Here is a 57671-nt window from a genome sequence, read left to right as displayed (position 1 = left end):
CTTGAAAGATAAAGCCCATGTGCTTGCGCCTGACTAACGTGCGTTGATCATCGCTCATGCTGTGAAACGGCAAACCATTAAACAAAATCTCACCCTTGCTCGGCGTATCCAGCCCGCCTAAGCAATTCAGCAGCGTCGTCTTGCCTGAACCCGATCTGCCCCTAAGCATAACTAACTGGCGCTCCTTGAGCTCCATTCGAATGCCCTTCAATACATGCAGAGGAGAACCTCCAACTTGAAATGTACGCTCTACATCGGTTACGGTAAGTAGACTGCGACTTTCAACAGCGGGTTCAATCTGCGCTTCTGTTGTTTGTTCTTCTTCCTGCGGAATAGCCATTAGCGCTTCCGATCCCTCCTCAACCAACTTTCATAATTCTAATCTTACATGATAGACGAAGGACATGCTCAAAAAGTTACGCCAAAAAGAAACATATTTTAAAAAGTTTACAAAGTAAAAAAGCTGCTTTTAGCGAATGCTTCCGCATCACGCTATTAGCAGCTTTTTGCAGCGCATTACTGCACTTTAAAATGTGAAATGGCAAGGTCCAGCTCTTGTACGATTTCATCCAAATGACCAGCGGAGGATGAAATGTTGTCCATCAGCGCAAGCTGCTCCTCCGTTGCCGCGGCAACGCTCTCCGTCTTCTCCAGGTTGACGGCAGCAGTCGCAGCCGTTTGTTCCATCGAAGCACTGACCTCTTCGGAGCTGGCGGACATTTGCTGAGTGATCGAGGAATTCTCATGAATCTGCTCGCTCATCTCATTGATGGAATTCAAGATGATATCCAGATTTTGACGAACTTCCTTAACGCGCTCGCTGCCTAGCTTCATCTCTTCAATCGTTTGCGACATATAATCGGAGGCTCCCGCAATCTCTTTCTGAGTCACGTCTACGAGCTGATGAATGCCCTCAGCCGATGCAAGGGAGCCCGCGGCAAGCTTGCGGATCTCTCCTGCCACGACCGCAAAACCTCTGCCATGCTCGCCGGCGCGAGCGGCTTCAATCGACGCATTAAGCGACAATATATTCGTTTGGTTGGAGAAGCTTGTAATATTCTCGGCAATGGCGCCAATTTCCTTGGAGCGGTGCTCCAGCGTGCCGATCGTCTCCGACAGCTTGCTGATGACAACGGTCATTTCATCCATTTGAGCAACCAAGCGCAGCAGCGCTTCATGGCCAAGGTCAGCTTGCTGCGACGTGGACGTCGATTTATCGGCAATAGAAGCTGTATTTTCAGCAATTCGTTGAATGCCGATCGTCATTTCCTCAATCGCTCTGGATGTTTCCTCCGCGCCTCTCGCCTGAACCTCGGAGCCGCTAGCTACTTCTTGAATGTTCAGTGCGACATGTTCAGTCGCTGCTGCCGATTCTTTGGATGCCACAGTAAGCTGGGAAGCTGATTTCGTAACATCAGAAGCATGGACGGCAATGCCGGTAATGAGCCGCTTCATCGCATCAATCATGTGATCAACCGATTTCGAAATGCTGCCTAGCTCGTCCTTGCTGTATTTCTGGTCAGGAAGAACAGTCAAATCCCCTTCTGCTACCCTCTCCGTCTTGTACACGACGCTTTTGATCGTTTTCATAATGTGACGGATCGTAATGAAGACGGCAATCGATAATCCAAGCGTAACCGCAATAATGCCAATCAATATGTACAGCTGAGTTTTATCCAATTGAGACGTTATGTGTGCGATAGTTGATTCCGCATAGATATCAATGGCTTGCCCGATCTCATCAATGCCAGAGCGGCTCGTAACGAAGCTTTTATCAATCTGGCTGTTTTGGAATTTGTTGTTGCCGTCGTCCACTGCTTTTAGGGCTGCTGCGGACCAAAAATTAAAATTAGCTCTGAATTCGATCAACGTTTGATTGATATCGCGCTTCGACTCGCTTGCTGTTAATTTTTGCAGTCCTTTCGCGAATACGATCGCTTGCGCTTCAGCTACCCGCTCGTCCACCTGTTTTAGATTTTCCGCCAATTCCTTTCGGGCTTCATCCGCCGCAGCTTGATCCAAGCTGCCTGATTCCACTCTCAGATAGGCTTGGTAAGCTTGGTACATATCTCGATCTGCATTCAATATTAACGTATCTACTTTATTGGTTGTTCCATAAATTTGTTCCTTCATTTCATCAAATACGGACCTCTGCTCCCCAAGCAAATAAAGACTGGTGCCTACATAGAAGAGTAGTGGAACAATCGCTAACAACGCCAACCTGAATCTTACAGATAATTTCATAAAAAACCCGCCCCTCAATTCATAAAAATAGTTCTATTATTATTTATCGGGAAACTGAATAATTAATAAGAGATCATCAGGATCAATATTTAAAAAATTTTGTCGAATTCCCGATTATTATCACAAAAAAAGCGTGCTCACATAATTGCGAGCACGCCCTTCAATGACTCTTATTCCTATTTATTTACCGAACGATTGCGGATCCTGTCTCCAAGCCTGCAAGGCAGCCACATCTTCGGAAGCTACTTTACCGAGTTGTACAGCCGTTTGGATCAAAGCGCTGTAGTTAGACAACGTTGCAAGCGGCATTTTCTCATCGGCAAACGATTGTACCGCAGAATCGAACTCATAGGTGAAAATCGCTAGCACGGCAAGCACTTCCGCGCCGGCTTCACGCACAGCAAGTCCAGCTTTCAGCGAGCTGCCGCCTGTCGAGATCAAATCCTCGATGACCACAACCTTCTGTCCAGGGTTAACGCGACCTTCGATTTGGTTTTGCTTGCCATGGCCTTTCGCTTTGTCACGAATATATGCCATTGGCAGGTTAAGCTTTTGCGCGACCCATGCAGCATGAGGAATACCGGCTGTCGAAGTTCCCGCGATAACCTCTGCATCAGGATAATTTTCGCGTATGATCGTCGCGAAACCTTCTGCAATCAAGTCCCGAATTTCCGGGTAAGTCATCGTAAGCCGGTTATCGCAATAGATCGGCGATTTAATGCCTGATGTCCAAGTGAACGGATCGCTCGGACGAAGCGCGACGGCTTCAATTTCAAGCAAGCTTTTGGCAATTTGAGTTGGCAATTCGGATAAAGTTAATTTACTCATAGGAAGTCATCTCCTCAATAATGGATTCTAATGCTGCTCTTGGACTTGGTGCCGCTGTAATCGGACGGCCGATTACCAGATAGTCAGTGCCTTGGCGAAGTGCTTCGCTAGGCGTCATAATGCGCGATTGATCGTTCACGGCTGCGCCTGCCGGACGGATGCCCGGCGTAATCGTTTTGAAAGCTGCGCCGCATGCCGCTTTGATCGCTTCAACCTCGGAAGGCGATGCGACTACGCCATCTAGTCCTGCCTTCTTCGTCAGCTCCGCATAGCGAAGAACCGCCGACTCCACCGTACCGCCAATGCCGATTTGCTCGTTAAGCGTCGACTGGCTCGTGCTAGTCAAATGGGTAACCGCGATAACGGTCGGCCTTTGCTGTCCGCTGCCTGCTAGGGCAAGGTCTACCCCTTCTAAAGCCGCTTCAAGCATTGCGCTTCCGCCAGCAGCATGCACGTTGAACATATCTACGCCAAGCTTCGTTACGCTATTTGCCCCGCCTTTGACCGTATTCGGAATATCATGCATTTTGACATCAAGAAAAACGTAGTAGCCTCGCTCTTTCAAGCTATTCACAAATGAAGGACCTGCGGCATAAAACAGCTGCATCCCCACTTTTATATAACAAGGAATGCCCTGCAGGTCGGCAATTAAACGCTCTGCCGCTGCTGCATCTGGATAATCCAGCGCTACCATAATCCGTCCTGCAGCTTGCTCGTTTGTCAACTTCATTCGAAATCTCTCCATTTCTCTGTACATTTGCATAATAAACGGCCATACGCCTTGCTTGATGCTGCCTCCGCAGGGCTTAAGGCCCTTTGGAGGTTAGCAAAGCAATGAACGCTGGCCGTACTTTTAAGCTGCGGTGAGCTTATTTCTTTTGAAGCACCACTGGCATCGAGCGCGATGAGAAGTTTAGCGTTTCGAGCATGACTAGCAATGCGCGAACGGTATCGAGCGAAGTCATACAAACAACGCCATTCTCAACGGCTTCACGACGGATTCGGAATCCATCACGCTCAGGAGCTTTGCCTTTTGTCAATGTATTGACGACAAATTGCGCCTGACCTTCACGTACGAGATCCAAAATATTCGGTGAGCCTTCGCTTAGCTTATTAACAGTCGTAACGATTAAGCCTGCTTCTTCCAGCGCCTTAGCCGTTCCGCCCGTTGCGATAATTTTGTAGCCTAGGTTAAAGAAGCCGCGCAGCAATTCAGTTGCCTCTTCTTTATCCTTGTCTGCTACAGTAGCGATGATTGCGCCTGATGTTGGAATTTTCATTCCTGCGCCGATAAGGCCTTTGTATAGCGCTTTGGCATACTGCACATCGCGGCCCATAACTTCGCCCGTCGATTTCATCTCAGGTGTCAAAGTAGGGTCAACGCGGCGAAGCTTAGCGAAGGAGAATACAGGAACCTTAACCGATACGTATTCATCCTCTGGCCACAAGCCGTCTACATAACCTAGGTCAGCAAGCTTTGTGCCAAGAATCGCTTTTGTAGCAAGGTTTGCCATCGGAATATTCGTTACTTTGCTTAGGAATGGCACCGTACGCGATGAGCGCGGATTAACCTCGATGACATACACCTTTTCCTGATGGATAACGAACTGGATATTGACAAGTCCGATTACGTTCAGCGCTTTGGAGATGCTGATTGTAATGTCGACGATTTGTTGTTTAATATCATCGGAAAGCGATTGTGGCGGATAAACCGCGATCGAATCTCCGGAGTGAACCCCAGCGCGCTCAACATGCTCCATGATGCCTGGGATAAGCACGGTTTCTCCGTCGCAGATCGCGTCTACCTCTGCTTCCTTGCCCAGCATGTAGCGGTCAATCAATACCGGATGCTCAGGGTTGATTTTTACGGCAACTTCCATGTAGTTAAGCAATTCTTCATCCGAGTATACGATTTCCATTGCACGGCCGCCGAGTACATAAGACGGACGGACAAGTACAGGGTAACCAAGTCCTTGAGCGGTAACGACTGCATCGTCAACCGAAGTTACAGTCTTGCCGTCAGGCTGAGCGATGCTCAAGCTGCGAAGCAATGCTTCGAACTTCTTGCGGTCTTCCGCAGCATCGATGCTCTCAAGGCTGGAGCCAAGAATGCGTACGCCTGCTTTGGAGAGCGGAGCAGCGAGGTTGATCGCCGTTTGGCCGCCGAATTGTACGATTACGCCAATTGGATTCTCTTGCTCGATGACGTTCATAACATCCTCGAAGAACAATGGTTCAAAGTACAGTCTGTCGGATGTGCTGAAGTCAGTTGACACCGTTTCAGGGTTGTTGTTGATAATAACCGCTTCGTAACCCGCATTTTGGATAGCCCATACTGCGTGAACGGTTGAGTAATCGAACTCGATGCCTTGGCCGATACGGATTGGGCCGGAACCAAGTACAAGCACTTTCTGTTTATCCGTAACTGTAACTTCATTCTCTACTTCATAAGTGGAGTAGTAGTACGGAGTGGAAGCTTCAAACTCAGCTGCGCATGTATCAACCATTTTGTAAACCGGCTTAAGATTATGTTGAACGCGAAGCGCGCGCACCTCTTCCTCAATCGTATGGCTGCCGCCTGGGAAACCTTCGCGGCGGATTTCTGCGATCGAACGATCGGAGAAGCCTTTGCGTTTGGCTTCATATAGAGTCTGCTGCGAAAGCGTTGACTCGCTGCGCATCCGATCTTCAAATGCTACGATCGATTGAATTTTGTCAAGGAACCACCAATCGATGTTTGTAATATCTTGAATTTCCTGCAGCTTGTAACCGCGGCGGAACGCTTCCGCTACAAGGAACATGCGCTCGTCGTCCGGCTTCTCAAGGCGTGAGCGAAGCACGGCATCTTCTAGTGACGATGCTTCTTCCAAGTGAATGCGGTGCGCGCCGATTTCAAGCGAGCGAACGGCTTTGTGAATCGATTCCTCGAATGTACGGCCGATTGCCATAACTTCGCCTGTTGCTTTCATTTGCGTGCCTAGCTTACGGTTCGCGTTTACGAACTTGTCAAAAGGCCAGCGCGGAATTTTCGATACGATATAATCAAGAGTTGGCTCAAAGCAAGCGTACGTTTGGCCGGTTACTGGGTTAACCAGCTCATCCAGCGTGTAGCCAACCGCGATTTTTGCTGCCATTTTTGCAATCGGGTAACCTGTTGCTTTGGAAGCCAGCGCCGAAGAGCGGCTAACACGCGGGTTTACCTCGATCACATAGTATTGATAGCTTTGTGGATCAAGCGCGAACTGTACGTTACAGCCGCCTTCGATGTTCAAAGCGCGAATGATTTTTAATGATGCCGAGCGAAGCATTTGGTACTCGCGATCGGATAGGGTTTGGCTAGGCGCTACGACGATACTATCGCCTGTATGAACGCCAACCGGGTCAAAGTTCTCCATGTTACATACAACGATACAGTTGTCGTTCGCATCGCGCATAACTTCATATTCGACTTCCTTCATGCCGGCAATCGATTTCTCGATCAAGCACTGGCTGATCGGGCTGTAGCGAATACCGGAAGCGACTGTCTCACGAAGCTCCTCTTCGCTCGCGCAAATACCGCCGCCTGTTCCGCCAAGCGTATATGCAGGGCGAACGATGATCGGATAGCCAATCGTATTGGCAAAAGCAATCGCATCCTCAACCGTTGTTACGATATCGCTATCCGGTACAGGCTGCTCAAGCTCACGCATCAGATCACGGAACAAATCGCGATCCTCCGCTTTCTCGATAGCTGTAAGCTGCGTGCCTAGCAGCTTCACGTTCTCGCGTTCAAGAACGCCGGCACGCGCAAGCTCAACCGCCATGTTAAGGCCGGTTTGGCCGCCAAGTGTCGGAAGCAATCCGTCCGGACGCTCTTGGCGAATGATTTGGGATACAAAATCAAGCGTGATTGGCTCGATGTATACTTTGTCGGCCATATTTGTGTCTGTCATGATTGTAGCCGGGTTACTGTTTATAAGAACAACCTCATAGCCCTCTTCCTTGAGCGCTTGGCAAGCTTGTGTGCCGGCATAGTCGAATTCCGCCGCTTGTCCGATGACGATCGGACCGGATCCGATCACGAGAATTTTTTTGAGTTCATTATTTTTGGGCATACTGAAGCTCTCCTTTCAACGTCTCCGATAACACCGCTTGACGAGGTTTTTGTGGGTTGTTTTTCTTGTGCGTACGGATCATTTCTAGGAACTCATCAAACAAATAGCTGGAATCGTAAGGTCCAGGAGCTGCTTCTGGGTGATATTGAACCGAGAATGCAGGGAATGTATTGTGCTTAAGTCCTTCGATTGTGCGGTCATTGTTGTTAATGTGCGTAACTGTCAAAGGCGTGTTCGCTACGGACTCTTCAAGCACCGTGTATCCGTGGTTTTGCGATGTAATGTAGCAACGGTTAGTCGCAAGCTCTTTAACCGGGTGGTTACCGCCGCGGTGACCAAATTTCAGCTTAGTCGTTTCTGCTCCGCAAGCTAGCGCGAACAGCTGGTGACCTAAGCAAATGCCGAAAATTGGGTATTCGCCAAGCAGCTCGGAAATCATTTTAACGGCGTAAGGCACATCCTGCGGATCCCCAGGGCCATTGGACAATTGAATGCCGTCTGGAGCTAGGCGACGAATTTCGTCTGCAGTTGTATTATGAGGAACGACGACAACGTCGCAGCCGCGTTTTGTAAGCTCGCGCAAAATACCGCTTTTTGCACCGAAGTCTACAAGCACGATGCGCTCGCCTTGTCCTGGGCTTGAGAAAAGGTTTGGTGTCGATGTGCGTGCAACTTGGTCAGTCATCAGCTTCGAAATGTTCAGACGCTCAGCAAGCTCTTCAACTCGCTCGTTGCCAGTCGTGATCAAGCCTTTCATCGTACCGTAGTTACGAAGCTTGCGAGTAAGCATCCGTGTATCGATATCACTGATGCCTGGAATGCCGTATTCTTTCAGAAGCTGTCCCAGCGAGTATTGCGCGCGCCAGTTGCTTGGCACTTCTTCGTGCCGACGAACGACGAACCCGTGAATGAATGGGCGAATCGATTCAAAATCGTCGCGTGTAATGCCGTAGTTGCCGATTAGCGGGTAAGTCATCGTTACGATTTGTCCGCAGTAAGACGGATCGGAGAGGACCTCTTGATAACCGGTAATACCTGTATTAAATACAACCTCGCCCATCATTTGCGCTTCTGCACCGAACGAAAGGCCCGTAAACAACGTACCGTCTTCCAACAATAATCTTGCTTGCATCCGTATCACTCCTCAGGTGTTCATTATTCCCATATATTAGCTTAAGTAAGTTGATAAAATTATTCAGACCAGACGACAGCGCCGTCTACGATGGTAGTTACTGGCCAGCCGCTAAGCTTCCAGCCGCCGAAAGGCGTATTGTTGCTCTTCGAGGCAAAAGTGGCTGGATCAACCGCGCGCTCGCTGTTCAAATCTACGATTGTTACATCGGCAGGCGCGCCTTGCTCTAAACGGCCCGTCGGTAGACGGAAGACGCGAGCCGGGTCAGCGGTCATACGCTGCAACAGGAACCCGAGTGTCCATTTGCCGGTTTGTACAAATTTCGTGTACAAGAGCGGGAAAGCCGTTTCGAACCCGACGATGCCAAATGGCGCAAGCTGTACGCCGCGAGCCTTCTCTTCCGCGCTATGCGGAGCATGATCGGTAACGACCATATCGATCGTGCCATCCTCAATCGCTTCGATTACCGCTTGAACATCGCGCGGCGTGCGGAGCGGAGGGTTCATTTTCCAATTTGCATCATCAAGGCCCGGAATGTCTTCATCTGACAAAAGCAGGTGATGCGGGCAAACCTCAGCGGTTACTCGAACGCCGATTTGCTTGGCAAGACGGATCAACCGTACCGACTGCTCTGTACTGACGTGACAGACATGGTAGTGTACGCCCGTTGCTTCAGCCAGCAATACGTCTCTTCCTACGTGAATCGCTTCCGACTCATTCGGAATTCCCTTCAAGCCATGCTTGCGGGAAAATTCGCCTTCCGACGCCCAAGCGCCTTCAACCAATGTGTCGTCCTCGCAGTGCGCGATGATCGGCATATCCATCGATTGCGCAAGCGCCATCGCGTTTTTCATCATTTGCGCGTTTTGAACGCCAACTCCATCATCCGTGAAGCCAATCGCGCCTGCTTCTTTAAGGGAAGCAAAATCCGTCAGCTCGCGGCCAAGCTCGTTTTTGGTAATGGATGCGTAAGGCAGAACCTTAACGACTCCAACATCAGCAGCTTTGTTTTTAATGTAAGCAACCGTTTCAGCCGTATCCGTTACCGGGCGCGTGTTTGGCATGCAAGCAATCGTTGTAAAGCCGCCCTTAGCCGCTGAGCGGGTGCCTGTTGCGATATCTTCTTTATATTCAAAGCCTGGATCGCGCAAATGAACGTGCATATCGATAAAGCCTGGCGATACTAGCTTGCCCGCCGCGTCAATAACCTCTGAGCTGCCCGTATCGGGCGTTTGTGCGCCGTCTACGATCGCTTCGATTTTGCCGTTTGCGATTTGGATATGCTTGGCCTCCAGGCTGCCCGAAGTTTCGTTCCATACGTTACCGTTAATTATCCATAATGACATATTCGTTTCACCCTCCGGATTGTTCGGTCTATGTTGCTGCGATTAGCTGAGTGCACGTTCGATAACGGCCATCCGTATCGGCACCCCATTTTCCATTTGCGGGAAAATGCGTGATTGCGGATGTTCAACCAGTTCATCGTCTATTTCTACGTTGCGGTTGATTGGCGCTGGGTGCATGATGATCGCATGGTTTGCAAGCCTGCTTGCTCTCTCCACCGTCAAGCCGTAATGCTCGCGGTAGCTCTCAGCGGAATTCAGCATGCCGCTCTCATGACGCTCTAGCTGTACGCGGAGCATCATGACGACATCTGATTTTAAAGCTTCATCTATAGTGACATAAGAGACATCCAGATCGGATGCTTGCATGTTCGGCGGCGAGCAGAAGTTTACGTTGACACCGAATTTTTGCAGCGCCCACAGGTTTGATCTTGCGACCCTGCTGTGAAGCACATCCCCGACAATCGAAACCGTCAATCCTTTGAGTTGTCCAAAATGTTTGCGCATCGTATACATATCGAGGAGCGCCTGGGTAGGATGCTCGTTGTTGCCATCTCCCGCGTTGATCAGCGGCACCTTGATTTTGGTTGCCAGCTCGGCAAGCACGCCGATTGGCTTCAAGCGGATAATTCCAACGTCGATTCCCATGGATTCGAGCGTGCGAACCGTGTCATAAATCGATTCGCCCTTTTGCACGCTTGATACCGCGGCCGAGAAGTTCAGCACCTCGGTGCCGAGGCGTTTCTCTGCTACCTCGAAGGAAAAGCGAGTCCGTGTACTATTTTCGAAAAACATGTTCGCGGCGAACTTGCCTTGCATCATCGTGTGAACTTTCGTTGCATGATTCTCCCAGTATGCTGCGCGATCAAGAATGGATTCGATCTCATCCTTGCTTAAATCTTTTAATCCGAGCAAACTCCGTTGTTTAAGCTGTGTCATCGTCATCCGGCTTGCCCCCTCTGGTTAATGATCGTTACTTGATCGATTTGGTCGATTTCGCTAAGAGCGACGTCAATTTGCTCCTGCTTCGAGGTTGGCACGTTTTTGCCGACAAAATCAGGCCGAATAGGCAGCTCCCGATGTCCCCTGTCCACAAGCACCGCCAGCTGAATGCTTTGCGGTCGCCCGCAATCCATAAGCGCGTCCATTGCCGCCCGTATCGTCCGTCCGGTATACAGCACGTCGTCAAACAATATGATTCGTTTGTCTTGAACCGTAAAAGGTATGCCGTCGGTATCGCCTACTGCTGCTGCGACTTCAACATCCGCAGACCTAGCGGACTTGCGATCATCGCGGTAGTGCGTAATATCCAGCTCGCTCACGAGTACCGGCTTCCCTTCAATTTCCCTTATGCGCTCCGCTATGCGGTGTGCAAGGTAAATTCCCCGAGTGCGAATGCCTACGATTACGCAGTTATCGATGCCCTTGTTCTTCTCCACGATTTCATGAGCAATCCGCGTTAATGCCCGGCGAATTGCCGTTTCATCCATGATGACCAAATGCTCTTCTTCCGTCATTTCCGCTTACCCCTTCCTTAATCGTCCAAATGTGCCAGGTTGCGACAAAAAAAGCTCCTTGCAAAAATCGCAAGGAGCTTGTGATAAGCCATGAAGAGATAGGGAACGCTCCACCGCTGCTCTCGTCACAGAAAGCCGCGCATTAGGAAGTCCTATTCTTTCTTCTCTTCTATAGACTTGTTATTCACGCTACCTTGCCAGCCTCTCGGGACTGAGTTAAAGGTACTGCTGTTTATCAAAGGAATTATCCCACATTCGACATTTGATGTCAAGTAAAAACGAATATTTCCGCTTGTACATAGTGTGAACCATTCCCAATCAGCTATACAAGGTGAGCGCTGGCTGTTAAAGGCTGAGCTTACGGATTCTTTCTACCGCTTTTTCCGTATTTTCACGGCTGCCAAATGCAGTTAGGCGGAAATAGCCTTGGCCGCTTTGTCCGAAGCCTACGCCAGGCGTTCCAACGATGTTGGCTTCCGTAAGAAGCTTATCGAAGAATGCCCATGAATCCAAGCCATTTGGCGTTTTCAGCCAAATGTAAGGAGCGTTGACCCCGCCGAATACTTCCAATCCTAGAGATGCCAGCCCGTCGCGGATAATTGCAGCGTTAGTCATGTAATAATCAACCAATGCTTTGATTTGATCTTTGCCTTCTTCCGAATAAATAGCAGCTGCACCGCGTTGAGTCACATAAGATACGCCGTTGAATTTTGTCGTATGGCGGCGATTCCACAAGTCATTGAACAAAACTTCGTTTCCAGAAGCATCAAAACCTTTCAGCTCGCGTGGAACGACTGTGTATGCGCAGCGTACGCCTGTGAAGCCTGCTGTTTTCGAGAAGCTGCGGAACTCGATCGCTACCTCGCGAGCACCCTCGATTTCGTAGATGCTGTGCGGAACATCTTCTTCTTGAATGAAGGATTCATAAGCCGAATCGTATAGGATAATGCAGTTGTTCGCTTTCGCATAATCAACCCATACCTTTAGTTCTTCCTTCGTCAGCGTCATGCCTGTCGGGTTGTTCGGATAGCACAGGTAAATGATATCTACCTTGCGGTCCGGCAAGCTTGGCTTAAAGTTGTTCTCAGCTGTGCACTCAAGGTACGAAATGTTCTCATAACGTTTTGTTTCTTGGTTGTATTTGCCTGAGCGGCCAGCCATTACGTTCGTGTCTACATACACAGGGTATACAGGATCTTGAACGGCAACGATGCTGTTCTCGCTAAAAATCTCTTGAATGTTGCCGACATCGCATTTCGAGCCATCGCTTACGAACACTTCGTTCGAAGCGATTTCGATGCCGCGTGCTTTATAGTCATTTTCAATAATCGCGTTAATTAGGAAATCATAACCTTGCTCTGGGCCGTAACCGCGGAATGAACCGGGAGCCGCAAGCTCGTCTACCGCGCTATGCATAGCTTTAAGCACTGCATCCGGCAGGCCGCGCGTAACGTCGCCGATTCCAAGGCTAATAATTTCTGCGTTTGGATTTTCTTGAATGAATTTTGTGCGGCGTTTTGCAATTTCAGAAAACAAGTAGCTGCCTTGCAGCTCCAAGTAATTTTGGTTAATGGAAGTCATTTCGTGTCACCTGTCCTTATTTTATCATTCAAATCTGTTGTTATTGTTAGAATAACTCACTTCACAGCTCGAAATAATGAATAAAGTGGTGAAAAGTTTGCACTTTTGCACGTGTTGATCTACCTTGACCGCAGGTTGCTTAACACAAACTCAAAATCAGCCGGCAGCGGCATCTCGAACTCGAGCCGCTCGCCGCTGCGCGGATGCGTAAAGCCGAGAAGCGCCGCGTGCAAAGCCTGTCCCTTAAGAGCCACCGTCTTGTTGCGGCCATATACCGGGTCTCCTGCAAGCGGGTGTCCGATATATTTCATATGCACGCGAATTTGGTGGGTGCGTCCGGTTTCGAGCTGCAGCTCAACAACCGTATAATCACCCAGACGCTCCAGCACGTGAAAATGGGTTACCGCATGCCTGCTGTTTCGCTCTGTTACGGTAAACAGCTTGCGATCATTCAAATCGCGTCCGATCGGCGCATCGATCGTCCCTTGGTCATGCTGCAAGTTGCCATGCACGAGGGCGATATACTTGCGCGTCACCGTATGCTCCTTCAACTGCTCGGCAAGCGAGATGTGCGCAAGATCGTTTTTGGCAGCCATCAATAGCCCCGTCGTATCCTTATCGATCCGGTGTACGATGCCGGGACGAATCAAGCCATTAATGCCGGACAAATCCTTGCAATGATACATAAGCGCATTCACGAGCGTACCGGATGAATGTCCCGGCGCCGGGTGAACGACCATCCCGCGCTTTTTATTGATGACAATGAGATCCGAATCCTCGTAAACCACTTCAAGCGGAATGTTCTCAGCAATGATCGCGGCTTCTTCCGGCTCAGGTATTGTAAGTACGACCTGGTTGCCTTCCATTACCTTCACGTTCGCTTTCGCAACCTTGCCGTCAACCAATACGGCTCCCGCCTTGATCCATTCCTGTACCTGTGTTCTCGATACGGCTGCATCGTCGATGCTGTCTGTTACAAACTTATCTACTCGTTCGCCGGATTGCTCAGCTTCTGCAACCCATTCCAAAGGCTCTTCATTATACAGGCTGTTGCTCATGATTGTTTTGATCCTTGTCCTCTCCATTTTGCAAACGTTTCTTATCGTCCTTAGCGGACAACAACGTGTCAATTAGTATTAATGCGACGCCGCAGACGATACCCGAATCCGCCACGTTAAAAATCGGAAATTCATAGCTGCCGAAGGTGAACTGCAGGAAGTCGACTACTTCTCCAAACCGCGCGCGATCCAAAAAGTTGCCAATCGCTCCGCCAAGCACGAGCCCAAGCCCAACAAGCAGCCATGGCTTAGCTGTTTTTCGCATCGCCTGTATGTACCATATAATGCCTGTTACAATGACGACCGTGACAATGATGAAAAACAACCGTTGCTCCTGCAGGATGCCAAATGCAGCACCTCGATTTCGATGCGAGGTAATGTGAAAAAAATTACCGATTACGCTAATTTGATCCCCGATGTTAAGCTTTGTTTCAATTATTTTTTTTGTTACAAAATCAAGGACAAACACGATTACGGCTACCCAATAATAATAAAAACGCATCTAATCACTCCTAATTTTTTGTGAAGCAACGTTTCAAACCAAAAAAAACTAGCGGCATTCATACATAATTAGCCGAAATAGCCCATTTGTATAATTCCAATCAATTGTAGCATACGGAAGCAAACGAGAGCCAGCCTATCGCGTTTGTTCTTCCATTGAAGACCATACTGAAAATCCGCCTTTCGGCTAAAGCTAATACAGCAATTATGTTCCCTGCTAAGGAGGGCGCTCAAAAATGACAACCCCATCAAACGCTCATATTAGTCTGCTGCAAAGCAGGTTGCTGGATGAGCAGCGCGAGATCGAGAAGCGACTTGCGGATAATGATCATTATGGACTATCTCAATCGCTGCGGGATGATACCGGCGAGCTTACGGCCATCGACAATCACCCTGGCGATACTGCAACCGAGCTATACGAGCGTGAAAAAGACGTTGCGCTGCTTGAACAGGAAGAGCTTCACTTAAGCCGCATCGACGCAGCACTTGATGCGATTGCGGATGGCTCATACGGCATTTGCGCAGCATGTCATGAACCGATCCCGCTTGAGCGGCTTGATGCCGTTCCCGATACGCTTTATTGTATCGAGCATGCACCGCGCCAGCATTTATCTCTTCGCAGGCCCGTTGAAGAATTGGTGCTCGATCCTCCGTTTGGAAGAACCAGCCTTGACGAGCAAGATTCTTATAACGGCTTTGACGGCGAGGATGCTTGGCAAATTGTTGAGCAATGGGGCAATGCGGATTCACCTGCCATGTCAGAGAATCGGGATGTCGCCGATTATGTAAATGTTGGCATTGATGCGTATGAAAATGACGGCTTCGTTGAGCCAATCGAGAGCTTCCTCGCGACTGACATCACCGGCCGGCATGTCTCCGTAATCCGCAACCGGGAATATCGGCATTATTTGGATACGGGTGAAGGAGATCATGGCTTAGAAAGCGATGAGCTTGAAGAAACGACTTGAATCAGCACATTTATTGCGGTTATAACGTTTAATACGTTTTGCCTTCAAGCTGTATTTGTACGATTCGGACGATGTCCGCAATATAGTCGCCGATAATCGGCAGGTTAAGCGCACCTAATATTTGCAGCACATAAAGGATAGTCGCAGCAAAAAAAGTAAAGCCGATTGCGATTCCGACACCTCTGGCTGTGCCAGCGAGCAGATTTTTCCAAATTAGCGTTCTTGGCCGGTTTAGCAGTTGAACGTAATCGGCTATTTGCGTCCGCTCCAAATCGTTTGCGATAATTTGCAGTCGTTTATCAAGCATGCTCATCGAAGATTGCAGCTCGTCCAAATTTTTCGGCTGTTCCGGATTATTTGTTGTCATACGAGGCATCCCCTTTGTCAAACAATAAAACGAGGCCAGACCTCCCTGCCATTGCAGCCATGCGACTTTTCGGTCGCATCCTGCAGCAGCCGGTAGGCGACGGCCTCGTTTTTCGTTTGTTGTTTTCCTATATACTATATCCTTATCCGCGGATGAAAATCCCTATTGCCTTCTCGCCAAGCGATACTCTCTCCATCTCAGCCGTTTCTTCATACGCGACCGACTGTACGAGCACGTTATCATGCAGCACTTCTTTAAATGCTTCAAGAGCCGCTTTAAGCTCGGAATCCACATCCAGCACAAGATCAATCCGTTTCTCGATCGGCAGATCAAGCTTTTTGCGCGTGTCTTGAACGGCACGGATCACTTCGCGTACCCAGCCCTCTTGCTCAAGCTCAGGCGTAATATCCGTATTCAGCGCTACGGTAACGCCATTTCCGGATGCCGAAGCAAAGCCAGACTTCGCTTGCTTCTCAACGAGCAGCTCGTCGACAGCAATTGCCAGCTGCTCTCCCTCTGCGCTTGTGAAATCAAAGCTTCCGCCATTTACAATGCTGCGCGTTTGCTCAGCATTCAAACCTTTCAGCTGCGTTTGGATTGGACCTACGTTTTTACCGTATTTTTTGCCGGCAACTTTAAGGTTCAGCTTAAGCGTGAAATCAACAAACCCGCTGTCTGAATTTTGTACCGTAATCGCTTTGACGTTAATTTCGTCCTTCACGATATCCTCGTACTCCGCCACGTTAAAATCACGATCCAGCGATACGATTAGCTCCGACAACGGTTGACGCGTCTTGATGCCCGTTTCGTTCCGAACGTTGCGCGCAAGCTCAACGATTTGCTTCGCGCTTTCCATATCGCGCTCCAGCGTCTCATCGATCGCGGCTTCATCCGCCTTAGGATAGTCAGCCAAGTGTACGCTGCCCACACCGCCCAAGTTTCCGTACACATCCTCGGCAAGTAGCGGAGCATAAGGTGCGATTAGACGAGAGAGCGTAAGCAGTACGCTGCGAAGCGTCTGGTAGGCAGCCAGCTTATCATCGGTAAGCCCGCTTCCCCAGAAACGATCGCGCGAACGTCTGATATACCAATTGCTTAGCTCATCAACAAACGTCTCAATCGATTTGGCAGGGTTAAGGAAGTCATTAACCTCAAGCCCTTTGTTTACCGTATTGATCAAGCTGTTCAAGCGGGAAATGATCCAGCGATCCAGCTTGTTATCCGATTTGATTTCCGCATGTGCATTATAGTCAAAGCCGTCGATGGATGCATAAAGCGCAAAAAACGCATGCGTATTGACGATTGTATCAATGACCTTCGATTTTGCTTCGCCTACGATGCCGCGCGAGAACCGTTTGCTGTTCCATGGCGCGCTATCAGCAAGCAATGCCCAGCGGAATGCATCAGTACCGTATTCGTTGATGATTTCCCAAGGATCAATGACGTTGCCTTTTGACTTGGACATCTTCTGGCCGTTCTCATCCAAAATATGACCTGTCGAGATAACTGCTTTGTACGGCGCTTTGCCATTGTACAGTGTCGATACTGCCAGCAAGCTGTAGAACCAGCCGCGCGTTTGGTCAATCCCTTCGCAGATGATGTCTGCAGGATACTGCTCTGCGAATTGCTCCTCATTTTCAAACGGGTGATGATGCTGGGCGAAAGGCATCGAGCCGCTGTCGAACCAAACGTCGATTACTTCCGGCGTGCGAGTCATCTCCGCGCCTTCGGCAAATGGAGATTTCAGCTTAATCCCATCCACATACGGCTTGTGAAGCTCGATATCCTCTGGCACATCCCCGATTGCCATTGCGCGCAAATCTGCGATGCTGCTTGGCGAATATTCTTTGCCCGTCACGTCGCAAACCCAAACGTTAAGCGGCGTGCCCCAGTAGCGGTTGCGGCTGATGTTCCAGTCCACCAAATCCTCCAAAAACTTGCCGAAGCGTCCTTCGCGAATGTGGCCTGGGTACCAATCTACGCTGTTGTTGTTCGCGATCAGTTGATCTTTAACCGCAGTCGTCTTAATGAACCAGCTCTCCATTGCATAATAGATCAATGGCGTTTTGCAGCGCCAGCAGAACGGATAGCTATGCTCGTAACGCTCCTTCGAGTAAAGCAAACCGCGCTCGCTCAAATTTTTGACAATATCGATATCAAGCTCGCTGTCCTTCACGAAGCGGCCCGCAAAGTCCGTTACTTCCGCAACGTAGCGGCCTGCTAGATCAACGACGTTTAGCATGCTGATTCCATTATCGCGCGAAACTCGGTAGTCGTCCTCGCCATGCGCAGGTGCGATATGAACGATACCGGTACCGCTAGTGTCGCTGACAAAATCGCCTGCAATGACGATATGCCCTTTTTCGATCGCGACATAATTAAACGGCGGCTCGTAGCTAAGGCCAACCAGCTCGGCGCCCTTCACCACGGATAGAACTTCATACCCGTCCTTCAGTACGCTCTCAGCCAAATTCTGAGCGACGATATAAACCTCGCCGTTTTTAGAAGCACGGATATAATCAAGCTCAGCGTTAACAGCAAGCGCTACGTTTGCTGGCAGCGTCCATGGCGTAGTCGTCCATGCCAGAACAAACTCTCCGGAATCCTTAAGCTTGAACTTCGCAGTCGCGCTTAGATCTTTAACATCTTCATAGCCCTGAGCAACCTCATGCGAGCTGAGCGTCGTTTGGCAATCCGGGCAATACGGGCTCACGCGATGTCCGCGGTACAGCAGCCCTTTGCTGTGGATGTTAGATAAAATATGCCAAACACTCTCGATGTACTCGTTCTTAAGCGTGATGTATGGATTGTCTAGATCCGTCCAATAACCGATCGCTTCTGTAAGCTCGCGCCATTGCTTCTCATATACAAACACGCTGTCCTTGCACTTGTTCACGAATTTCTCAATGCCGTATTCTTCGATCTCTTGCTTGCCGGAAATGCCCAGCTGCTTCTCTACGCCAAGCTCAACCGGAAGACCATGCGTATCCCAGCCTGCTTTACGGATTACGCGGTAGCCTGCCATCGTCTTGTAACGGCCGATAAAATCTTTAATAACACGGCCAAGCACGTGACCGATATGAGGCGCTCCATTAGCGGTTGGCGGTCCTTCGTAAAATACAAAATTCGGCTTGCCTTCCCGGTTTGCAATTGATTTCTTAAACGTATCCTCTTTCTTCCATTGCTCAAGCACACGCATCTCACGACTGCGGGCACGTTCCTTAACATCTACGCGTTGCATAATTCCAGCCTCCTAATTTTAAACAAAAATAAAGCCTCATCCCTATGAGAAGGGACGAGGCTTAGTCGCGTTACCACCCTTGTTCCGCATTCGCTTCTGCCAAACAGCTAGCAAGAAGATGAAGGCAACAGCTCACTTGAACTGCGCTTCATGCGGCACCTTAGTCGCGAACATTCCGTTCGCGTTCCCTATAACGGGGGACAGCCGTCAGCACTTACTGCTGCTCTCGCAGGTTCGGCGCCGCTTCTCAGAGAGGATATTCCGAAATGGCTCACACACCGGACTTTCAGCTGCCGCCGGCTCTCTGAGGAGTGACCCTAAAACGTACTTGTTCTCGTCAACGAAGTTTAGATCAATAATTCATTATCAATAGTTATAGCTTAACAACAGGCCAAATGTCAAATGTCAATTCGCTTATTTGTCGTAAGTTTATCCGAGGGTCAGCTCGTGCTCCGTCTGTCTAGCTTTTGGCTCAAGCGTATCCCAGCCGTCTACGGTGAGCAGTTCAAGCTGCGCTTCTACTAGCGTACGGAAACGTGCGCGATACACGGAAGCTTGTTTCTTAAGCTCTTCAACCTCAAGAGAAACCTTGCGAGACTTCGCGAGCGAATCGTTAATAATGCGATCGGCATTTTTCTCCGATTCCTTAATGATGAGCTGCGCTTCCTTCTTCGCGTTGTTTCTTACCTCATCAGCCGCTTCTTGCGCAACGATAATCGTCTTGCTTAATGTTTCTTCGATATTTGTAAAATGATTCAATCTTTCCTGCAGGCCAAGCAATTGGTTTTGCAGCTCTTTATTTTCACGAATGAGCGACTCATAGTCTTTAATGACTTGATCTAGAAATTCGTTTACTTCATCCTCGTCATAGCCGCGCAATCTCCGGCCAAACTCTTTGTTATGTATGTCCAATGGCGATAAAGGCATTGGCGCACCTCCTCATGGTATTTGTGACTCTGGCAACCGGATTACACTATTTAATGAGAACACATTCGACAACTGCATGTAAAATCCTGCAATCGCTCAAATAAATTTGCCTATCCTGACGCGGATTCTGCCTTTTTTTGTCACACCATCGACTTCCAGCACTTTAAATCGGCCTAGACCCTTGAAAGACACAACGTCTCCAGCGCGAAGCTGCTCGGAAGGGTCCTCTTCCGATTTCCAGTTAACCCGGCATCTGCCTGCTCGTATCGGATCGACGATTTTGGATCTGCTGATCCGGTAGACGTCGCTTGCTATGCCGTCCAGTCGCATGGATGCGACAGACAAGCTCATTTCCTCCAGCTTCGGCACTACGGTCCGCAGTTCAGATAGCGGAAGGACATCCGTCAGAACATTTATTCGGTGTACCTGTCTTAAGTGTATATTTAAGTAATCGGCAATTTCGTCCATAACGATGATATGGCAAAAATGTTCATGCACATAGATGTCACCAATTCGGTCTCTTTTAATGCCAAGTCCGAGCAAAGCGCCCAAAAAATCACCATGATCAAGCTCGAGGCTAGCTTGTCCAGGCCCGTTGACTGCTAGAACAGAAATGCCAATCGCCTCGTCGTCCAAGCTGCGGTAATCCGGCCCGATAATGGCCCGCTTCCGTTCCGCCTGTTCGCTGCCGCCATCAAGGCGAACGCTTACGTCAGGATTCCGGTTAGCTAATATCGTCAAGATCTGCGCTTGCCTAGGGTCTAAAAAATCGGTCCGCTTCAGCTCATGCTGCTGTGCGGACCGCTCTATCCATTCCTCCGCCCGATCGACAAAAGGTTTCTCATCGGGGTGGAAATGATCATATATTCCTTGTTTCATACGATCTCATTCCTTTAATTAATAAAGAATCCGATTACTGCAATCAAGCCGTACGCTACGAAACGCAAAGCGAACAGTGCTATGATAGGCGACAGATCAAGCATGCCGCCAATCGGCGGGATAAATCTCCGGAATATTCCGAGATACGGTTCTACCATCTTGCCAAGAAACACACCGATAAAGCTCTCGCGAGCATTAGGGAGCCATGACAGAAGCACATATCCTATGATCATAAAACTGTAAATACTTTGCAGCGTATTAATCGCGCCTTCAACACTATTTAACAACTCAAGGTCACCTCATTTTATTGTAGTCGTTCTCCTCGGCCAGCATTTCTGTAATAGCACCTTGAATTTCCACTGAATCCGGCGTGCACAGAAAAATATTGGGGCCTAGCTTAGAGATGCTCCCGCCTAAAGCGTACACTGTACCGCTTAGGAAATCAACAATCCGAACAGCAAGATCATTGCGAACGCGTTGCAAATTAACGATGACGGCACGGCGTGAACGCAAATGGTCGGCAATTTCTTGTGCTTCATCATAAGAACGGGGCTCGCTAAGCACAACTCTGACATTTTTCTGCGAGTGAATGCTAACAACATTATTGCTCTTTGTGTTTTTACGTGCTTCAAAGGGAGAAGTTTCAGCTTCTTGTTCTTCCTGCTGAACGACCCGTTCTCTCTCAACGACTTCTTCTTCGTCCTGCAAGCCAAGAAAGCTCATAAAACGGTTCATGACACTCATCCTTTATTCCTCCTCTTTCCCTACTAGAATCGTACCAAGGCGAATCCATGTCGCTCCTTCTTCAATCGCAACATCAAAATCATTCGACATGCCCATTGATAGATGGGTGATGGTATTTGGAAGTTCCGGGCGCTGCTGCAACTCATCCCGTAGCTCTCGTAAAGCTCTAAATACTGACCTGGTTTGCTCGGGTTCCGCCTCATAGGGAGCCATCGTCATCAGTCCAATTGGCTTTATCGAAGGAAACTCACCCAGCTGCTCCACAAATGTGAATAGCTGCTCCGGTTCAAGGCCTTGCTTGGAATCTTCCCCTGAGACATTGACTTGAATGAAGCAAGGAACAATAATGCCAAGCTGCGAAGCCCGCTTGTGGATGGCTTCCGCAAGCGACAGCCTGTCCAACGAATGCATGTATGTAAACTTCCCGATGACGTCTTTCACTTTATTCGTTTGCAATGAACCGATGAAATGCCAAATGGGCTGCTCGTCCGCGTCTTGATCGGCGTTGCCGCTGATCGCTTCCCATTTCTCCTGGGCGACTTTCCAGCGGTTCTCGCCAAGATGGCGCAAGCCTTGCTCAAATGCAGCCTTTGTCGTATTCAAGGACACATACTTAGTGACCGCAATGATTTGAATCTCATCCCTGCTTCGTCCTGAACGGTCGCAAGCCTTCTGGATGCGCTCCTCAACGAGCTGAATTCTATCCTGTAAAGTAGTCATTATGCTTCACCTCTCCCGAATGCCGATCCAACTGGCCATTCGGCCGGTCATGCCACCTTCTTTGCGATGGGAAAAAAATAAATCCCGCCTGCATCCGGTGCACCACTCTGTTAATTCGATACGTATCGGCAAAATTCCTGCTTTTATCATAATCTGTCGGTTTATTTCTTTCAAGTCTAAGTTCGCTTTGCCATTGCCCTCTATCTTCAGCATCGCTTCCGCTTCTTCACCCTGCAAGCCTAGGCGGTCTAGTAGCTGCTGTACTTGGTTTATAACCGGTCCGTCAACCTCGTAGCAGCAGCCTCCAATTGAAGGCCCTATTGCAGCACGCAGCGATTGCGGGTTCGTTCCATAAGCACTCACCATAGCCTGTACCGTCTCCGTAGCAATTTGCTGCACAGTCCCCTTCCATCCGGCATGCGCAAGCGCAATCGCATCATGCTCGGCATCGTAGAAGTAGAGCGGCACGCAATCTGCATAAAATGAAGCCAGCAGCACGTCCGGTACGTCGGTCATGATCGCGTCGCAATCCTTTAGCACATCGTTTAAAGTCGCCCTGCCGCGTCCCTTATCTGCCTCGGTAACCTGGTGCACGCGGTTGCCATGCACCTGCTCGGCGCAAGTCCACGCTTCAAACGGCCAGCCGACAGCATCAGCCAGCAATTGTCGATTCGCTATCACCGCTTCATCAAGGTCTCCCACATGCAGGCCCATATTGAAAGACGACCAAGGCGCTTTGCTAACGCCGCCATCTCTTCCCGTAAAGCCAGCCGTCAACCGCTCATCCCGGGCATTCCATTCGGACAACAAAAAAAGCGAAGGCCCCTTCGCTGATTGGATAGGTTTAAAAGCATCCATTTATCTCTCACCTCTAATTAAAGGCTTGGTTAGCAAACCCAGCTGCTCGCTGTGCTCAGGCTTGCTGTACAATCCTTCCATTCGTCTAGACACAGTTTACCGTGTTACGAGCGAGCGTGCAAATCATCTTCCTCGGCGCGCAGCTGCTTTGTGTCGTCCATTCTGACAAGCACAACGTCCGCTCCGATCTTAACGATGTTGCGCCATGGAATGACAACCTCCGTACCGCCGCCTCCGAACATGCCTAGAAACTTCGTAAATTGCGGCACTACGATAGAATCGATGCGCCCTTGCCGCAGATCAAGCTCCAAGTCGGATATTTGTCCGAGCTTCTTCCCATCTACAATGTTAATAACGTCCTTCGTCTGAAAATCAGATATTTTCATTTCCGTTCACCACTTTTCAAGTAGAGTGATCGTCCGTTTGCCTCTCCTATAACTATATGAGCAATTTGCCCAAAATGTCCTTCTTCTCAAAAAAACGAGCAGCTTGATCGGGATATATTTTTTTAATGCACATTGATCCGGCAGCACCAGGCTTTGGATGCGGAGCAAAAGGTGCGGCAGCTGCTTGCCATCATGTGCGGCTCGAATGAGGGTAAAGATAGCAAGCATCGTTAGTTAAATTCGATTGCACACAAAAAAACGATGCCTCGCGGCACCGTTTTTCAAGCTTCAACTCATGTTTTAACATGCTTTTGCATTTGCTGAATGGCTGACTTCTCCAAACGTGACACTTGCGCCTGCGAGATCCCGATTTCGTCGGCGACCTCCATTTGTGTTTTTCCTTCAAAAAAACGCATGGACAAAATCATTTTTTCTCGATCATTCAGCTTGTGCATCGCCTCGCGAAGCGCAATCTCTTCGATCCACGAGACATCCTTATTCCGCTCGTCGCTAATTTGATCCATGACATAGATCGGATCTCCGCCGTCATGGTAGATCGGTTCAAACAAGGAAACCGGATCTTGGATAGCGTCAAGCGCAAAGACGACGTCTTCCTTCGGAACATTCAGCGCCTCGGATATTTCAAAAATCGTCGGTTCGCGTGAATTTTTGTTCGTCAAGCTATCTCTTACTTGAAGTGCCTTATAGGCGATATCCCTCAAGCTTCGTGAGACGCGAATCGGGTTGTTGTCTCGCAAGTAACGGCGTATTTCTCCGATAATCATCGGTACGGCATAGGTGGAAAATTTGACATTTTGGCTAAGGTCAAAATTATCTATCGCCTTCATAAGTCCGATGCAGCCGACTTGGAATAAGTCGTCCACAAACTCTCCCCTATTGTTAAACCGTTGTATAACGCTAAGCACAAGCCGCAGGTTGCCGTTTACTAATTTCTCTCTTGCTGCCCACTCGTTGCGGGTTTGCAATGCCGTAAACAATTCTCTCATCTCGACATTATTTAGGACAGGCAGTTTCGAAGTATCCACTCCACAGATCTCGACTTTATTTCGGGTCAACGTGATTACCTCCCAAGGAGAAACATTAATGTACATTATCTCCTTGGGTGGCCTTTTTATTCCTATTGCGACATCGTTCGACAACTGCAAGCGGGGTGCGGGCTTACACCATTTTGTTAAATTCTTTTCGAAGCCTTTTTATAATCCGCTTCTCTAAACGCGAAATATATGACTGCGAAATGCCAAGAAGATCGGCCACATCCTTTTGCGTTTTCTCCTCGCCATCGGCAAGGCCGAAGCGCAGCTCCATAATAATCCGCTCGCGCTCCGACAGCTTATCCAGCGCTTTATGAAGCAGCTTGCGGTCAACCTGCTCTTCGATATTCCGATAAATCGTATCGTTTTCGGTGCCGAGCACATCGGATAAAAGCAGCTCATTGCCATCCCAATCAATGTTAAGCGGCTCGTCAAAGGATACTTCCGTACGGGTCTTGCTGTTGCGGCGCAAGTACATCAATATTTCATTTTCGATACAGCGCGAGGCATAAGTCGCAAGCTTGATCTTTTTTTCCGGATCAAACGTATTTACCGCCTTAATGAGGCCAATCGCGCCTATCGATACGAGATCTTCAATATGAATGCCGGTATTTTCAAACTTACGGGCGATGTACACGACGAGTCTTAAATTCCGTTCAATCAGCATTGCACGAATAGCCGTGTCGCCTGTAGGCAGCTTTTCCAGCAAATATTCTTCCTCTTCGCGTGTTAATGGCGGTGGAAGCGCTTCACTACCACCGATGTAATAAATTTCTTCACTTTTTAATCCGAATAAAAACATAATGCGATAATAGTATAACTGAAGGATCAATTTGTACTTGACGAGCATCAGGCCCATCCCTCCTCGTTTGTATGAGCATACGGTTTTATTGTTGTACCATAGACGGATGGATAATGGCTCGATATGCCCCATCAGACGTTAGCTTTCCGCCGTCAAGCCCGATAAGCACCTTCCGCGTTTCAAATACTTGTCCTTCCCTAGTAATCTCAACCGCATCCGGCTTTATCGCTAGCATGAACTGTGACCCTCGGTTGACACCTCTGAATGGAACGAGACGAAGCCTATCCTGCCACACGAAGGGCTGTTCATCCATTCCCGCTACAAGACGATCTACTTGTGCATCTCGTATGCTATTCAACCACGATTCGGGCAAATCATCTTGCCATAATGAAGCTTCCATTACCATGACCGGCGTCCGTGTTAACGGATCATAGAGCTGATTGCCGGTGTCAATCAAGCCAACGCAGGTTTGAATACGGTCTCCAATCGTTATTTTGACCTCTGCCAAATGAGTTTGCACCAGCTCCCTTTCTCGTTTTTGCGTCAATACGGTACGGTATATATACAGTCCGATACAAAACGCAGCAATTAAATAAAACAATCCCATCTTGAGCTCCACGCGCATGCTGCCGTTTACGAACGTAATCGTCCTCCAAACTTCACCGGACCCTTGCATGAACAAATAATAAAGCCCAAGCACCGCGCCGGCGGCAACAAAGTTAACCGCATAGAATGCCGCGACATTTCTCAAAAAATGCTGAATGGACGCAAACCCAAACGCAATCCACACCATCAAAAGCGACATCCCAATTTTTACGGCTAATGTAAATAAAAAGGATAATTGCGGAAAAAGCATTAAAACGACATAACAAGCTCCGACAGCAGAAGCCAATAACACCCGCCAAGGCCGTGGTTTAAGATGACGAGCCCACGCGGAAGTTAATAGAATAGCACCATCAACAAGCAGCTCTCGCAAAAACATAACATCCACATAAATAGCCACTTCGGTCACCTTCCTGCATTGGCGGTAAACGGGCCTGCAGCCGGCACCCGGGAGAACGATTGAGACTAGTATATTAAAATCCTATTTCAAAGTCTGTCTATTCATGACAGCATGACATATCTTTTTTTGTCGAGTATCTGTATAAAAACCGCCTGCTATTTTGCTTGACTTTTCAATTTGAATGGTTAGGAAAGCGTCCTTGAATCAAAAAGCAGGTTTTAAATCAAAGCTATATAATGGTGAAACGCTTTGGTTGCTGGGAGCTTTGCAACGCCCTTCTTCTGTGAAGAGAATTCTCTTGAAGTGGCTGTTTTTAATACGAATGGCTGATGGTTGTTTTTGTCGTTTTGATTGGTTTGCGAACAGCGGTAAATGATGAATCAAAGAACGGGGTTATCTTGCTTGTTCAGCGTTCGGAAATAGAGTATGATTCCAATTATAGAAATAAAGCAGTGAAGCACGCCGCTTGCCTCGGGATTTTTCCCGAAGTAGGCGGTTTTTTTATTTTATGGAGGAGGCGAGTATACATGTCGTTTCATTCTGATTACGACCGTTGGCTGGAAGTAAACCTGAAATCACGCGAGGGGGAAAGTAGGCAAAGGCTTGAGCAGGGTCTTGGCCATGCTGAGAAGAAATTTGTAGAATTGGTTTGGTACCCCGCTTTTAAGGAGCTGGACGGGTTGTATCCGGAGTATGAGGTTTCCGGCTTTCGTGATGGTACGTGCTATTTGGATTTTGCCTATTTAAGAGATGGCTTGCAGCTCGCCATTGAACTCGATGGCTGCCGCGCACATTCCACAGAAATGACTCGTTGGCCGTTTTCTGATTCCTTCATGCGCCAAAACCACCTGGTCCTCGACGGTTGGACCGTTTTGCGCTTCTCCTATGACGACATCAAAGATAAGCCGCACATGTGCCAGCAGCTCCTTCAACAATTTGTTGGCAAGAGCTTGATTGGAAAAAAGCATGAATCCGGCGCAGAGGAATTCCTGCAGCTAGAGATATTAAAATATTCAGCCTGTTTGGATTATCCTATCCGCCCATCCGACGTCATCGCTCTCTTAAAAGTCAAAAAAAGAGATGCTCAAAAATTGCTGCACAGCATGGTACAAAAACAAATGCTTCTGCCAGCGGGCAACGGAACAAAAAGAATCCGCTGCTACAAAATAAACCCCGAACGGCAAGCGGCGTTTCTCGAATCTATGTAAGCTCATATTTATGCTTATGGATCTGTCATTCGAGTTTACCTGCACGATAATCTTAGCCTGTAAGCACACATAGGTTCTATAAGCGCTCAATCTCGAGTTACGCTGAAGCTGTCACACATGTGCGCATACGACTCCCATTCGAGCCTGCCCACAAGCTATTCTCAGCTGTAAGCACATCTAGGTTCTTATAGAGTACTATCTCGAGCTGCTGTGGCTCTGTAAGCACATCTATGCGCTTACGTCTCCCGTTCGAGCCTATCCACACGTCGAGCTCGGCCTGTAAGCACGCACACGCTGCCGCCCCTCTCCTGCCAAATAAAAAAAACGCCCCGCCAGTTAAACTGGTAGGGCGTGAAGCAATAAAATGCTAGCGATCGCTGCGTGGGCGATTACGAAGGAATGCTGGGATTTCTAGTTGGTCACTAGACGTATTGTTGGAACCAAAAGGCTTAACCGGGTTAGCGGTGCTTGCTTGTCTTGTATCCGTCGCTTCAGGCTGTTGCTGCGGAATACGGCGAGCTGCAGCCGATTTATGCTCGAAGCCTGTAGCAATAACGGTTACTTTAATCTCGTCTTTCAAATCTTCATCGATGATAGCACCAAAGATCATGTTTACATCCGGATCAGACGCCGAAATGACGATTTCAGCCGCCTCATTCACTTCATAAAGCGAAAGGTTGCTTCCGCCTGTAATGTTCATAATAACGCCGCGAGCGCCGTCAATCGACGTTTCAAGCAGCGGGCTCATAATCGCTTTGCGAGCTGCTTCAGCGGCACGGTTCTCGCCGGTTGCGATACCGATACCCATCAATGCGGAGCCACGCTCTGTCATGATCGTCTTCACGTCTGCAAAGTCGAGGTTGATCAGACCAGGTACAGCGATGAGATCGGAGATGCCTTGTACCGCTTGACGAAGTACATTATCCGCTTCGCGGAACGCTTCTAGCATCGGCGTTTTTTTGTCTACGATTTCAAGCAAACGGTCATTCGGAATAACGATTAGCGTATCTACTTTTTCTTTGAGAGCTTCGATGCCCAGCTCAGCTTGTCCCGAACGCTTCCGTCCTTCAAAAGTAAATGGACGCGTCACAACCCCAACTGTCAATGCGCCGCATTCACGGGCAATTTCAGCAATGACTGGCGCTGCGCCTGTTCCTGTGCCGCCGCCCATACCAGCCGTAACGAATACCATGTCCGAGCCTTTAAGCTGGTTCATGATGATTTCGCGGGATTCCTCGGCAGCCTTGCTGCCTACATCTGGGTTAGCCCCTGCGCCAAGACCACGTGTCAGCTTGTCGCCGATTTGCAGCTTATGCTCGGATTTAGCCAAATGAAGCGCTTGTGCGTCCGTGTTCACCGTAATGAATTCGACGCCTTTAACACCATTTTCGATCATGCGGTTAACGGCGTTGCTACCGCCACCGCCTACACCTATTACTTTAATTTGAGCAAGCTGTTCAAGCTCAAAGTCGAATTCCAACATCTTCATTTTCCCCCAGTCAAGCGTAAACTGCTGACAGTATCATTGATACTGTGCAGCAACGTTTCGCGGTAAAATATAAGCATCGTATAGAGGTGAATCTTATATTATCTTATATTTTTAAATAAATTCATTAAACATGCTTTTGATCCGCTCGAACATACCGGGTTTAGTTGAAGCTGCTGGACTTGCTTTGCGGCTTGCCGTTTTCTTCACTGCTCCTGTTCCTCGAGCTCCCATATATTTCGACACATATTGGATCATGCCAACACCGCTGCTGAAAGCCGGATCTCTTACTCCGATATAATCAGGCAGTGCGATTCTAACGGAAGACTCCAGCTCTGTCTGGGCCAAAGCGAGCGTTCCTGGCATCGACACCGAGCCACCGGTTAAGACGTAGCCGTTAACCTTTTCCCCATAGCCGAGTCGACGTACTTCTTGACGAACCAGATGGAAAATTTCTTGCATGCGCGGTTCGATAATGCTGGCAAGGTCAACCTGTGAAAATTCCTTCTCCACGTTGCTCCCCATGCGAGTTACTTTAAACTTCACATCTTCGGCCGCGTCGAGCACGTTCGCGCATCCGTATTTCAGTTTAATCTTCTCCGCTTGATCGCTTTGCGTACGCAAGCCATAAGCAATATCGTTAGTTACATATTCGCCGCCGATTGGAAGCGTCGATGTAGCAGCTAGTCCGCCTTGGTCATAAATGGCGATCGTGCATGAGCCTGCTCCAATATCCGTAAGTACAGTGCCCATTGATTTCTCATCTTTGGTCAGTGAAACGACACCTGACGCTAATGATAACAAAATGACACCAGAAATACGAAGGCCTGCTTTCTCTACACAACGCATCAGGTTGTGTATCGCAGTCTTCGTCCCCGTGACGATGGTCGCCTCAACCTCGAGACGCACTCCGATCATACCTCGTGGGTCGGAAATACCTTCCAAACCGTCAACCAAATACTGTTTTGGTACTAAATTAATAATTTCACGCTCTGGCGGGAGCGCTACTACCTTAGCTGCTTGCAGTACTCGTTCAATATCTTCTTCCCCAATTTCACGATCCTCGTTGGATACTGCAACGACGCCACGATTGGTTTGCAGTGCGATATGGTTGCCCTGAATTCCTACGTAAACATCTGATATTTGAATGCCTACCATGCGCTCTGCATGCTCTATTGCATTGCGGATCGACTGCACGGTTTGGTCAATATCTACAATTGCTCCTTTGCGAATACCCTCTGAGTCGGCAGATCCAACTCCAATAATATTAATGGCTCCATTATTTACTTCACCAATAATAGCACGAACTTTGGATGTACCGATGTCCAAACTGACGATGATGTCGTTACTGCTCATCCTGCGGCACCTCCGTTTCAAATAAAAATTAATATTTCACTTGTTCAAGGTCTTCCTACTTATTCAACGCTTTTAATATTTTCCCTCTTTTTTCAACAAAATTTTCGTAGTATTTTCGCTTTTTGTCGAGCCCCGCCCCTTGCGGCACTCTATATTTCCTAATGTTATCCAGCCCCATCGAGTTTGAATGCGATAAATAAAATTCTACCATTCTTTGAAGCTATTGAGTAGTCTCTTTTTGATCAGCGTCCATATTTTCTGGACTATCGCTCTGAAAAGGAACATATGTATCCGCAAGCAGCATCGTAATCTTCCCCGGCTCCTGCGTCTCGATTACAGCATTCAGCGCCTCGATCTTCTCCGTAAGAACGGAGACGGCCGTAATCACTTCAAATTTCGTTCGCGTATATATCCTTATGCGATCGGGATAAGCGGATGATGGATAAGGGATAATCTCCGATAGATCGGAGAGCTGCTTCGTCGTTATTTTGCCAAGCTGCGTCGTTAACTCTGCCTTTACCGGATTATTGTCCGTCCAGCCGGAGAGCACGGGCTTGTCCACAAGCTGCATAACGTCGCTTTCCGCTTCAACGGTAGTCCCGTTAGACAAGAGCGCTGTCATTTCTCCCTGCTTGGAGAGCTCGAATGCCACCACCGGAAACTCCGCCACTGCAATTTTCACAAGGCCCGGGAAAACCTTTGTGACCTTTACTTCATTTATTTGCGGAAGCGTCAGCACTCTCTCTCTGATCGTCGATGATGAAGTCCGGAAAAACGCATCGCCAACCAAGATCGCGGATGCTTTGCTTATTTCCTCACTTGTAACAAATCTTGTACCCTCAATTTGTATTTCTGAAACCTTGCTGATAGAGGAATTAAAAAATAATACCGCCAAAAGAGCAACAAACAATAGAATAAGTATGGTTAACAGCTTTCGGCTGCCCATTCGTTTTCGATTAGGTTCCTTCAGTACAGGCATCTGCGAGCTCATAACTTGTCCCTTCTTTCCCCAAAAAACATCCGGCTAGCTTCCATGCCTTCGCTTTCGCTCAGCATCAATAGCGTACCGGCTGTTTCTATCTTGCAGCTCATGCGCATAGTATTAGTTATTAGGCACCGGAGAATATCGCGATATGCGCGCACCAAGCCTAGACAACATCGTTTCGATTTTCTCATAGCCGCGGTCAATGTGATGAATTTGCTCAACGACCGTTTTTCCTTGCGCTGCTAGACCTGCTATGACAAGGGCCGCGCCCGCTCGTAGGTCGGTCGCCTCCACCGTAGCTCCATAGAGCCTCGGCACGCCACGAATGAATGCGGCGTTCATATCAACGCGAATGTCAGCACCCATACGTGACAGTTCATCCACATGCTTAAGTCTGCCTTCAAAAATCGTTTCCTTCAATACGCTTACTCCATCAGCAAGCGTAAGCAGCACCATAACCTGAGACTGCAAATCGGTAGGAAAAGCCGGGTACGGAGAGGTTACAATTCTCTCAACCGCTTTGGGTCTGGTAGCACTGCCAACTTTAATTATATCACCGTCGACAACGATTTGAACACCTGCCCGGCGCAGAACATGAATCAAGGACGATAAGTGAGCGGGTTGCGTATTTTGGAGCGTCACATGGCCGCGTGTTGCGGCGGCAGCTACCATAATCGTCCCAGCTACTATGCGGTCGGGAATGACCTTGTAACGACATGGTGTTAGCGACTGTACCCCATCTATCGTTATCGTGTCGGTTCCGGCACCCATAATCTTCGCGCCCATTGCATTTAGAAAACGCTGCAAATCTTGAATTTCCGGCTCACGCGCGGCGTTAGTGATCGTTGTTCGGCCTTCTGCCAGAGCAGCGGCCATCATAATGTTTTCCGTAGCGCCAACACTCGGGAAAGTTAAATGAATGTCGGCGCCCCGCAATTTATCCGCCCGGCAAATAATACGGTTGCCGAGCTCTTCTATCTCTGCGCCAAGCGCCTTTAAACCCTCTAAATGCAGATCAATCTTTCTTTCGCCAATTGCACACCCGCCAGGCTGGTAAACCTGCGTTTCTCCAAACCTAGCCAGCAAAGGTCCCATTAGAAAAATAGAAGAGCGCATCTGTCTCATTAACGATTCCGGCACGTGGGATGTATGTGCAGTTTCAGTGTCCAGCACGACTGTACCTCCCGAATGCTCGGCGCGGCATCCTAATTCGCGTAAAATGTTCAGCATGACATCGATGTCTAGCAAATCAGGCACGTGATCTATCGTTGTTGTGCCATCGGCCAGCAGACTGGCAGCCAGAATCGGCAAAGCGGCATTTTTCGCTCCTTGGATAACTATGGTTCCTGAGAGAGGTTTCCCACCTTCAATCACCAATTTGTCCAATGTATCACCTCCGAATTACCGCTCACCCACCACCAATACTTCCGGCACCAGCAGGATGCCGAAGCGGTCCTGAACGGTGCTTTGTATATGAGTCATGAGGGCGAGAACGTCTTCAGCTGTCGCTTGCCCGGTATTTACGATAAAATTGGCGTGCTGCTCCGATACTTGCGCCCCGCCGAGACTTTCACCCTTGAGTCCCGCCTCTTGAATAAGTCTAGCGGCGTGATCATTAGGCGGATTGCGGAACACGCTGCCTGCTGTTGCAAGCTGCAGCGGCTGCGTTCTCAATCTTCTCTCTTTGTAAGAGGCCATTACAGCGAGGACTTCCTTCTTATCCTTCTCTGCCAGCTCGAGTGTTGCCTCAACGACAATGCCCTTTTGCTCATGCAGAATCGAATGGCGGTAAGAAAAATGCATGTCATCTCGTTCGTAGCGTACCAACTCTCCTGTATCCAGTACAATCTCAGCTGACTTAAAAATACGTGACACATCCGATCCATGCGCGCCAGCATTCATATAGACGGCTCCGCCTACCGTACCTGGAATTCCCCCCGCGAACTCAAGTCCGGTCAGACCTTCCTTACCCGCCATGACTGATAGCTTAATTAATGAATACGAAGCGCCGGCTATCACCAGCGATCCTTCAAATCGCACGTAATCTAACCCTCTGTGCGGTTTAATCACAACGCCGCGAATGCCTTTATCACTCACCAGCATGTTTGAGCCTCTGCCTAAATTAGTCCAGGGCAGCTGATGCTTTTGCACCAAACGAACCGCAGCAACTAATTCTTCTTTGCTCCGAGGGAGGATTAATATATCAGCGGGACCGCCGATTTTCCATGTTGTATAGTTCGAGAGCGGTACGTTATACAAAACTTCGCCAAGATTGGCTTGTTCCAATTCCGCTTTAAATGCTTCCATTAGTTGAACCTCCTTAAGGATTGCAGGGCAAAACCTGCCTTGTACGCATCGTTTAGGAATTGCAGAGCAAAACCCGATCGCATGCACATGACTTGCTGAATAAATGATAATGAAACGATTCGCTGATCTCCGTTTGCAAGCTCTAAAACGCTGCAGCCGGATCGTTTTGTTGCAACAACCGCTCCTTTCGGGCGACGGTCACGAATATAGTGTATCCTATGCCCTTATAGGCTCTTGTGTGACAATGGCCCATATTGAACGGACCGTTCCCGAATCGGATGATATCTGATTTGCTTGAGGCAAATCGTGCTGGCTAAAGTTTTGCGTCTATCCCGTTTATACTTCTCAAGCATTACCCGCTGCCGAATTCGAGCTAACGAGAACAGCCTGTACTTTTCGAATGTAAGCCGTATGAAAATCTAACCTTCCATATCGACAGCAATATCCGGCTTGAAAGGCCGCAGCCGCGTGAAAGCTAGCTGCAAACCGATCAAAAGCCGGACATTTGAATTCATTATGTTCTAAATGGCCAATCCAATCAGGCATCCACCCTCACCTCGAATATCGAGAGATGTTCAATAAAATGCCCAGTGCCGTTAATAAAAGCGTAAGCGACGAACCGCCGTAGCTGACGAGCGGCAGCGTTATGCCCGTTACTGGCATCATGCCGATGACGACGCCTATGTTAATGAGCACTTGCACGCCGACGATGCCGGTAATGCCAACAGCAAGCAAGCTGCCAAAAGTATCCGGCGCGGCAATGGCTGCACGAACGCCTCTCCAAATAACGATTAAAAATAATAAGATGAGCGTAACTCCGCCAATAAAGCCGAGTTCCTCCGCTAATATCGAAAAAATAAAATCGGTTTGCGGCTCCGGCAAATAGCTGAACTTTTGACGGCTCATGCCAAGGCCAAGCCCTACTAATCCGCCAGGCCCAATCGCGTACAGAGATTGAATGATTTGATAGCCCCCGCCTAGCGGATCTGCCCATGGATCAAGAAAATTCGTTATTCTTTTCAAGCGATACGGCGCTGCGATAACCAGTCCGATAAAACCTACAACACCGATCATCGCCAGCCCGCCCAAATGAGCCATTCTAGCGCCAGCCGTAAAGATAAGCAGCAAGGATGCGCCTACCATAACCGCACCGGTTCCAAGATCGGGCTGAAGCATAATTAAGCCGAAGGCTAGTCCCACTAAACCAAGCGGCGGCATTAGCCCTTTCGTGAATTGCGTAATCGTCTGCTGCTTCTCTGAGAGCCACTTCGATAGAAACAGGATCATGGCCAGCTTCATAAATTCCGAAGGCTGAATGCCGAAGGAGCTGATGCCGAGCCAGCTGCGGGCACCGCCGCGCACGACGCCGACACCGGGAACCAAAACGAGCAGCAGCAGTCCAAAGCAAACAATCAACGCCATCGGCGCCCACTTTTTCCATACGGTATAGTGCGTATTCATTGTAAATAGTAACGCACCTACACCTAAAGCGGCAAATATAACCTGGCGCTTCACGAAATAGAAACGATCGCCGAATTCATGAAAAGCTAGCACTGCACTAGCGCTGTATACCATAATCAACCCGATTGCGAGAATGAGCCCAATTGCAGACAACATCCAAATATCCGGGGCAGAACGCGCTTTGGCCATAGCGAACACACCTCTTAGCATGGGAAAGTAGGGACATGCCCCCTACTTACAAGGTATGCGCCGAATCTTTAAAAATGCGCCCTCTTTGCTCATATGAGGCAAACATATCCCAGCTAGCGCATGCAGGCGATAATAGCACGATATCACCTGTCTCAGCTATAGCTGCTGCTTGCTTCACCGCTTGTCGCAGGACGGATTCGGCGTCCTCACTAGGTTCGACGATTTCTATCTTGCCTAAACCTGCTAGCTCAGCAACCCGGGCCAGCTTCTCGCTTGTCTGGCCAAATGTAACGAGCGCTTTGAGGCGTTCGCGGAATAAAGGAACAAGCTCCATATAATCAGAGCCGCGGTCAAGCCCGCCAGCTACCAGCACGATCGGCGCTGCGAAGGATTGAACCGCAATCGTAGTCGCGACTGGATTTGTCGCCTTGGAATCGTTGTAATATTTGACTCCGTTTACTTCGCGCACGAACTCCAGCCGATGCTCTACGGCATCAAACTCCCTGAGCGGCGCTATAAGCTGATCCGGGGCAACTCCTGCAGCTAAGCTGGCTCCAATAGCCGCAAGCGCGTTAGCAGCGTTGTGACGCCCTGGTATGCCAAGCTCGGAGACTGGCAAAATCGTTATTTCCGAATCTTCTCCTTGTCGGAATACGATCTGTCTATTTTTTGCCGCTTCCTGCTCTTGCGAATCAACGACATCCAGCTCATATGGCGGCTCAATATAAATACCTGTGTCCAGCCGCTCATAAAGGGAAAACGGAAGCTGCTGCGCGACGAGAAATTCGGATAGCGCTCTGCATTCCGGGTCATCCCAGTTAACGACAGCCACATCATCCTCGGTTTGGTTATCGAACAGCTTGGCTTTGGAATTGACGTAGTCATCCATATCGCCATGATAATCCAGATGCGTCTCTGCAATGTTTAGCAATAGCGCGATATGAGGGCGAAAGGCATTCGTCCCTTTAAGCTGAAAGCTGCTGAGCTCGGCAACGATCCATTGGTCCGGCGTTGCCTCCTGGGCTGCTTCGCAGAGCGGACGGCCGATATTTCCTGCAACGATGGGCTTCAAGCCCGCAGTGCTTAAAATTTCGCCGATCCAAGTCGTCGTCGTCGTTTTGCCGTTTGAGCCTGTTATGCCTATGATCGGGGCAGGAGATAGCCAGTAAGCCGCTTCTACCTCTGTAATGACTTCAACGCCAAGCTCCTCCGCTCTCTGCACAGGCGGAGACGTGTACGGGATGCCGGGGTTTTTAATCAATAGCGCCGTTTCCTCTGTAATTAGATCGTCTGGGTGGTAGCCGCATAGCACAGAAATGCCCAAAGCAGTCAATTCGTCCGCTTCGGGGCATAATTCGCGTTTTTTCATGTCGTTCACTACGACGTCAGCGCCTAATTGATGAAATACTTTCGCTACGCTAACCCCGCTTCTAGCCAAGCCTAGTACGACAACTCGGCGGCCTTGATAAGATGCCGGATGATTCATAACTGACAGTCCCTTCTATGGATACATGAAGCGGCCCCAAATAAATCGGCAGCCGCTTTTTCATTACATTTGTCTCAATTATATAACAAAAAGAAGTCCAATTGCTGCAAGCACTAATCCAACGAGCCAAAACACGGTAACGACCTTCCATTCGGACCAGCCTACCAGCTCGAAATGGTGATGGATCGGACTCATTTTGAAAATGCGCTTGCCTCTGAGCTTGAATGAACCTACCTGCAAAATAACCGAAAGCATTTCGAGTACGAAAACACCGCCAATAATGATAAGCAGAAGCTCAGTCTTCGTCAAAATCGCCACTGCCGCAATCCCGCCGCCAATGCCGAGCGAGCCCATGTCACCCATGAACACCTTTGCCGGATGCTTATTGAATACGAGAAAGCCTAGCACAGCGCCGACCATAGCGGCAGAGAACACCGCTGATTCATGTGCCGACGTTTGCAGCGCGACAACGGTGAATGCGCCAAAGGCGATTGCGCTTGTGCCCGCGAGCAGGCCATCAAGACCGTCGGTGAAATTAACCGAGTTGCTTGCTGCGAACATAATAATGACGACTAGCGGGTAGTAGAACCAGCCTAGGTCAAAGCCCCAGCTTGTGCCCGGCACCGTAATTTCGGTGCTGTGGTGCATATTGTAGAGCATCGCGCACACGATTATGGAGAACAGCAGCTGGCCGAACAGCTTTTGCCTAGCCGTGAGGCCAAGCGATCTTTTGAAAACAATTTTAATGTAATCATCCAGAAAGCCTACTAAGCCAAAGCCGAGCGAAGCCGTCAACAGCACCCAAAACTCCGCCGTTTTATCGGAAAACTTCAGAAAGGCAATCATGAGCGCAATCATAATAATGATGCCGCCCATCGTTGGCGTTCCGCTTTTTTTCAGATGGCTTTGCGGGCCTTCCGTACGAATTTGCTGGCCAAACTTCAAGCGGCGTAGCAGCGGAATGAACAATGGTCCGAGCAAAACCGCTAGCAAGAAGGAGGCGCCTATCGAAAATAAAATGACCATCATGTCCATTTCCTCACCCCACTTCCAAAGCTTGGACAATCTGTTCCATCCGCATGCCGCGCGAACCTTTTACAAGGACGATGTCCGTTGGCAAAAGTTGATTGCGCAGCCACTGTACAAGCTCATCTTTCTCTTCAAAATGACGAATCGCATCATTCGCAGAAGCGCTTGGAAATTGCGACTTCACACCCTGCGAGATATGCTGCGCGACCGGTCCGAACGTAAGGACCGCATCGGCTTTGCTAGGCGTAATGTAAGCTCCGACATCGAAGTGCATCTTCTGCTCATCCGGCCCGAGCTCCAGCATGTCGCCAAGCACGATCCATTTGCGTGTATAACCTTCCAATTGCTCGACAAGATCAATCGCCGCGCGAACAGCTGTAGGGTTTGCGTTATAGGCGTCGTTCAAAAGCATCGCGCCATTAAAAGCTCGTACGGGCTGAATACGCATGCCTGTCAGCTTCAAGTGGCTTAAGCCTTCGATGATCTTTGCAGCCGGAACGCCGAAGAAGCGTCCAATTGCGATCGCGGCAAGCGCGTTGCTGACATTATGCTGACCGGGCACAGGAATTCGCACGGTCCCGATTCCGCTTGGCGTTCCGTTATAAATCGCTGTAAACGAAGCGGCTTCCGATTCAATGACGATGTCGGCAGCGGACCATTCATTATGCGCAGCTAAGCCAAAGGTGCGGCGCACGATGCCAGCCGGCAGCACGGAGCGCTCAAGCTCGGTTTCGAGCAGCGGCTCGTCGCCGTTGTAAAGCAGCAAGCCATCCTCGCTTAAGCCAAGAGCGATTTCCAGCTTCGCTTTGGCAATGCCAGCGCGCGAGCCCAGATGCAGCAGGTGGGCGTCGCCAACGTTAGTAATGATCGCGGCATCCGGCTGCGCTATCTTCGTAAGCAGCTCGATTTCGCCGAAGCCGCTCATGCCCATCTCAAGGACGGCTACCTCCGTGTCCTCCTCAAGCTGAAGCACGGTCAGCGGCAAGCCGATATGATTGTTCAGGTTGCCTTCCGTCTTGTGAACCTTATAAGAGGTTCCGAGAATAGCAGCCGTCATATCTTTTGTCGTTGTTTTGCCGTTGCTTCCCGTTATCCCAACGACGCGCACGACTAACTCGCTTCGGTAGGCGGACGCAAGCCGCTGCAAAGCAACGAGCGTATCCCCTACGATGAGGAGAGGCACGTCGGACATCGATTCCGGCACCTCGCGCCCCTTCTGCCATAGCGCAGCTACCGCTCCGTTATGAACGGCTTGCTCCAAATAGGCATGCCCGTCGAACTGCTCGCCAACGAGCGGAATGAACAACTGGCCCGCAGCAGCCTGCCGCGAGTCAGTCGTTACACCCGTTATCATTAGTTCCTTATTGCTTCCATTCCATCTTGCGCCGCTCATTTCGGCAATTTGCTTGATCGTACGTTTAATCAATGTATGATTCCCCTTATCGCTTCTTTCGCTACTTTTCGATCATCAAAAGGATATTTGACTCCGTTGATATCTTGGTAGGTTTCATGACCTTTCCCCGCAATCAATACTACATCGCCTTGGCTTGCCATTTCAACCGCTTTTTGAATTGCCGCCTTCCGGTCGGCAAGTAATTCATATGTGGAAGGATCGATTTTACCTTTAATAAGACCATCCTCAATATCCTTAAGTATAAGCTCCGGCGGCTCCGTGCGCGGATTATCCGAAGTAATAATCGCGTAGTCTGCATATTTAACGGCAATTTTTCCCATTAGCGGCCTCTTCGACCGATCCCGGTCGCCTCCGCAGCCAAATACGCAGATAATTCGCTKCTCGGCAAACTGCTCGATCGCCCGCAGCACATTTTCCAGACCATCCGGCGTATGCGCGTAATCGACGATCACGGCGAACGCTTGCCCGGCATTAACTGCCTCAACGCGTCCAGGAACGCCGGGAATCGCGCTTAAGCTGCGGGCAATCGCCTCCAGCTCCACCCCTTCAAGAAGCACGGCGCTAATTGCGGCAAGCGCATTGTATACATTGAACTTGCCCGCCATTTGAAGCGTTACGTCCGTCTCTCCCCGAAAGGTTTGGACATGGAAAGAGGTTCCCTGCGCCGTAATACGAATATTCGAGGCGCGAACATCCGCCTCCTTATCGATCCCGTAGGTCACCACCTCCGATGCCGTCAGCTCCGCGTATTCTGCGGCAGCGGCGTCATCCGCGTTTAGAACAGCATAGGAACGCTCGCTCTCCTCAGCCGTATACTCATTGCCCAGCCTCGAAAAAAACAAGCCTTTCACTGCCGCATATCGATCCATCGTTTCATGGTAATCCAGATGGTCTTGCGTCAGATTCGTAAACACCGCCGTCCGAAAACGGCAGCCCTTCACCCTGCCTTGCTCCAGCGCATGAGACGATACTTCCATTGCGCAATACTTCGTGCCCGCATCGCGCATTTCCCCAAGATAACGCTGCAGCTGCAGCGTCTGGGGGGTCGTGCTCGTCATCGGAAACGAAAGCCCTGCGTAACGACGCTCTATCGTGCCGATCACGCCGGTTGGCTTATGCTGATCATTCAAAATTTGCTCAATCAAATACGTGGTTGTCGTCTTGCCGTTCGTGCCCGTGACACCGATTAATTTGAGCGTGTGGCTTGGATATTCGTAAAAATGATTGGCGATGACTGCCATTGCAAGCCGGCAATCCCTAACTACAATTTGCGGAAGCGGCAAATTAAGCGGCCGCTCCACAATAAGCGCAGCAGCCCCGGCCGCGGCTGCTTGAGGCGCAAACAAATGGCCATCAACGGTGTGACCTCTTAGGCAGATAAACAATTGACCCTCGCTGATGCTCCGTGAATCGGTTTCGATGCCGCTTAATTCCGTTTCCCCATCGCCTATGAGCCGCGCGGTTGCAAGCAGCTCCGCAACATCCTTTAAACGCATCTGCCCCACTCCTCCCTTAAGCGCTGACGGAGCATCGATATGCCGCCCTCAGCACCCTCGTTAACTACCATTATAGTCAATGGGAGTGGGATATATTATCGTCTTCGCCCAAATAGATCCGAATCGTTGAACCGCGGTCAACGCGGGTTCCGGCAGCGGGAGCTTGCCTGATAACCGTTTTTCCCGAGCCTGCTGACGTTAGATTAAAATTCATGTTCAGATCCTCATACAAATCCGACACGGTTTTGCCCACCAGATTAGGCACCGTCACGATCGGAGTTTCGCCGTACTTATAGATCCGGTCGATCTGCTTATCGCGGGAAGGCACTTCCAAGATCGACAAAGCGTCCTCCATAATATTGCGGACGATCGGCGCTGCGACAACGCCCCCGAACTGAATTCCCTGCGGATTGTCGACCGCTACGTAAATAACGATTTGCGGATCATCCGCCGGAGCAAATCCTACGAAGGAAACGATATGCTCATTCGGTGAATAACGGCCGTTAATAACCTTCTGCGCAGTACCCGTCTTGCCGCCTACGCGGTAACCGTCGATGAAAGCATTTTTACCAGTTCCCTTCGCCACTACGCTCTCAAGCGCTTCGCGCACTTGCTTCGAAGTATCCTCCGAAATAACCTTGCGCACGGCCTCTGATTTGACGGTCTCTACGGTCGCGCCGGTTTCTGGGTTAATCCAAGACTTCGCTACATGAGGCTTGTATAGCGTTCCGCCGTTAATGGCGGCAGATACCGCTGTAATTTGCTGGATCGGCGTAACCGACACCCCTTGGCCGAACGCTGTCGTGGCTAGCTCAACCGGTCCGACCTGGCTGAGCTTGAACAAAATCCCGTTTTCCTCGCCGCCTATATCGATGCCTGTCTTTGTGCCAAAGCCGAAGTTCTTAATATAATCGAACAGCTTCTCTTTGCCAAGCCGCTGGCCAAGGGTTACGAAGCCGGGGTTGCATGAATTTTCAACTACCTCCAGAAACGTCTGGCTGCCATGTCCGCCCTTCTTCCAGCAGCGGAGCCTTGCACCGCCAACCTCGATAGCGCCGGGATCGAAGAAGCGTTCGTTTTTCAAATCTACCTTCTTCTCCTCCAGAGCAGCGGCAAGCGTAATAATTTTAAAGGTGGAGCCCGGCTCGTAGGTCATCCAAATCGGCAAGTTGCGGTTGTAAACCTCCGTCGGCACCTCGCGGTACTTATCCGGCTCGAACGTCGGACGGCTTGCCATTCCGAGAATCTCTCCGTTATTCGGGTCCATCGCTATGGCGATAATGCCGTCCGGCTGCAGCTTCGTCATCGCTTGATCAAGCTCTCGCTCCATGACGGTCTGAATTTGCTTGTCGATCGTAAGCTGCATCGTAAGCCCGTCCTTCGGCTCGACGTAGGTATCCGACGAATTCGGCATTTGCCTGCCGGCTGCGTCAGACAAAAAAGATACGCTGCCGCCGATGCCGCTAAGCTCGGTATTGTATTTGGCTTCAATGCCCGTTAAGCCTTGATTGTCGATTCCCGTAAAACCGAGCACATGCGCAGCAAGGCTGCCATACGGATAAAACCGTTTGTTATCTTCGGCAACAACGATGCCAGGAAGATCCAGCGCGCGGATTTGTTCCGCCTTGTCTATCGTAATCTTTCGGCCGCCTGGCCCAAGCTTTACGATCATTTTCCCTCTTTTGATCTTGTTGAAGAGCGTCTCCTGCGACATGTCCAGCAGCGGGGCAAGCGCGGCTGCAACCGCCTGCTGATCTTTGATCTGTACAGGAATCGCGTAGACAGTTGGAGAGCTGACGTTGTAGGCGAGCTGTATCCCGTTGCGGTCCACAATCTCTCCGCGTTTAGCAACGTACGGAATATCGCGCCGCCATGAGTTCTCCGCTTTATCTGCCAGCTCCTCGCCTTGCCACAACTGTACATAGCTTAGTCTGATACATAAGGCAAGAAATGAAATTCCCGCCAATATAAGTACGATAAATAAACGTCGCCTGACCGTTACATTGGATACCTTCACAACTTGTTCCCCCTCCGCTTGACTGTTTCGAAAGGAGCGCTCAATGACGCTCATTCCCAGATTATTCGGGACAAGCGGAGGATAGAACAAGCTTTAGACGAAGGCAGCCGCCTTCGTCCGTGTTTAATTATTGCTTATTCGCCAGAGGCGTTGTTGTTGGTACTGGGGTTGCTGCTTGCATTCGTCGTTCCGCCAGAGTTGGCGGCATCATCTGATGCTTTCCCGCCAGGTTCGGAATCACCCTGAGGGGTATCTGCATCGTCCTCATTTGCTTTCCCTTCGGCATCCGAGTCTTGCCCTGCCGTATCCTTTTGCCCGTCTGCGCCAAGCGGCGGAGCGAGCTTGACGCTCAATACCCTTACGTTATTTAACGTCTCTTCCTTCTGGGATACAACAAAGCCTTCCCCATCCGGAATAAGGCGTATGCCTATGAGCGAGGTGATTTCCAGCGCGTCACGGAGCGACACGCCTTTCAAATCCGGAATTGCCAGCTTCTCTTTCTGCTCGGTAATCAAATAGATTTTCTGAGTCGGATGAACGGATGAGCCTTCCGCTGGAATTTGCTGCAAGACCGTCTTTCCGTTTCCAACCTGTTCGAACGTCATCGCTTTTGCTTTTAATTCAGCCTTTGCCTGCGCAATAGGAAGCGCGGTTACTTTAGGAACCGTTATCGAAACTTCCTTCTTCACGTCATCCGTCTGCGTAGGGTAATTAGGCGCTACGCCCATTTTGCGCAAGCTCTTCAGCACGATTTGCTTAAACGCCGGAGCAGCAACCCTTCCTCCACCGACGGTAGGATCATTGGGTTCATCCACAACGACATATACGACAATTTTAGGATCATCAACAGGTGCGTATCCGATAAACGAAACGACGAACTTTGTTGTGGAATATTTATTGTCGATTACCTTCTGAGCTGTACCTGTTTTTCCCGCAACCCGATAGCCTTCGATATAGGCGTTTTTACCGGTACCCTTCTCTTGATCGGATACTACCTGCTCCAAATATTCGCCGACCTTGCGCGATGTTTCCTCCGAGATCACCTGACGAACGACCTTTGGTTCGATTGTCTTTGTCGTTTTGGTTGTCGGGTCGGTGATGCTCTTAACGATTTGCGGTTGAAGGAGCTTGCCGCCATTCGCAACAGCCGCAACGGCTGCCACTTGCTGGATCGGCGTAACGGATACACCTTGTCCGAACGTTGCATTCGCAATCTCGCTCGCGTACTGAAAGCGAATGGAACCGGTAAGCTCACTGCCAAGCTGTATGTTCGTTTTTTGTCCGAAGCCGAAATTCGTATAATAATCTCTCAGCTTCTGCTCTCCTAATCTCTCATATCCCAGCTTGACGAATGCAACGTTACTGGAATATTTCAAGCCATCCAAAAAAGAGATCGTCCCCCAGCCCTCGCGCTTAATATCGCGAATAGGCTTTGGAATGCCTTTAATTTTAATCTGGCCTGATTTGTACATCTCCTCCGGATTAAATACGCCTTCTTCCACTGCCGCTGCCAATGTTACGATTTTGAAAGTTGAACCTGGCTCGTACAAGGATTTGATCGCATGATTATAGGAGTTCGAATTGTTTTTCCAAAATTCATTCGGATCATATTGCGGCGTATTGGCCATGGCCAATATTTCCATCGTATCCGGATCTGCTGCAATAACCGTCGCGCTCTTAGGCGCATACTTTTTCACAATATCCAGCAGAGCTTCCTCCGCGTAGAACTGAATATCGTTATCGATAGTCAAGTTAATATTTTGGCCGTCCTTGGCAGGCTGATATTCCACATCGCCCCCAGCGAGCTGCACGCGCTTTCCGTCTTTCTCGTACTTTATAAAGCCGTTAGTGCCGCTTAGCTGATCGTTGAAAAAAGCTTCTACGCCAGTCATCGCTGCGCCTTCCCGGTCCAAATATCCAACTAGCTGCGAAGCTAAAGTTTTTCTAGGATAATAGCGTTTCAAACTTTCCGCCAATTCAATGCCGACATCAGTCACCTTCTTCTCTTTGGACAACTTCTCACGAAACTCTTTGATTTTATCGGCATGCGTTTTGTCGATCTGCCAGCCGCCTTTACGCACCTCCCGGTTAACCACGTATGTACCATCGTCTTTTTTGGCGGTTACATTTTTCCGAAGCTCATCCTTCGAAATGCCAAGTATTTCGTTCAAGCCGTCAACAATATCCTCCGTCAGATCCTCTTCATTAATCAATTTGGGATTAACCGAGACATTATAGGCGATCGTGTCCATCGCCAGCACATTTCCCGCTCGATCGGCAATCGTGCCGCGTTTAGCGACAATCTCTTCCGCAGCTGACCATCTCTTCTTCGCCAGATCATAGTACTTCGCGCCCTCTACCACCTGCACGAAATAGATTCTGCTTATTAAAATGAGAAAAAGGAGGGTCATTACCCCTCCAAACAACAGTGTCCGCAATCTAATTCTCTTTTTCATCATCATTCACCCTGATCACTCATTGCCGTTTTCAACTCTTTGTCGTTAGTCGTTACCGTTATTCCGCCCTCAAGCGAGCTAACCATTCCTTGCGACTCGGCAAGCTTACGGATGCGTTCAGGATCGCTTAGCATTTCAACCTGCTTCTTCAAATCTTCCATTTCAATATTCATCGTTTGGTAGTCGCTGTTCAGCTTCTTAATGTCGAGGTTCATATCATAGATTTGCGCGTAGCGAAAAATAATGACACCAGCAACTACAACGCACATTAATACGGTGAACATGTACAACAGCTTTTCTTGAACCGGTAAGGATTTGCGAGTTTTAACCAATCGTTTCGTTTCTTTAATAACGGTTTGCTGATCCTGCTTCCGCTTAGGTTGCAGCGCCAAATTGCCATTCACATACGCCAATTCAAATCCCCCTCTTACAATTTTTCTGCTACTCTAAGCTTTGCAGACCTTGCGCGCGGATTAAGCTCAAGCTCTCTCTCGGAAGGCACTACCGGCTTGCGGTTCACTAATTTTACCGTCCCGCTGTTGCCGCAAACGCATAGCGGAAAGTCGGGCGGACAAGTGCATTTCTCCACAAACTTCGCGAACATTTGCTTGCAAATGCGATCCTCCAATGAATGGAAGGTAATAACGGATGCTCGGCCGCCGGGCGCTAAGCAGCGAATCGCCTGCTCCAGTGCTTCTTCTTCTGCGCCTAGCTCATCATTTACTGCGATGCGTAGCGCTTGGAAGGAGCGCTTGGCCGGATGTCCGCCCGTACGCCTAGTTGCTGCCGGAATCGATATTTTGATTAGCTCGGCTAACTCGCCTGTTTTCTCGATTGGCGCCTTTTCTCGCGCTTTCACAATGTTTCTTGCGATGGAGCGAGCGAACTTCTCTTCGCCGTAGCGGTCCAATATGCGGGAAATGTCACGTTCATCCCATGTATTGACGATTTCATGAGCAGTGAGGTCACCCTCCCGATCCATGCGCATGTCAAGCGGGGCGTCATGATTGTAGCTGAAGCCGCGCTCCGCCTCGTCAAGCTGCGGGCTTGATACGCCTAGATCGAACAAAATGCCGTCCACCTGCGGGATGCCGTCCTGCATAGGAACGCCGCATCCTCTTAGCTCCTGTTCTAAATCACGGAAATTGCTTCTCACCAGCGTTACTTTATCCATATATGGAGCAAGCCTAACGCGAGCATTTTCCAGCGCCCAGTCATCCTGATCGAATGCGATTAACCGCCCTCCTTCGCCTAATCGGGACGCGATTAGCTCACTATGCCCGGCCCCTCCAAGCGTACAATCGACGTAGATGCCGTCCGGCTTAATAGCTAGACCGTCAACCGCTTCTTCCAAAAGTACTGTAATATGCTGAAACACGCCTCAGCCCTCCCATTCTTGTTGTCCATTCTAGAAGTTGAAATCAAAATCGACGAGCTTCTCAGCGATTTCGTTGAAAGTTTGCTCCGACTGCTCATAATAGCCGTCCCAGTTCTGTTTGCTCCAAATTTCTACGCGGCTGGAGACGCCTAGCACCATGCAATCTTTGTCCAGCTTCGCATATTCGCGAAGATGGCCCGGTATGTTTACCCTTCCCTGTTTATCAAGCTCACATTCGGTAGCACCGGAAAAGAAAAACCGGGTAAAAGCACGCGCATCTGATTTCATTAGCGGCAATGATTTTAATTTTTGCTCCAAAACGCTCCACTCACTCATGGGATATACGAATAAGCAATTGTCTAAACCGCGGGTAGCAATGAACGAGGTTCCTAGTGATTCGCGGAATTTCGAAGGTATGATGATGCGGCCTTTCTCATCAATGCTATGTTGATATTCACCCATAAACATGACTTCGACCCACCCCTTCCCCCGTATCCACCACTTTGCCCCACTTTTCCCCACTAAGATACAATAGTTCGCCACCTAAAATAAAAATCCTGCTCCAAGAGCAGGATTTTTCTAAAATATTTCATAGTATTAATGATTCTTAATCTTTAAACGGTTGGCGGCTGCCCTTCCTCATCTGAATTCGGCATTTTGTTCGTCTTGGTCACCTTCTTCTTCCTCCGGTAAATCCAAACGGCAGGTATAGCAATGACTGCAATAACTGCTGCCACCGGTACTGCCCCCGCCAGTACAATGAGCAATAGGTTTATGGCATCCCATACGACCTTCGTGCTGCCTGTTATCGCATCTGACATTCTGCCGCCCAAGCTCGGCTTCTCTACATTTTCTTTTTTCAGCTCTTGGTTTGTTTGGTACAGGCGCAGCTCCACAGTAGAGAAGGCTACGTTATTATCCAAATAACGAATTCGTCCCTTGATGCGCTCAATTTCGAGCTGTACCTCCGAGAGCTGCGCTGAAAATTTCAATAGATCATCCGCTTTAACAGCCCCATCCATCATCGCAAGCAGCCTTGTCTCCACTAGCTGCCTTGCCTTTAGCCTGGATTCAAGATCCACATATTCATCCGATACGTCTTTGCCGCCGATATTTCTTTCAAATGTTTTATGCTCGATAAGCTCGATCCGGTCGATAAATGACATAAATCCGGCTGCCGGAACTTTTATAGTATAAGTAGAACCGATTTCACCTTCATGCCTTGTATCTTGAAATTGCAAAATATATCCGCCGCTTTGGTGAATCGCATTGCGAAGCGAAGCTGCGGCTTCTGCCAGCTCATCTACCTGCATGCTTAACGCAGCGGTATAAATAATTTTCTGGTTAAAGCCCTCTGCACCCGCTGCAGTCTCAGAAGAAAAGCCGCCGCCTGCAGCCGTATCGCTTTCTCCTCCAGTTGTCACGGCAGTATCAGTCGCAGCTTTATCCGCGATGGATTCACTGCTGCTTTCAGCATTGGCGCCCTCCATTGGCGCTGACTCCGTTGCCGCTTTGTCGCTTGCAACATTGGAGTTTGACGAGGCACAGCCTGCCAACAACCCAATCAACAAAATAAAAATAACCCAAGTACAATATTTTTTTGTCTGTTTGTACAAAATAATCCCCCCTTACCGTTTCACTTCTAGACGCGGTTTGGGAATAAAAGGTTACAAAACAAAAAAAAGCCGCGATTGATCGCGGCTTCCCAATTCATTATTCTGCTTCTTTCCAGCTGTCCAAGTAAGCGGCCTGCTCATCAGTGAGCTTATCGATGCCAAAGCCAAGCGATTGCAGCTTGAGGCGCGCTACCTGCTCATCAAGCTCATAAGGCACGTTAACGACCTTGCTTCCGATCGCTTTGTATTGCTCGTTCACATATTTTAGAGCAACGGCTTGAAGCGCGAATGTCATATCCATAATTTCCGCTGGATGTCCGTCGCCGGCAGCCAAATTAACAAGACGTCCTTCTGCTAACAAATAGATGCTGCGGCCATCCTGCAGCTTATATTCTTCGATGTTGCGACGGACCGTACGCACGCTAGCCGATAATGCAGCAAGCTCTGGCTTGTTCGCCTCAACGTCAAAATGCCCTGCGTTTGAGATAATCGCTCCGTCTTTCATAACCTCGTAGTGCTCGCCGCGGATAACGTCACGGTTGCCGGTAACCGTCACAAAAAACTCTCCGACCTTAGCAGCTTCAATCATCGGCATAACGGCAAAGCCGTCCATGTAAGCTTCAACCGCTTTGATCGCATCGATCTCGGTTACTACGACATTCGCGCCAAGCCCCTTCGCCCGCATCGCAACGCCTTTGCCGCACCAGCCATAGCCGACAACGACAACCGTTTTGCCCGCGACCATTAGGTTGGTAGTCCGGTTAATGCCATCCCATACCGATTGGCCCGTACCATAACGGTTATCGAACAAATGCTTGCAATACGCATCGTTTACCGCAACCATCGGGAATTTCAAGGAGCCGTCCTTCTCCATCGCTTTCAGCCTAATGATTCCAGTCGTCGTTTCTTCCGCTCCGCCGCGAAGGTTCTCGCCAAGTTCTGGATGCTCCGAGTTCAGAATCGTAGCAAGGTCTCCGCCATCATCAATAATAAGATCAGGCTTCCACTCTAGAGCTTTAATGTTAAGCGCCTTGAACTCTTCAGCGCTTGGATTATATTTGGCGAATACAGTAATGCCATCCTCCACCAGTGCGGCACAAACATCATCCTGCGTTGACAATGGATTGCTTCCGGTAATCGTTACTTCAGCGCCGCCCGCTTTGACAACCTTAGCCAGGTATGCCGTTTTTGCTTCCAAGTGAAGCGCAATCGTAACCTTAAGCCCTTTGAAAGGCTGTTCCTTCTCGAACTGCTCGCGGATCGTATTCAGAACCGGCATATGCGCTGCAACCCAGTCAATCTTCAAATGTCCATCCGGTGCCAATGACATATCGGCTACGATGCTTTTTTCAATTGCACTCATTCCGTATAACCTCCTGTTATTTTACAAATAAACGATTTCATGTCCGCCTTCGCGGCTGTACGGCGCTTCTAGCAGCTTATCTAGCCAATTCAAGCTATATCGATTCCAATAGGCGGTCATATTAAGCACCCGCTCCTGCGGCTTACCCAGCGGCTTAATGGAGTGATGGATACGATCAAGCTGCCTAGTGGACGCTTCGAATTGTTTGTTGAAGGCGTCAACGGTTTTCGAGCCCATGTAATTGATCTGCTCGACGATTTTTTGCATATTCGTGTCTCCGAGCTTAGCAAGTGAAGGCTGAACGGTTGTTGCCAAATCAAGCAATGGTTTGTATAGCTGCTCGAATTGCTGCCTTGCATCTTCGAATTGCTGTTCGATGGACAATCCGTCCTGCTCTTTCAGCCATGCGCTCTTGCGTTCCTCAAAGCGCTCCATGACATCCTCGAAGGAAAGCTCGTATTTGTCCATATGCTTAGCTACCGTTCCTTCTATTAACGTATAGGACATACGAGGCACGATGATCGGCATTTCCATATCAAGCGTACGGAATGCTTCGCCAGTCAAAGCCCAATAAGCAATTTCACCGGGACCAAGCACCGTAGCGAGCACTGGGAACAAATAATCCTGCATAAGCGGCCGTGTCAGCACGTTATTGCTGAGCTGCTCTGGCTGCTCATCCGCAATCTGCAGCAGCTCGTCTTCCGTTAACGACAACTGGCCTCTGCGGTCTTGAAATAGACCGTCCTTCTTATGAAGAAGCGTTCTTTCATCGCCGTTTGCCGAGTGGAACAGAAAGAGATTCGCGCTGCCGGGCGTTACGTCAGCCTGCAAGCTGTACCCGAATTCTTTGACTTTAGATGCGGAAGCGAGATAAGCCTTCTCCAAATCGTCGTTCTTTTCTATGATCTTTCTAAACATAGGCGCTTCCAAGCTGCGGATCACAGCATGGTCAGCATCCAGAAGAACAAGGTCTTGCTTACCAAATAGATGGCTTAAAATCATAGCGAATAAATCCGATAACGACTTCGCTTTCTGCGACATCTGGCGCAATTCCTCAAGCAGCAACGGCTTGAATTCCGAATGCGGCAGCGCTTGCTCGAGCTCAGCCAGCAGCTCCGTCCACGCTTCCTCTGAAATCGTGGTGCGGCTTACTGAGGTGCGCGCCCCTTCTGGCCGTGCGGCTGATAGCTTCCGCATTTCCTGCTCGGCAGTCAGTACATAAGCATGGTTGGCTTCATCCCAGTCATGGTCCTCGCCAGCGACCCAAAAAACCGGTACGACTGTCCGTCCTAGCTGCTCGCTCGCAGATTTAGCCGCTCCAATAATGGAAACCGCCTTATGTATGACGAGCAACGGACCGGTCCATAAGCCGGCTTGCTGACCTCCCACGACAACCGGCGCACCTTCTGCAATCGCTGATATCGATGCGAACACTTCAGGCGCGGCGCCTGCCGCCTCATTGTAAGCACGAAGCGCTCGCGCAACTTCGGCAGCCTCAGCTCTCACATGGCTGCTTTGCTCCAAACGTTTAAACCGTCTATCCCAATCTTGCTCCGCTCCCGCGTGATAGCCGTACAATGCTTCGATACGGTCATCAGTGCGGTGTATATAAGCCTCTGTCAAAGGCTGAGCGCTTGGCAATGAATAAGTTTCTGTTCTCATAGCGCAGCCTGTAACCTCCTGCTTGATAGTCGTCTATGCGACTTAAAATGTAGTAAACTGAACATTTTAATTGTACACAAAGGTGAAGCCGTCCGTCAAAGCAAAAACACCTCTTCTTTATAAGAGGCGTTTTAATGGATGTTATGTAGATTATGCGGTCAGCATCAATTTGCCAATGAAAATACACATGAATACGACGTAGAGCAAGCTCATCGAGAAGAAACTTAGCCGCCAAATCGTTCGGAAAATCTTTTTGCCGTCGATAGCGCCTCGCTTGCGGAACTGCGCATTGCCGAGCAGTCCGCCTCCTAGCAGCATAAATAACAATATGCCGTAGAGACCAAAATTGCTGCCAAATAAAATATCGAACAATACAGCTACGCACCCGATTAATAATGCCGTCGTAACGTCCATGGCCAGTCGGAATGCTTTCTTTCGATCCTGAATATAAGCCCCATAACCAAATAAGATGATTGCGAAAGGTATGACTGGAATGACCGCCAAATACGCGTATGCATGTTTGATGCTATTCACTATCATCTCCAACGTCTTTCACTCCCTCCCATTCAGCTTCGGATGCAGAGCCTGTACAAGTTCCGTTATGGCTCTGTTAAGCGGTGCCTCAAGGCCTTGTTTCCCAGCTAGCCTGGCAACTCCGCCATTAATCGCATCTATTTCTGTCACCCTGCCTGCCCGAACATCGCTTAGCATGGAGGAAATGTTACGACTGGTTTGCCTGCAAACATCGATAATGAGCTGCCAACCGTCCTTAGGCATGCTCATACCTGCGTTTACAAGGATAAGCTCGGATTCCGCATACAGCTCGCGCATTAGCTTTTCACGGATTGGATGCTCTGGAAGCTGTCCATTCTCCACATCAAAAATCGCCGTTAACGGATTGATGACCGCATTAATAAGAAGTTTATGGAAAATCCGATTCTCCAAATCATTCGACAGAAAAGAGGCAAATCCTGCCGATTGCAGCATAGAAACCAACATATTTTGCGGGAAAACGAGAGATTCATTCTCTTTACGCCCGTTTTCTCCCCACTTGCCCAGCCAAAGCTGTCCCCTGCCGGTATGCTCCACCGTTCGAGAATCAAGACGTTTAGCTCCCTCCGTCGTCACTGCCGCATGCAGCGGCATGTTCGGAAGCTTGCTCTGGATCTGCTCCAAGTGGCCGATCCCATTTTGCAAACACAGCATTGCCGTTCCGTCATTTATCGGGCTGTTTGTCAGCTGGGCTAGTCTCTCTAACAGCCGATCATCCAAATCCGTTTGCTTGACCGTCAGCAGCACCCAACGATAATCTGCTTTTTTAAGATTTTGGTCCTTCATCCATCTCCGTTCGCTCGCGCGCTCCATCCATTCGCTTCGCACGCGTATCAACCGTTCGCTAGTCCCGCCAAGCTCAATCAGCCTGATTCCTTGCTCCGCAACCAACAAGGCTTGCTTCTCGCTGCGCGTCCATATCGTGACATCAGCGCCCGCATCTGCTAGCTTCGCCCCATAGAGCAGACCAAGCGATCCCCCGCCTACTACATCAATTCGCAAATTTTATTCCTCCCGAGCACCGGCTGCCCGCTATTTTCCAATCATCGTATCAAATCTGGCGAAAAAAAATCAACTGATCATGAAGCGACTAAATCTTATTTTTTTATATTCATTAAAAAGAGAGGCCAGCCATTACAAATGGCCAGCCTCTCACATTTTCGGTTTATAACTTATTCAATACGTTCCAAATTGCCGTTTGCATCCATTTTAAATCTAGGCTTCGCCTCGTCATCATTCGTTAACACGGTCAGCCTTCTTGCACGATCCATAATCTGAATAAGGGTCTTGTAATCATCGTTTACTGCGCGGTAGTCCGTTTGAACATTATTGACCTCTTTGGACAATCTCTCATTCTGGTCGCGCAAACGATATAACTCATCCTCTTTGTCTTTCAGTTCCTTCTCAAACCATTTGATTTGCCGCGTCAAATCCTGATAGGTCGTCTTCCATCCACGGAGAAAACGAATAACAGCATCTACGGACAACCCTTCCTCGATCGAGCTGCTTTCTTGCTTGAAACCACGCTCATCCGTTTCAAAAACGGCAATCGATGATACATGCGGCGTTGCGACAATCGTTTGTTTTTTCAAATAATTTCGTTTCTGGCGCTGCTGCTTTGCAATTTGGATTGCATCCTCATACCGTTTACGAACGCAGCTATTCCAACGGAAGCCGCATGCTGCGGACGTCCGCCCGATTCGTTCGCCTACTTCTTCAAAAGCGGCAAGCTGGGTACTTCCTTCGCGAATATGGCGTAGTGTAACCTCGGCGAGTATTAGATCGTCGTCCGGACTCCACGCATCTTGTCTGACTGCTGTCATGCAACAAAAACCTCCTAACGTAAAGGCGCTTACTTTATCTCTATGCCCTTGGTAGAGTTCATAGAATCTATTGGATACTAAATTGTATAACCAAATTTTCAATTACTCATACATGTTAGCTCTTATTATTGAGCAAACTATATCTAGACTTCGTATGTAGGAATGGCCTTAAATAAAAAATTTGCGATTTCGTCACCGTTTTTGGTTTACACTTATTTCGCCAAACGTTATAATGATCATTAGAAAATCGGGTCGCAGCGAAAGGGGGATGTCATCATGGCACGCATGTATCGGGTACTTGGCTTTTGGACCCTGGTAATCGGACTAATGGCTTTTGCAGGCCATATGACGGAATTTGCGCTTTTATTTTTTGCACAAGCCGTCGCTTTCGTATTTCTGGGCTACTTGAATTTCTCCGAAAGAACTTACATCGTAATGTTCTGGGGATATATGATCATTTCATTCGTGGGTTTCACGTATTGGTCGGTCTTCAAGATGGACTTGCCGTTCTAACAAAGGCGCCACAGAAGATTCGCCTAGGCAGGTCATATACTTAAGCTAAGTGAAAACGAGCTTTGCTGTCATTGACGGCAAAGCTCGTTTCGCGTTTAAGCCATACAAAAGAACGGTGTCAGCTCCATTAGGAGTGGCACCGTTCTTTTGTCCGCGTTATATTTTGTCCAAAATCATCACTTTAAACGTTTCGCTCATCTGGTCGCTCAGCAGAAGCTGCCTGACGGATCGGTTCATTCTCGCCGCCTTGCTGAAGGGATCGGTGCTGTAATCGTTTTGGAGGAGCTCCAGAACGCCATTTTCGATCAAAAATTGTTTTTGAGTCGAATAGCTGGCAACGCGCCAGCCGTTCTCCTCCGCTTCATGACGAATAAACGTATACGGGACATGTGAGGTCATATCTTGCTCCCCGATCCGTACATAGGGATTGTCGCTTGCCTGATGACGCCAATAGCACATTAGCGTACCGAGCATGCGATGCTCCGCGGTATATTCGCTTGCTTCATGCCCGTAATCGATTAGAATTAGGCGTCCGGTCCTCATTGCCGCTCCGAGCCGCTTAAGGAACGCTGCTGCCGCTGCATGAACCTCCGTCCTTTGTCCTTCTCTCAGCTGAATGCCGTCTCGCTCAAGCCAACCGCATATCCGTGAATCTGTAAGCGGCATGCAGACTTCATAAAAGCCCTGCACCTCATCGCCAGCAACGCCTATTTCAAGCAGCTCACCGTCTACCCGCTGCACGCGGTGTACGGGAAAAGCGTCCAGCAGCTCGTTTGCGAGCACAAGCGCCGGCTGCTTCAGCCAGCTTGCGTCCCAAGCCTCGTCCGATGAAGCAAGCAAGGGCTCAGCACTCAGCGTATCGCTTATTTCGGCAAAAGCTTCCTTTGCTGCTTGTCCATGCGCCGGATGATCCTCAATCAATATGGATTGGAATCGCTCTGCCCACTCGCTGCTCCTTTTGGCGCCAGCCTCCGCAATTTGTGCAGAAAGCCGCCCCGTACCCGCCCCCCACTCGATAAGCTTCAGAGGCTCGCCTACGGATTCGCTGTAGTTAATTGCGCAGCCAGCAACAACCTCAGCCAGAACATGTCCAATTCCCGAGCTTGTATAAAAATCGCCCTCCTTGCCTACGCGGATTGGCCCCGAGCGGTAATAACCGTAATCCGTATCATATAAACAAGTGCTCATGTAGCGATGAAAGGGAATGCAGCTAACCAGCTGCTTTTTCCCTTCACGGTCGATAGGCCAGCCTTTGAATTCCGAATCTGCAATAGCTGCCGCAATAGAGACAGCAAGCGGGTTTTCCTTCATCATAAGGTTCATCCTTTTCCAAATGTAAGATATAATAGAATGGATTGCCGCATAAAATGAATGCTGAGGAGGGACGATGCCGTTGACATTGACAGCCAAGCGTAGTCGTAATTCCATAGCAGCCACGGTGATGCTCCTAATTGCACTGCTCCTGATTCGGCTTCCCGTTATGGCAGAGCCTCTGCCGGTTGATGAGGAGGACATGCATTCGCTGCTTGAAAAAAGTTTATCCGTCGTGGAAATCGATAAAGAAATCGTCCGCATTCAAGAGCAAAAGCAGCAGCTTACGCTTACAATGACGGATACGGAGAAGCAGCTTCATCTACAGGAGCAGCAAATCTCGGACAAGCAGGACGAGGCTGGAAGCGTTTTGCGCGCTTATTATATGGGAGATCGCGATTTTTTGTTCCGTGCGCTTTTATCGTTTGATTCATTATCGGAGCTGTTTCAAATGCTGGATTATGCAGAAATTATACTTACGCAAGACAAGCATACCTTGAATACATACGTCGAGCAATACAAGAAGGTGAAGGAAGGCTACCAGAAGCTTGAGACAAGGCAAGACGAGCTGAACACGATCGAGGAGCAGCTGCGGACGCAAAGAGAACGTGTAGTGGCTCTAGAAAAACAGCTGGATGCACAGCTGTCAGGCCGGTCCGATGCCGACCGCATCCGTATTTTGATGAAGGAGCTTACCTCTTACTGGGATACCGCAGGAATCGACGTGGTCAAACAATATTTCCGCGCGCTTTCCAAAGCGATGAAGAAGCTGCCGACCTGGATTCAGGATAACAAGCAGCTGCTTGAAATCAAGGGCTTTCAATACACGATACGTGTGCCTGAGAATGATTTGAACGCGTTTTTGCGCGAGCAAAATGACATTTTCAACAATTTTGCGTTTGAATTCGTTGACGGCAAAGTCGTTGCCCAAGGCAAGCAAGGCAATATGGAAATAAAAGTCGCCGGTCATTATACGGTAGAAAATGAACCAAAAAACGCAATCCTCTTTCATGTGGATGAGCTACTTTTTAACGGCTTCGCGCTGCCCGATACTACCCGTCGAGCTTTGGAGAAGGAATTTGACCTTGGCTTTTATCCAGATCTAATCGTATCCTTCCTAAAGGCGGACTCCGTCGAAATGTCTGACGGCGAGCTGACGATAAAGCTGAATCTTAAGCTTTGACCAAGTCGCTGATTCCACCTCTTAAAAGCAAATGAAGCCCGTCCCGGGTCAAAACGGGGCAGGCTTTTTTCGTTTAATCTACTTGCGCTTTGAGCGATTCGATATAGGCAGTCAGCTGGAATGTCCCTTCGGAAAAATGTTTCCACATCTGCTCCCTGTGCTGCCATTTCTCAGGCCACATCGGATCAGGCAGCGGCATTTCATTTCCCTCCCGCTTCGCAATGAGCACCTTCTTCCACCATGCAGGCGGTATTTGGACCTGATCCGTCTGCAGCGAGCTGTTGAACGAATACAAAGACGCTCTTGCCGGCAGCTGGCCCGATCGGTCGTAGGTCGTCTGCTGGTTGTTCACATCCGTAATTTCTTTGATCCACAGCATCGCCTCCTCTTCCGCCTCGCTGTTGGCGGAGATCGCGTAGCTGTGTCCATTCAGCCATGGGGAATAAATGTTTTCTCGATCCACGACAAGCTTATTCCTTAGCCCTTCGCTCAGGTTCTCGTAATCATCCCAAGGAATAATGGCAGCCAGCAAATTGTTGCCCTGAAATGAAACCGTTAATTGATCGACTGCGCTATTCTCGAAGCGGCTAATATACGTTTCCATCTTTTGCATCCATTCGAGCTGCGCGACCTGCTTCTCATTTAACGGCTGCATGTTCAGCAGGTTTGATTGATTCGGATCAAATGCGGCAAGCCATATCAGCTGCTGCATTAAATCCCCTGCGCTCCAGTTAACTATGCTTGCCTCGGGATGGAGCTCGATAATGCGCGCAGCAGCAGCTTGGTAAGCTCCAAAATCATTTGGCGGCGCTTTTAACCCTGCTTCCGTCAGCAGAGATCCGCTCCATACAACCACATATGGATTCACATCCCTCGGAACCCCCCATAAATAACCGTTCCATTTGAGCGGTTCCAGCAGCCCAGGCATCTGATCGGAGAGCGTGTCACCCGTCATCATGCTGTCTGCCGGCTTTAGAAACCCGCGCACGGCAAACGGCCTTACCCAGCCATTATCGAGAAGCATAATGTCTGCCGCTTCCCCCTGCTCGCTCTGAACCACCCACTCGTCATATGCATGGCCGTTGGACGGATCATTCGTTAGTTTTACTTGTATATGAGGATATTTCATCATAAA

At 49.3% G+C, this 57671-nt stretch carries 52 protein-coding genes and 1 other annotated feature (2 of these 53 running past the window's edge); of the genes, 5 read left to right on the top strand and 47 right to left on the bottom strand.

The genetic code is table 11. The annotated features are described in order from the left end of the window. From ADU23_RS21000 to lspA, 12 genes are all read right to left on the bottom strand, one after another. A protein-coding gene (locus ADU23_RS21000) for an ABC transporter ATP-binding protein (protein ID WP_082197934.1) crosses the window boundary here: on the bottom strand, positions 1–340 show its start. Its footprint begins 392 nt before the window's first position; the window shows 340 of its 732 coding nt (coding positions 1–340); it begins with the start codon at positions 338–340; the stop codon falls past the left edge of the window. Between the two features lie 176 nt (positions 341–516). Next, positions 517–2244, bottom strand: a complete 1728-nt coding sequence (locus tag ADU23_RS20995) for a methyl-accepting chemotaxis protein (RefSeq protein WP_053375527.1) — start codon at positions 2242–2244, stop codon at positions 517–519. A gap of 180 nt (positions 2245–2424) precedes the next feature. After that, positions 2425–3072, bottom strand: coding sequence for an orotate phosphoribosyltransferase (gene pyrE / locus ADU23_RS20990; protein ID WP_053375526.1), 648 nt, complete (start codon positions 3070–3072; stop codon positions 2425–2427). Then, positions 3065–3802: an orotidine-5'-phosphate decarboxylase gene (gene pyrF / locus ADU23_RS20985; RefSeq protein ID WP_053375525.1), complete on the bottom strand. Its 738-nt coding sequence runs from the start codon at positions 3800–3802 to the stop codon at positions 3065–3067. Before pyrF ends, pyrE begins: the two co-directional genes overlap by 8 nt. 139 nt (positions 3803–3941) lie before the next feature. Then, entirely contained in the window at positions 3942–7166 is a 3225-nt protein-coding gene (carB, locus tag ADU23_RS20980; RefSeq protein ID WP_053375524.1) for a carbamoyl-phosphate synthase large subunit, read from the bottom strand. Then, on the bottom strand, positions 7153–8298 hold the full coding sequence (gene carA / locus ADU23_RS20975) for a glutamine-hydrolyzing carbamoyl-phosphate synthase small subunit (protein ID WP_053375523.1): 1146 nt from the start codon (positions 8296–8298) through the stop codon (positions 7153–7155). Before carA ends, carB begins: the two co-directional genes overlap by 14 nt. Positions 8299–8357: 59 nt before the next feature. Continuing rightward, positions 8358–9644 carry a dihydroorotase gene (locus tag ADU23_RS20970; protein ID WP_053375522.1) on the bottom strand — a complete coding sequence of 429 codons (1287 nt, stop codon included), beginning with the start codon at positions 9642–9644 and terminating at the stop codon, positions 8358–8360. A gap of 42 nt (positions 9645–9686) precedes the next feature. Further along, on the bottom strand, positions 9687–10586 hold the full coding sequence (locus ADU23_RS20965; RefSeq protein ID WP_053375521.1) for an aspartate carbamoyltransferase catalytic subunit: 900 nt from the start codon (positions 10584–10586) through the stop codon (positions 9687–9689). Next, complete coding sequence (gene pyrR / locus ADU23_RS20960; RefSeq protein ID WP_053375520.1) at positions 10583–11158, bottom strand: bifunctional pyr operon transcriptional regulator/uracil phosphoribosyltransferase PyrR; 576 nt, start codon at positions 11156–11158, stop codon at positions 10583–10585. The genes ADU23_RS20965 and pyrR overlap by 4 nt, the downstream gene beginning before the upstream one ends. A 345-nt stretch (positions 11159–11503) precedes the next feature. Beyond that, positions 11504–12739, bottom strand: a complete 1236-nt coding sequence (locus ADU23_RS20955; RefSeq protein WP_053375519.1) for an LL-diaminopimelate aminotransferase — start codon at positions 12737–12739, stop codon at positions 11504–11506. A 119-nt stretch (positions 12740–12858) separates the two neighbouring features. After that, positions 12859–13797 carry an RluA family pseudouridine synthase gene (locus ADU23_RS20950; protein WP_082311164.1) on the bottom strand — a complete coding sequence of 313 codons (939 nt, stop codon included), beginning with the start codon at positions 13795–13797 and terminating at the stop codon, positions 12859–12861. Continuing rightward, positions 13778–14299, bottom strand: a complete 522-nt coding sequence (lspA, locus tag ADU23_RS20945) for a signal peptidase II (RefSeq protein ID WP_053375517.1) — start codon at positions 14297–14299, stop codon at positions 13778–13780. The genes ADU23_RS20950 and lspA overlap by 20 nt, the downstream gene beginning before the upstream one ends. A gap of 235 nt (positions 14300–14534) precedes the next feature. Here lspA and ADU23_RS20940 point away from each other — a divergent pair, with 235 nt between their 5' ends. Beyond that, positions 14535–15266 carry a TraR/DksA C4-type zinc finger protein gene (locus tag ADU23_RS20940; RefSeq protein ID WP_053375516.1) on the top strand — a complete coding sequence of 244 codons (732 nt, stop codon included), beginning with the start codon at positions 14535–14537 and terminating at the stop codon, positions 15264–15266. 28 nt (positions 15267–15294) lie between these two features. Here the strand turns inward: ADU23_RS20940 and ADU23_RS20935 are convergent, their stop codons facing one another. From ADU23_RS20935 to spoIIGA, 12 genes are all read right to left on the bottom strand, one after another. Beyond that, positions 15295–15579, bottom strand: coding sequence for a DUF5665 domain-containing protein (locus ADU23_RS20935; protein WP_231637629.1), 285 nt, complete (start codon positions 15577–15579; stop codon positions 15295–15297). Between the two features lie 196 nt (positions 15580–15775). Continuing rightward, positions 15776–18874: an isoleucine--tRNA ligase gene (ileS, locus tag ADU23_RS20930; protein ID WP_053375514.1), complete on the bottom strand. Its 3099-nt coding sequence runs from the start codon at positions 18872–18874 to the stop codon at positions 15776–15778. A gap of 47 nt (positions 18875–18921) precedes the next feature. Then, positions 18922–19224, bottom strand: a binding site (T-box leader). 79 nt (positions 19225–19303) lie between these two features. Further along, entirely contained in the window at positions 19304–19801 is a 498-nt protein-coding gene (locus ADU23_RS20925) for a DivIVA domain-containing protein (RefSeq protein ID WP_053375513.1), read from the bottom strand. Between the two features lie 96 nt (positions 19802–19897). Further along, positions 19898–20680: a YlmH family RNA-binding protein gene (locus tag ADU23_RS20920; RefSeq protein WP_053375512.1), complete on the bottom strand. Its 783-nt coding sequence runs from the start codon at positions 20678–20680 to the stop codon at positions 19898–19900. 14 nt (positions 20681–20694) lie between these two features. Next, positions 20695–20967, bottom strand: a complete 273-nt coding sequence (locus ADU23_RS20915; protein ID WP_082197932.1) for a YggT family protein — start codon at positions 20965–20967, stop codon at positions 20695–20697. A 7-nt stretch (positions 20968–20974) separates the two neighbouring features. Then, a complete protein-coding gene (locus ADU23_RS20910) occupies positions 20975–21424 on the bottom strand; it encodes a cell division protein SepF (protein ID WP_053375511.1) in 450 nt (149 codons plus the stop codon). Positions 21425–21427: 3 nt separating this feature from the next. After that, complete coding sequence (locus tag ADU23_RS20905) at positions 21428–22144, bottom strand: YggS family pyridoxal phosphate-dependent enzyme (RefSeq protein WP_053375510.1); 717 nt, start codon at positions 22142–22144, stop codon at positions 21428–21430. A gap of 6 nt (positions 22145–22150) precedes the next feature. Then, positions 22151–23002, bottom strand: coding sequence for a peptidoglycan editing factor PgeF (pgeF, locus tag ADU23_RS20900; protein WP_053375509.1), 852 nt, complete (start codon positions 23000–23002; stop codon positions 22151–22153). A 104-nt stretch (positions 23003–23106) separates the two neighbouring features. Next, on the bottom strand, positions 23107–23388 hold the full coding sequence (locus ADU23_RS20895) for a YlmC/YmxH family sporulation protein (protein WP_053375508.1): 282 nt from the start codon (positions 23386–23388) through the stop codon (positions 23107–23109). 293 nt (positions 23389–23681) lie between these two features. Beyond that, a complete protein-coding gene (gene sigG / locus ADU23_RS20890) occupies positions 23682–24464 on the bottom strand; it encodes an RNA polymerase sporulation sigma factor SigG (RefSeq protein WP_053375507.1) in 783 nt (260 codons plus the stop codon). Between the two features lie 103 nt (positions 24465–24567). Further along, on the bottom strand, positions 24568–25290 hold the full coding sequence (gene sigE / locus ADU23_RS20885; RefSeq protein WP_053375506.1) for an RNA polymerase sporulation sigma factor SigE: 723 nt from the start codon (positions 25288–25290) through the stop codon (positions 24568–24570). A 37-nt stretch (positions 25291–25327) separates the two neighbouring features. Beyond that, positions 25328–26245, bottom strand: coding sequence for a sigma-E processing peptidase SpoIIGA (gene spoIIGA / locus ADU23_RS20880; RefSeq protein WP_053375505.1), 918 nt, complete (start codon positions 26243–26245; stop codon positions 25328–25330). A 199-nt stretch (positions 26246–26444) separates the two neighbouring features. On the opposite strand from spoIIGA, the gene ADU23_RS32885 reads away from it, so the two are divergent. Next, the gene (locus tag ADU23_RS32885) at positions 26445–26621 is read left to right on the top strand and encodes a hypothetical protein (RefSeq protein ID WP_157265892.1); all 177 of its coding nucleotides are present in this window, start codon (positions 26445–26447) and stop codon (positions 26619–26621) included. 151 nt (positions 26622–26772) lie between these two features. Beyond that, positions 26773–27453: a hypothetical protein gene (locus ADU23_RS20875; RefSeq protein WP_053375504.1), complete on the top strand. Its 681-nt coding sequence runs from the start codon at positions 26773–26775 to the stop codon at positions 27451–27453. Between the two features lie 367 nt (positions 27454–27820). On the opposite strand, the gene ftsZ is transcribed toward ADU23_RS20875, so the two are convergent. The 21 genes from ftsZ to ADU23_RS20770 all read right to left on the bottom strand — a co-directional run bounded on the left by ftsZ (position 27821) and on the right by ADU23_RS20770 (position 53529). Continuing rightward, a complete protein-coding gene (gene ftsZ / locus ADU23_RS20870) occupies positions 27821–28936 on the bottom strand; it encodes a cell division protein FtsZ (protein ID WP_053375503.1) in 1116 nt (371 codons plus the stop codon). A 117-nt stretch (positions 28937–29053) separates the two neighbouring features. Then, on the bottom strand, positions 29054–30295 hold the full coding sequence (gene ftsA, locus ADU23_RS20865) for a cell division protein FtsA (protein WP_053375502.1): 1242 nt from the start codon (positions 30293–30295) through the stop codon (positions 29054–29056). A 220-nt stretch (positions 30296–30515) separates the two neighbouring features. After that, entirely contained in the window at positions 30516–31286 is a 771-nt protein-coding gene (locus tag ADU23_RS20860) for a cell division protein FtsQ/DivIB (RefSeq protein ID WP_053375501.1), read from the bottom strand. A 111-nt stretch (positions 31287–31397) separates the two neighbouring features. Then, on the bottom strand, positions 31398–32666 hold the full coding sequence (gene murA, locus ADU23_RS20855) for a UDP-N-acetylglucosamine 1-carboxyvinyltransferase (RefSeq protein ID WP_053375500.1): 1269 nt from the start codon (positions 32664–32666) through the stop codon (positions 31398–31400). Positions 32667–32681: 15 nt separating this feature from the next. Then, positions 32682–33587, bottom strand: a complete 906-nt coding sequence (gene murB / locus ADU23_RS20850; protein WP_053375499.1) for a UDP-N-acetylmuramate dehydrogenase — start codon at positions 33585–33587, stop codon at positions 32682–32684. Between the two features lie 552 nt (positions 33588–34139). After that, positions 34140–35237, bottom strand: coding sequence for a stage V sporulation protein E (spoVE, locus tag ADU23_RS20845; protein ID WP_053375498.1), 1098 nt, complete (start codon positions 35235–35237; stop codon positions 34140–34142). Between the two features lie 46 nt (positions 35238–35283). After that, positions 35284–36723: a UDP-N-acetylmuramoyl-L-alanine--D-glutamate ligase gene (murD, locus tag ADU23_RS20840; protein ID WP_053375497.1), complete on the bottom strand. Its 1440-nt coding sequence runs from the start codon at positions 36721–36723 to the stop codon at positions 35284–35286. Positions 36724–36801: 78 nt separating this feature from the next. Then, the gene (mraY, locus tag ADU23_RS20835; RefSeq protein WP_053375496.1) at positions 36802–37758 is read right to left on the bottom strand and encodes a phospho-N-acetylmuramoyl-pentapeptide-transferase; all 957 of its coding nucleotides are present in this window, start codon (positions 37756–37758) and stop codon (positions 36802–36804) included. Between the two features lie 4 nt (positions 37759–37762). Next, positions 37763–39178 carry a UDP-N-acetylmuramoyl-tripeptide--D-alanyl-D-alanine ligase gene (locus ADU23_RS20830; protein WP_053375495.1) on the bottom strand — a complete coding sequence of 472 codons (1416 nt, stop codon included), beginning with the start codon at positions 39176–39178 and terminating at the stop codon, positions 37763–37765. Further along, on the bottom strand, positions 39175–40662 hold the full coding sequence (locus tag ADU23_RS20825; protein WP_053375494.1) for a UDP-N-acetylmuramoyl-L-alanyl-D-glutamate--2,6-diaminopimelate ligase: 1488 nt from the start codon (positions 40660–40662) through the stop codon (positions 39175–39177). Before ADU23_RS20825 ends, ADU23_RS20830 begins: the two co-directional genes overlap by 4 nt. A 76-nt stretch (positions 40663–40738) precedes the next feature. After that, on the bottom strand, positions 40739–42679 hold the full coding sequence (locus tag ADU23_RS20820; RefSeq protein WP_053375493.1) for a stage V sporulation protein D: 1941 nt from the start codon (positions 42677–42679) through the stop codon (positions 40739–40741). A 134-nt stretch (positions 42680–42813) separates the two neighbouring features. Continuing rightward, a complete protein-coding gene (locus ADU23_RS20815; protein ID WP_231637500.1) occupies positions 42814–45048 on the bottom strand; it encodes a penicillin-binding transpeptidase domain-containing protein in 2235 nt (744 codons plus the stop codon). Positions 45049–45137: 89 nt separating this feature from the next. Next, positions 45138–45539, bottom strand: coding sequence for a cell division protein FtsL (gene ftsL / locus ADU23_RS20810; protein ID WP_231637628.1), 402 nt, complete (start codon positions 45537–45539; stop codon positions 45138–45140). Positions 45540–45562: 23 nt separating this feature from the next. Continuing rightward, the gene (gene rsmH / locus ADU23_RS20805; RefSeq protein WP_053375491.1) at positions 45563–46513 is read right to left on the bottom strand and encodes a 16S rRNA (cytosine(1402)-N(4))-methyltransferase RsmH; all 951 of its coding nucleotides are present in this window, start codon (positions 46511–46513) and stop codon (positions 45563–45565) included. Between the two features lie 30 nt (positions 46514–46543). Beyond that, positions 46544–46981, bottom strand: a complete 438-nt coding sequence (gene mraZ, locus ADU23_RS20800) for a division/cell wall cluster transcriptional repressor MraZ (protein ID WP_053375490.1) — start codon at positions 46979–46981, stop codon at positions 46544–46546. Positions 46982–47127: 146 nt separating this feature from the next. Next, positions 47128–48129 (bottom strand): DUF4349 domain-containing protein, encoded by a 1002-nt coding sequence (locus ADU23_RS20795; RefSeq protein WP_053375489.1) that lies wholly within the window; start codon positions 48127–48129, stop codon positions 47128–47130. A gap of 97 nt (positions 48130–48226) precedes the next feature. Next, positions 48227–49492: an adenosylhomocysteinase gene (locus ADU23_RS20790; RefSeq protein ID WP_053375488.1), complete on the bottom strand. Its 1266-nt coding sequence runs from the start codon at positions 49490–49492 to the stop codon at positions 48227–48229. A gap of 21 nt (positions 49493–49513) precedes the next feature. Beyond that, entirely contained in the window at positions 49514–51154 is a 1641-nt protein-coding gene (gene bshC / locus ADU23_RS20785; protein WP_053375487.1) for a bacillithiol biosynthesis cysteine-adding enzyme BshC, read from the bottom strand. Between the two features lie 150 nt (positions 51155–51304). After that, entirely contained in the window at positions 51305–51694 is a 390-nt protein-coding gene (locus tag ADU23_RS20780; RefSeq protein ID WP_053377748.1) for a DUF3397 domain-containing protein, read from the bottom strand. Positions 51695–51706: 12 nt separating this feature from the next. Next, positions 51707–52708 carry a ketopantoate reductase family protein gene (locus tag ADU23_RS20775; RefSeq protein WP_053375486.1) on the bottom strand — a complete coding sequence of 334 codons (1002 nt, stop codon included), beginning with the start codon at positions 52706–52708 and terminating at the stop codon, positions 51707–51709. Between the two features lie 170 nt (positions 52709–52878). Further along, positions 52879–53529, bottom strand: coding sequence for an RsfA family transcriptional regulator (locus ADU23_RS20770; protein WP_053375485.1), 651 nt, complete (start codon positions 53527–53529; stop codon positions 52879–52881). Positions 53530–53805: 276 nt separating this feature from the next. Here ADU23_RS20770 and ADU23_RS20765 point away from each other — a divergent pair, with 276 nt between their 5' ends. Then, positions 53806–54042 carry a DUF2626 domain-containing protein gene (locus tag ADU23_RS20765; protein WP_053375484.1) on the top strand — a complete coding sequence of 79 codons (237 nt, stop codon included), beginning with the start codon at positions 53806–53808 and terminating at the stop codon, positions 54040–54042. A 156-nt stretch (positions 54043–54198) separates the two neighbouring features. Here the strand turns inward: ADU23_RS20765 and ADU23_RS20760 are convergent, their stop codons facing one another. After that, positions 54199–55356 carry a class I SAM-dependent methyltransferase gene (locus tag ADU23_RS20760; RefSeq protein WP_197286094.1) on the bottom strand — a complete coding sequence of 386 codons (1158 nt, stop codon included), beginning with the start codon at positions 55354–55356 and terminating at the stop codon, positions 54199–54201. 73 nt (positions 55357–55429) lie between these two features. On the opposite strand from ADU23_RS20760, the gene ADU23_RS20755 reads away from it, so the two are divergent. Beyond that, on the top strand, positions 55430–56536 hold the full coding sequence (locus ADU23_RS20755) for a coiled-coil domain-containing protein (protein ID WP_053375482.1): 1107 nt from the start codon (positions 55430–55432) through the stop codon (positions 56534–56536). Between the two features lie 73 nt (positions 56537–56609). On the opposite strand, the gene ADU23_RS20750 is transcribed toward ADU23_RS20755, so the two are convergent. Continuing rightward, a protein-coding gene (locus ADU23_RS20750; protein WP_053375481.1) for an ABC transporter substrate-binding protein crosses the window boundary here: on the bottom strand, positions 56610–57671 show its 3' portion. Its footprint extends 231 nt past the window's final position; only the last 1062 of its 1293 coding nucleotides appear in the window; its start codon lies beyond the right edge, outside the window — the gene reads right to left on this strand; the stop codon is at positions 56610–56612.

Origin of the sequence: Paenibacillus sp. FJAT-27812, from assembly GCF_001273905.1 — a bacterium.
In the GTDB taxonomy this organism is placed as follows: domain Bacteria; phylum Bacillota; class Bacilli; order Paenibacillales; family Paenibacillaceae; genus Pristimantibacillus.
The sequence above is the reverse complement of the archived record's forward strand: the minus strand, read 5'-3'. Positions and strand labels throughout refer to the sequence as shown.

What these genes read in the sequence shown, in the direction of transcription:
- ADU23_RS20995 (WP_053375527.1), bottom strand. Translation starts at nt 2,244, where the DNA reads ATGAAATTATCTGTAAGATTCAGGTTGGCGTTGTTAGCGATTGTTCCA.
- pyrE (WP_053375526.1), bottom strand. Translation starts at nt 3,072, where the DNA reads ATGAGTAAATTAACTTTATCCGAATTGCCAACTCAAATTGCCAAAAGC.
- pyrF (WP_053375525.1), bottom strand. Translation starts at nt 3,802, where the DNA reads ATGAAGTTGACAAACGAGCAAGCTGCAGGACGGATTATGGTAGCGCTG.
- carB (WP_053375524.1), bottom strand. Translation starts at nt 7,166, where the DNA reads ATGCCCAAAAATAATGAACTCAAAAAAATTCTCGTGATCGGATCCGGT.
- carA (WP_053375523.1), bottom strand. Translation starts at nt 8,298, where the DNA reads ATGCAAGCAAGATTATTGTTGGAAGACGGTACGTTGTTTACGGGCCTT.
- ADU23_RS20970 (WP_053375522.1), bottom strand. Translation starts at nt 9,644, where the DNA reads ATGTCATTATGGATAATTAACGGTAACGTATGGAACGAAACTTCGGGC.
- ADU23_RS20965 (WP_053375521.1), bottom strand. Translation starts at nt 10,586, where the DNA reads ATGACGATGACACAGCTTAAACAACGGAGTTTGCTCGGATTAAAAGAT.
- pyrR (WP_053375520.1), bottom strand. Translation starts at nt 11,158, where the DNA reads ATGACGGAAGAAGAGCATTTGGTCATCATGGATGAAACGGCAATTCGC.
- ADU23_RS20955 (WP_053375519.1), bottom strand. Translation starts at nt 12,739, where the DNA reads ATGACTTCCATTAACCAAAATTACTTGGAGCTGCAAGGCAGCTACTTG.
- ADU23_RS20950 (WP_082311164.1), bottom strand. Translation starts at nt 13,797, where the DNA reads ATGAGCAACAGCCTGTATAATGAAGAGCCTTTGGAATGGGTTGCAGAA.
- lspA (WP_053375517.1), bottom strand. Translation starts at nt 14,299, where the DNA reads ATGCGTTTTTATTATTATTGGGTAGCCGTAATCGTGTTTGTCCTTGAT.
- ADU23_RS20940 (WP_053375516.1), top strand. Translation starts at nt 14,535, where the DNA reads ATGACAACCCCATCAAACGCTCATATTAGTCTGCTGCAAAGCAGGTTG.
- ADU23_RS20935 (WP_231637629.1), bottom strand. Translation starts at nt 15,579, where the DNA reads ATGAGCATGCTTGATAAACGACTGCAAATTATCGCAAACGATTTGGAG.
- ileS (WP_053375514.1), bottom strand. Translation starts at nt 18,874, where the DNA reads ATGCAACGCGTAGATGTTAAGGAACGTGCCCGCAGTCGTGAGATGCGT.
- ADU23_RS20925 (WP_053375513.1), bottom strand. Translation starts at nt 19,801, where the DNA reads ATGCCTTTATCGCCATTGGACATACATAACAAAGAGTTTGGCCGGAGA.
- ADU23_RS20920 (WP_053375512.1), bottom strand. Translation starts at nt 20,680, where the DNA reads ATGAAACAAGGAATATATGATCATTTCCACCCCGATGAGAAACCTTTT.
- ADU23_RS20910 (WP_053375511.1), bottom strand. Translation starts at nt 21,424, where the DNA reads ATGAGTGTCATGAACCGTTTTATGAGCTTTCTTGGCTTGCAGGACGAA.
- ADU23_RS20905 (WP_053375510.1), bottom strand. Translation starts at nt 22,144, where the DNA reads ATGACTACTTTACAGGATAGAATTCAGCTCGTTGAGGAGCGCATCCAG.
- pgeF (WP_053375509.1), bottom strand. Translation starts at nt 23,002, where the DNA reads ATGGATGCTTTTAAACCTATCCAATCAGCGAAGGGGCCTTCGCTTTTT.
- ADU23_RS20895 (WP_053375508.1), bottom strand. Translation starts at nt 23,388, where the DNA reads ATGAAAATATCTGATTTTCAGACGAAGGACGTTATTAACATTGTAGAT.
- sigE (WP_053375506.1), bottom strand. Translation starts at nt 25,290, where the DNA reads ATGCTCGTCAAGTACAAATTGATCCTTCAGTTATACTATTATCGCATT.
- ADU23_RS20875 (WP_053375504.1), top strand. Translation starts at nt 26,773, where the DNA reads ATGTCGTTTCATTCTGATTACGACCGTTGGCTGGAAGTAAACCTGAAA.
- ftsZ (WP_053375503.1), bottom strand. Translation starts at nt 28,936, where the DNA reads ATGTTGGAATTCGACTTTGAGCTTGAACAGCTTGCTCAAATTAAAGTA.
- ftsA (WP_053375502.1), bottom strand. Translation starts at nt 30,295, where the DNA reads ATGAGCAGTAACGACATCATCGTCAGTTTGGACATCGGTACATCCAAA.
- ADU23_RS20860 (WP_053375501.1), bottom strand. Translation starts at nt 31,286, where the DNA reads ATGAGCTCGCAGATGCCTGTACTGAAGGAACCTAATCGAAAACGAATG.
- murB (WP_053375499.1), bottom strand. Translation starts at nt 33,587, where the DNA reads ATGGAAGCATTTAAAGCGGAATTGGAACAAGCCAATCTTGGCGAAGTT.
- spoVE (WP_053375498.1), bottom strand. Translation starts at nt 35,237, where the DNA reads ATGGCCAAAGCGCGTTCTGCCCCGGATATTTGGATGTTGTCTGCAATT.
- murD (WP_053375497.1), bottom strand. Translation starts at nt 36,723, where the DNA reads ATGAATCATCCGGCATCTTATCAAGGCCGCCGAGTTGTCGTACTAGGC.
- mraY (WP_053375496.1), bottom strand. Translation starts at nt 37,758, where the DNA reads ATGGACATGATGGTCATTTTATTTTCGATAGGCGCCTCCTTCTTGCTA.
- mraZ (WP_053375490.1), bottom strand. Translation starts at nt 46,981, where the DNA reads ATGTTTATGGGTGAATATCAACATAGCATTGATGAGAAAGGCCGCATC.
- ADU23_RS20790 (WP_053375488.1), bottom strand. Translation starts at nt 49,492, where the DNA reads ATGAGTGCAATTGAAAAAAGCATCGTAGCCGATATGTCATTGGCACCG.
- bshC (WP_053375487.1), bottom strand. Translation starts at nt 51,154, where the DNA reads ATGAGAACAGAAACTTATTCATTGCCAAGCGCTCAGCCTTTGACAGAG.
- ADU23_RS20780 (WP_053377748.1), bottom strand. Translation starts at nt 51,694, where the DNA reads ATGATAGTGAATAGCATCAAACATGCATACGCGTATTTGGCGGTCATT.
- ADU23_RS20770 (WP_053375485.1), bottom strand. Translation starts at nt 53,529, where the DNA reads ATGACAGCAGTCAGACAAGATGCGTGGAGTCCGGACGACGATCTAATA.
- ADU23_RS20765 (WP_053375484.1), top strand. Translation starts at nt 53,806, where the DNA reads ATGGCACGCATGTATCGGGTACTTGGCTTTTGGACCCTGGTAATCGGA.
- ADU23_RS20760 (WP_197286094.1), bottom strand. Translation starts at nt 55,356, where the DNA reads ATGATGAAGGAAAACCCGCTTGCTGTCTCTATTGCGGCAGCTATTGCA.
- ADU23_RS20755 (WP_053375482.1), top strand. Translation starts at nt 55,430, where the DNA reads ATGCCGTTGACATTGACAGCCAAGCGTAGTCGTAATTCCATAGCAGCC.